This is a genomic window from Desulfonatronovibrio hydrogenovorans DSM 9292 (assembly GCF_000686525.1).
Classification (GTDB): domain Bacteria; phylum Desulfobacterota; class Desulfovibrionia; order Desulfovibrionales; family Desulfonatronovibrionaceae; genus Desulfonatronovibrio; species Desulfonatronovibrio hydrogenovorans.
On sequence record NZ_JMKT01000011.1, the window covers coordinates 57,672 to 115,342 of the forward strand.

The window sequence follows — 57,671 nt, forward strand, 5'->3', positions numbered from 1 at the left end:
TGGGCTTTCTCGGGCTGATCAGCCTGGGTCTTCTGCTGGGCTACAACAAGGCAGTGAACAGCGATTTTTTTGCCCTGAAGGATATTGAAGTCATTGGTAACAGACAACTGACCTATGCTGAACTGACTGAGCAGATGAATATTCATCCCGGAGACAGCCTGCTCCAGCTCAGGATGTCCAAGTTGCAGGCAAGGCTTGAGCAGAACCCCTGGATTGCAACAGTAGCCGTGACCAGGGAGTTCCCGGACAGGGTCATGGTCAGGATCAAAGAACGACAGGCCTACTTCTGGGTCCAGGACGACCACCGGCTGTTCTATGCAGATGAAAGGGGACGGATCATTTCTGAAATAAGCCCCAGGAGATTTGTTTCCCTTCCCATTCTTCATGTCCGTGGGGAACAGCAGGAAGCAGACCTGGGGGCGGTGGTCGGTTTCCTGGAAAGCAGAAATTTTCCCTTTCCTCTTCAGGATGTTTCCTGGATCAGGATCAGGGAGTCAGGAACAGTTGAAATAGGCATTTCAAGACAGAATCTGCTGATTGTCCTGGACCGGGCTCAGCTGGGCAGAAGTGCATCCCGGCTGAGCCTGGTGTGGGCGGATATTAAAAACCAGGGAGAAGCCCAAGCGGTTCAACGGATTACCCTTGCCGGCAGGAATGCCTGGGTGGCTTATGCTGAATAGAACTTAAGTCACAGATCCTGAAATAATAATCCGAAACTTGTCGAAAAAGGAATGAGTTATGGCCAAACCTGATTTAATCGTGGGGCTTGACCTGGGCACAACCAAAATCTCAGCCGTGGTCGGGGAAATGTCTCCAGACGGGGTGGATATTGTAGGCATAGGGACCAGCCCGTCCACAGGCCTGCGCAAGGGCGTGGTTGTGAATATCGAGCAGACAGTTCAGTCCATCAAAAAGGCTTTGGAAGAAGCCGAACTGATGGCCGGCTGTGAGATAAGGTCGGTATATGCAGGCATAGCAGGAAGTCATATCAAGGGTTTTAACAGCCACGGGGTAATTGCAGTCAAGGGCGGAGAAGTGGGGAGCAGAGATGTTGAAAGGGTCATAGATGCGGCCAAGGCCGTGGCCATCCCCCTGGACCGTGAAGTCATCCATATTCTGCCCCAGGAATACATTGTGGACGACCAGAGGGGGATAGCTGATCCCCTGGGCATGGCCGGGGTGCGCCTGGAGGTCAAAGTGCATATTGTCACCGGAGCTGTCAGCAGCGCCCAGAATATTGTCAGATCCTGTCACCGGTCTGGCCTGGATGTTGCCGATATTGTTCTGGAGTCTCTGGCTTCGTCCAAGGCGGTCTTGACCGAGGAAGAAAGGGAAATCGGGGTGGCCCTGGTGGATATAGGCGGTGGAACCACTGATGTTGCCATTTTCAGCAATGACTCCATCAAACATACCGGAGTAATCGCCATTGGGGGGGCCAACCTGACCAATGACATTGCCTTTGGTCTGAGGACTCCCATGGTGGCGGCTGAAAAGATCAAGGTCAGATACGGCTGCGCCCTGGCCGACATAATTCAGGAAGACGAGGTAATCGAGGTCCCAAGCGTTGGCGGCAGGCCGCCCAGAAAGCTTTCCAGACATGTCCTGGCCGAGATCTGCGAGCCGCGCATGGAGGAACTCTTTGCCCTGGTGGACCAGGAGCTCATCCGTTCTGGATTCAAGAACTCCATTGGGGCCGGTGTTGTCCTGACCGGCGGAGCATCATTGATTGAAGGGTCCCAGGAGCTGGCCGAGCAGATTTTCAACCTGCCCACCAGGATCGGATATCCGAGAAAGGTGGGAGGACTGAAAGATGTGGTCAACAATCCCATGTTTGCCACAGCTGTGGGAGTCCTGATTTACGGAGCTGAAAAGGAGAGCTCTGAAAAGAGCTTTCGGATCAGGGACAAGAACATGTTCAACCGCATCCTGACCAAGATGCGCAATTGGTTTGTGGATATTAAATAGTTTCCATCCGGAAAATTGTTCCGGAAAAGAAATAGTTCAGCAGAACCTTGAAGTTACAGGGGAAGGAGGAAGCCATGGAATACCAGGAAATCGAAATGGAAGGCAATGCCAGAATCAAAGTAGTGGGTGTTGGAGGAGGCGGTGGAAATGCCGTGAACAATATGATCTGCTCAGCCATGAAAGGAGTGACTTTTATCGTGGCCAACACTGATGTGCAGGCCTTGAAGCATTCCCGGGCTGAATACAAGATCCAGCTGGGGGAGAAACTGACCAAGGGTCTGGGGGCTGGAGCTGACCCTGATGTGGGCAAGGAAGCGGCCCAGGAAAGCGTGGATCAGATCCGTGAGTCTCTCCAGGGTTGTGATATGGTCTTTGTGACTGCCGGCATGGGCGGTGGTACAGGAACCGGAGCAGCCCCGGTCATCGCCAGGGTGGCCAAAGAGATGGATGCCCTGACCGTTGCAGTGGTGACCAAGCCGTTTTATTTTGAGGGCAAGAGGCGGCGCAGCCAGGGTGACAAAGGCATTGCAGCTCTCAAGGAAGTAGTGGACAGCATTATTACTATTCCCAATGACCGCTTATTGTCCCTGGCCTCCAAAAAGGCGTCATTTCTTGAGATGCTCAAGAAGGCTGATGAGGTCCTTTATTACGGAGTCAAAGGAATATCCGACCTGATCATGGTGCCTGGACTCATCAATCTGGACTTTGCCGATGTCAAGGCGGTCATGTCCGAGATGGGCCTGGCCATGATGGGAACCGGCATTGCCAAGGGCGAGGGACGGGCCAGAGAAGCCGCCATGAAGGCCATTACCAGTCCGCTGCTTGAAGACGTTTCCATTGACGGCGCCAGGGGTGTGCTTATGAACGTGACCTGCGGAACCGACCTGGCCATTGATGAGGTCAGTGAGGCTGCAGAGATTATTCATGAGGCAGCTCATGAAGACGCCAAAATATACTTTGGAACGGTCTTTGACCAGGATATTGAGGACGAGATCAGGATCACGGTTATTGCCACAGGTATTGAAGATGCTTTTGACAAGATCGAAGAGACCAATCCCAATGTGACCAAGTTGAGCGAAGCCAAGAGGTCCGGATCAAAGCTGGTCCAGCGTCCGCGGTCCATGGCAGTGGACCCTGACAGCAGGGAAAACCTGAATATTCCGACTTACCTGAGAACAAAGAAAAAGATTGATTCTCTTGCCGGAGCAGAGACCAGTTCCAGGACTGGCCAGAAAAATGAAGAATTCATTTTTGACGAGGATGAATTTGAGATTCCCTCGTTCATCAGGAGACAGGCAGATTAAGCTCAGACTGTCCGGTGGGGGTAAGGATTATTCTGTGCATGGGGGCTGGAAAGCTGCAGGTCAGCAGCTGGATTCAGAAAGTGTTGGCCCTAGTCCATGACCAGGAATGAACCAGTATCTTCCAGGGAATGGGGAGGTCGTCTTCCTGTTGCCCTGGTCTTTCCGGAAGAAGAGTCCCTTGCCCTGTCAACCCTGGGCTGGCAGGCGGTCTACAATGATCTTGGCAGGGACTCCAGATTTTACGTTGAACGCTTTTTCTGGGACAAAAAACTGCAGGGAGCGGCTTCAGCAGACTCCAACAAGACCATTGACCTCTTTCCCCTGGTCTGCTTCAGTCTGAACTTTGAAGGTGATTTCCTGAATTTGATTCATATCCTCAAATCCGGGCAGATACCGGTTCTGGCCCGGGATAGAAGCGATTGGCCCCTGATCATGGCCGGAGGGCCCATCGCTTTTTTAAATCCATTTCCCATCATTCCCAGTCTTGATTTTCTGTATGTTGGTGAGTCAGAAGGAAGGTTCAAGGCTGTGGCCGGTTTTCTCAAAGAAGTCTGGCTGGGCCATGGCGGAAGACATAAGACCCTTAAAGCATTGTCAGCTTTTCCTGGGATATTTGTTCCTGAAAATGAAAACAAGGTAAAAAGACAGGTTCAAGGATCAGGTCAGCTGGAACATCCTGCCCATTCGGCCTTTATCTCGAACCGGTCAATTTTTAAGGACAGTCTGCTTATTGAGATAAACAGGGGATGCGGCTATGGCTGCCGGTTCTGCGCTGCCGGATTCATATACAGGCCCCCAAGACAGGCCGGGTTAAAAAGGATTCAGGACCTGGTTGAAACGGCTGCACCCAGAAAAGTGGGACTGGTGGGTACAGCCCTGACCGACTGGAAGCCTCTCAAACCCTTTCTGGCCTGGCTCGCTGACCGAAGAATCAAGTTTTCCCTGTCCTCCATGCGGGCGGACGGTCTGGACTGGGAGTTTCTGCAGTTTCTCAGAAAAACCGGGATCAGGAGCATCACCCTTGCTGTTGAGGGCATCAGCTGCAGGCTCAGATCAGCCATAAACAAGCATTTTGACCAGGAAAAGTTTTTTCAGGCCGTGGAGCTGGTGAGCAAACTGAGGTTTAATAACCTCAAGCTGTATTTTATCCTGGGTCTGCCCGGTGAAAAACCAGATGATTTTCAGGAACTGGAATGCTTTTTAAAAAGGCTTGACCAGGCCAGAACTCAAGGCATGGGCTCCAGAAAAAAAGGCGTGGATCTGATCAGCATCAGCGCATCCATGTTTGTGCCCAAACCATGGACCCCCATGCAGTGGGCACCCATGGACCAGGAGGATGTCTTTCTGGAGAAGGCCGGGAAGTTCAGGCAGCTGTGTGCACCGTACAAAGGGTTGAAATTTAACTTTGAAAGGCCTTTCATGGCCAGGATTCAGGGACTGCTGTCCAGGGGAGGGCCGGATGTCCATGAGCTGCTGCTGGATACCGCTGAAAACAAAAATGACTGGAGAAAAGGTTTAAAGAACTGGTCAGGCAGCATTAAAGAGTACCTTGATCAGGAATTGCCACTGGAAACATCCTTTCCCTGGGAAGTTATGGACATGGGCATTGACAGAAGTTATCTGGAAAAGGAATGGCAAAAGTACAGGAAATCCCTGCTGACCAGACCGTGTCCGGAATCAGGTTGCCAGACATGCCGGAGGTGCGGTATGCAAATATTGCTGGAGGAGCATGAACATGGCCAGAATCTGTTTTAAGGCTTTTTCTTTTTTGCAGCCCAGGCTCAGGGCTCTGGGCCGGGACTGTTTTGACCAAGAGTTGGAAATAACTGAAAATGAAACTGTTGAAGACCTGGTCCAGAGTCTGGGACTCGGGCTTGATGAGGTTGAAGCAGCCTTTATTAATGGACGGGTGGCTCCGTTGTCGACCAGGCTTAAACACGGCGACAGTGTGGCCCTGGTCCCTCCGGGCACCCCCGGGCCTTACCGGGTTCTTCTGGGAATCAGAGAGTGCAAGGCAAAATAAGGAGCATTTGTTATGCCGTATATTTCTGCTGACAGACGCCAGGCCTTTGATCAGGCCCTTGAAATGCTGGCCCTGGAGGTCCGGGACCAGGGCGAACTCAACTATTGCATCTTTAAGCTGTCCAGGCTGATTATTGACCGGATAGGTGAGAGCTATGCCAATCTGAGCATGTGTTCCAGTGCCATGGAGCATGCCAAACTGGAGTGGTACAGAAAGGCTCTGGTCCCTTACGAAGAAAAAAAGATTCAGGAGAACGGCGGGATTTAGAACCCTTACATGAGCATGAGCAGGGTTGCGGCCATGACCAGCATTCCTGCAACAAGGGCGTAGATAGCCAGGTGGCCCTGTCCGTATTCCTTGGCTGCTGGAAAGAGTTCATCCAGAGATATGAAGACCATGATCCCGGCAATAAAGGCAAAGATAAATCCCATGGACGTGGGATTAATAAAAGGGCGCAGGATAAGGAAGCCGATAAGGGCGCCAAGGGGTTCGGCCAGCCCGGTGGCCATGGAAAGCCAGAAAGCCTTGGCCCTGCTTTTGGTGGCATAATATATGGGAACAGCTACAGCTATGCCTTCGGGAATGTTGTGCAGGGCAATGGCGATGGCGATGGCAATCCCCAGGGTCGGATCTGCCAGGGTGGCAAAAAAGGTGGCCATGCCTTCAGGAAAGTTGTGGATGGCAATGGCCAGGGCTGCAAAAACCCCCATCCGGTGCATTTTTCTGCGGTCCACACCCTGATGGACTTCTTCCACCTTTCTGGCCTGGTGAGGGTTTTCATGCTCCGGAACCAGCCGGTCAATGATTCCAATGAAGAATACCCCGGCAAAGAATCCCAGGGTCATGATCCAGGCTGCTGCTTCATTGCTGTGGATGGACTCCAGCATTTCCAGGGCTTCCGGCAGCAGCTCTACAAAGGAAATATAGATCATCACCCCGGCGGAAAAGCCCAGGGCTATGGACAGAAAAGCCTTATTGGTATGCCTGGTGAAAAAGGCGATGAAACTGCCTATGCCGGTGGAGAGTCCGGCCAGGGCGGTCAGGGAAAAAGCCAGGATCAGGTTTTCTTCAAACATCAATATTTACCTGTATGGATTGCTGTGCGTGGATAAAAAAGTTTATCACAGAGAGTAATATTTAGGATCGGTTATTGTCAATTGGCCGGGGCTGCTGCTCAATCCGGCCCGGCTGTTTCCTGAGAATTTGCCCAGGTTTCTTATGGTTGCCTTTGGCAAGATATGCTAATAGAATAATTGTCCTGAAATAATGAGTCATTAAATAGCCTGCAAAGGACAAGACCGGCTTTTTTAATAGTTCAGTTCAACGGATTTACAGATAAAAAAATGCAGCTGATCAAGACCTGGTTTCAAAGACAATTCGGCAATCCTCAGGTTGTCATTTTGATGGTCCTGCTCTTGACCGGATTCGGAGTAATCTACTTTCTGGGAAAGATGCTGGTTCCTTTTTTTGCGGGGCTGATCATTGCCTATCTCCTGGACGGGGTGGTTAAACACCTGACCAAAAGGGGAGTGCCCAGGCTGCTGGCGGTGATACTTGTTTTCCTGTTTTTCATGCTCATCCTGCTTTTCAGTATCTTCTGGCTGGTGCCTCAATTGACTAAACAGGTCACCCAGCTGGTTCAACAGCTTCCCAATATGATCAGTGAAACCCAGAATCTTCTTCTGCAGCTGCCGGAACACTATCCCAAATTTATTTCTGAAGAACAGGTCTATGAAATTTTTTCAGTCATCCGGGGAGAGGTGGGCAAGCTGGCCCAGAACATCCTGTCCATATCAGTGGCATCGGTAATGGGCCTCATTACTCTTCTGGTTTATCTGATTATTGTGCCGCTCTTGGTCTTCTTCTTTCTCATGGACAAGGAAAAGATCATTGGCTGGTTTTCCGGGTTTCTGCCCAGGGATCGTTCCCTGGCGGTCCAGGTCTGGGAGGATGTGAACATTCAGATTGCCAACTATATCCGGGGTAAAACCTGGGAAATAATCATTGTCTGGATTGTAACCTTCCTGGTCTTTACTCTGTTGAAACTCCAGTACGCCATGCTCCTGGGGGCCATTGTGGGCTTTTCAGTCCTGATACCCTATGTGGGAGCTGCTGTGGCCACCATCCCTGTGGCCATGGTGGCCTATTTTCAGTGGGGCATCGGCTCTGAGCTGGTCTGGGTCCTGATTGTCTACGCCATCATCCAGATGATTGACGGTAATGTCCTGGCTCCCTTGCTCCTGGCCGAAGTTGTGGATATCCATCCAGTGGCGGTGATTGCCTCCATCCTGGTGTTTGGAGGGTTGTGGGGATTTGTGGGCATATTTTTTGCCATTCCCTTAGCCACCCTTATTCAGGCCATAATCAAGGCCTGGCCTGCCTATGAAGATATTGTTCCTCCAGAGCCTGTTCCAGCAGCCGATCCAGAAAACAGCTGACCGGTCTGAAGCCTGGCTTCATGCTCAAGGGCCATGTGGGGCAGGCTTGAAAGAGACAAGAACCAGCCGGGGCTGTTGCCGGATCAAAAGCCTGTCCTGAGCCGGACCTGATTCCTGACTGCAACCTCAAGGCACAGGCATGGACCAGGAATGGTTTTCTATTCCTGGACCTTCCTGGGATGGGGCAGGATCAGATTCAGCACGACCCCGATTATTCCGGCCAGGCCAATGCCCTGCAGGGAGAACTCACCTGCGGAAAAAGACATTCCCCCCACGCCGAAGACCACAATGACCGCAGCAATGGCCAGGTTTCTGGGCTGCATCATGTCAATCCCGGCCCTTACCAGGCTTCCGATGCCCACCACCATGATGGCCCCGAAGAGCAGAATCATTATTCCGCCCATAACTGGTACAGGTATGGTGGAGAGAATCGCCCCCACCTTGGCCACAAAGGCCAGAAGAATGGCAAATATGGCTGCCCAGGTCATGACGCCCACATTGAATATTTTGAGCAGAGCCACTGCTCCTGTCACTTCTGAATAGGTGGTGTTGGGGGGGCCTCCAACCATGGAAGCAAAGGATGTGGCCAGACCGTCACCCAAAAGGGTTTTGTTCACGCCCGGCTTTTCCAGATAGTTTTTCCCGGTTACCGAACTGATGGCCATGACATCCCCGAAGTGTTCAATGGCCGGGGCAATAGCCACTGGAACGATGAACAGGATGGCGTGCCAGTTCCATTCAGGAAGGGTGAAGTTGGGCATGGCCAGCCAGGCTGCCTCCCGGACCGGGGTAAAATCCACAAGCCCCATGGCCAGACAGAGCACATATCCTGAGATAATGCCGAAAAGGATGGGAACCAGTCTGAAAATGCCTTTGGCAAAGAGGGAAATGGCAATGGTCACTCCAAGGGAGACCATGGAGATGAATATGGCGGTTGTTTCAGGCACGAGCTGAACCGAGCCGTCTCCGGTCTTTCCCAGGGCCATGTTTACAGCCACTGGGGCCAGGATAAGCCCGATGACCATGATTACCGGTCCGGTAACGATGGGAGGCAGGATCCTCAGGACTATTCCGGGTCCGCGCAGAGAAATGATCAGGCTCAGGAGCACGTACAGCAGGCCCGCGGCCATGAGGCCGCACATGGTGGCTGGAATTCCCCAGGTATTGACTCCGTAAATGATGGGGGCAATGAAGGCAAAGGAAGAAGCCAGAAATATGGGGATCTGTCTTCTGGTGATAATCTGAAAAATTATGGTTCCCACACCGGCTGTGAAAAGGGCCACATTGGGGTCAAGGCCGGTCAGAAGGGGTACCAGAACCAGAGCACCAAAGGCCACAAAGAGAATCTGTGCTCCCAGGAGGCTGTCCTTGGGATGAAACCGGTATTCAACAGTGTTGGAATCCGCCATGCCACGTCTCCAGTAGAATTTAGGTTGATGAATAAGGGCCGAAAAAAAGGCGCCGGGTAAAGCGCCTATCTGGTTCCGAAAATTTTGTCGCCGGCATCTCCCAGGCCGGGCAGGATATACCCCTTGTCATTGAGTCTTTCATCAATGGAAGCCAGAAAGATGTCCAGTTCAGGATGAGCCCTGGTCACCCGTTCCAGACCCTCGGGGGCAGCAACCAGGAACAGTCCCTTGATCTTCCGGCAGCCGGCTTCTTTGAGCAGGTCGATGGTGGCCATGAGAGTCCCGCCTGTAGCCAGCATGGGATCAAGAATCAAGGCGGTTCTGTCGGGCATGTTGGAGGCCAGCTTGACGTAATAGCGGACAGGCTCAAGAGTTTCTTCATTTCTATAAAGTCCAACCACACTGACCTTTGCCCCGGGAATGAGATCCAGTGCTCCGTCCAGCATGCCCAGCCCTGCCCGGAGGATGGGAACCAGGGTGATTTTTTTCCCTTTAATCGACTCGACCTTTACCGGTCCTGCCCAGCCCTGAATGGTCCTGGTTTCCATCTCCAGATCCTGAGTGGCCTCGTAAGTGAGGAATCTGGTCAGTTCAAGGGCCAGTGATCTGAAGTTCTTGGTACTTACATCGTGTTTGCGCATGATGCCCAGCTTATGCCGGACCAGAGGATGATCAACAACTTTTACAGACAATTAGGGCCTCCAAGGGGAACAGCTGGGACTGGATTTTGAAAAAAATTTATGCTTTATAGAATTTTCATCTAAACATGGTCAAGGGCTGAATCAGGATTTTTCTGGTGATCCCTGTTCCTGGGCCCAGGGCAGGGTTTTGATCCGGTATTGAGCTTGACAATGGTATTTTTATGGTAACAATATGATCTTGCCTTTTGGAAGACCTCCAGGGCGAATATTAACAGCTTTTAGCTTGAAAAGGAGATGTGGTCCTGATGATAATAAAGGGCACGACCATCCTGGCCGTAAAAAAGAACGGGCAGGTTGCCATGGCTGGAGACGGACAGGTTACCATGGGCCAGGCCGTGGTGATGAAACATACTGCCAAAAAGGTCAGGAGGATGTATAATCAGCAGGTTGTGGCCGGTTTTGCCGGAGCCACTGCTGATGCATTCACCCTGTTTGAGCGCTTTGAAGCCAGGCTGGAAGAGTATCGGGGCAACCTCCTCAGATCCAGTGTTGAACTGGCCAAGGAGTGGCGGATGGATAAATATCTGCGCCGACTGGAAGCCATGCTCATTGTAGCGGACAAGGAAAATATCCTGATCATCAGCGGCACCGGAGATGTGATCGAACCGGATGACGGCATCGCAGCCATTGGATCGGGCGGCCCCTATGCCCTGGCTGCTGCCAGGGCCCTGAGCCAGAATTCCGATTACCAGCCCTCAGATATTGTTGAGAAGTCCATGCGGATTGCCGCTGATATCTGCGTCTACACCAACCAGAACATCATCCTGGAAAAAATCGATTAAGAGGAAAGTCTTTAATGAGTACCCTGACTCCCAGAGAGATTGTATCAGAACTGGACAGATATATCATTGGTCAGAGCGATGCCAAGCGCATGGTGGCCATTGCCCTGCGCAACAGATGGCGCAGGCAGCAGCTCGAGCCTGAGCTGAGAGAAGAGATTGCCCCCAAAAATATCATCATGATCGGCCCAACCGGGGTGGGCAAGACTGAGATTGCCAGGAGACTGGCCAAGCTGGCTGGTTCGCCTTTTTTCAAAGTTGAGGCCACCAAGTTCACCGAAGTTGGCTATGTTGGCCGGGATGTGGAATCCATGATCAGAGACCTGATGGAGATCGGGATTAACATGGTCCGGGACGAAGAAAGAAAAAAGGTCCAGTTAAAGGCCGAGGCCAATGCAGAGGAAAGGCTTCTTGATCTTCTTCTTCCTCCCAGGAAAACCCCCCAAACCCACCAGAATTTCCAGGAGCCCGGGGCGAATCCCGGTCAGCAGGCAGTCCCTGCTGGGCAGGACCAGGATGAAGAATCCCGGGGAAGGACAAGGGAAAAGCTGCGTAAACTCTGGCGGGAAGGCCGGCTGGACGACAGAATGGTGGATATCGATGTCAAGACTGGAAGCAATGTGGAAATAATGGCCATGCCCGGCCTGGAAGACATGGAAATGCAGTTCAGGGACATGTTCAGCAGGGTTTTTCCCAAAAAGACCAAAAACAAGAAGGTCAGGGTCAGGAATGCTTATGAAATTCTGGTCCAGGAGGAGACCGAAAGGCTGGTGGATATGGACAAGGTCACTGAAGCTGCCAGAGAAAGGGTGGAACAGAGCGGGATAATCTTTATTGACGAGATCGATAAGATTTGCGGCGGAGACAAGTCGTCCAGGGCTGAGGTGTCCAGGGAAGGGGTGCAGAGAGACCTGCTGCCGGTGGTTGAGGGGTGCGTGGTCAACACTAAATACGGCATGATCAAAACGGATCACATTCTGTTCATAGCTGCAGGGGCTTTTCACTATTCAAAGCCCTCTGACCTGGTGCCCGAGCTTCAGGGCAGGTTTCCCCTGCGGGTGGAGCTGACTGCTCTGACCATGGAAGACTTTTACCGGATACTCACTGAACCCCAGAATGCCTTGACAAAGCAGTACAAGGCCTTGCTGGAGACCGAAGGAATCCAGCTGGAATTTACTGACGAGTCTTTACGGGAAATTTCGTCCTTTGCCCAGCGCGTCAATGATGAAACCGAAAATATCGGAGCACGAAGGCTGTACACTATAATGGAAAAACTGCTCCAGGACCTTTCTTTCAAGGCTCCGGAGATGTCCGGTCAAAAGGTTGTGGCGGATAAGGAGTATGTCCTGGATAAGCTCAAGGATGTTCAGGCGGATAAGGACCTGACCCGGTATATATTGTAGGATCATGATTCGGGCTGCATCCTGCAGGGTCTGCAACTGGTCAAAAGTGAAACCAAGATAACGGAGTAATGGAATGTCCCTTGTGAACACTGAAAGCGAGTCCTACAAGGCCCGGATTCTGCTGGAGGCAATGCCCTATATCCGGGAGTTCTATGGCCGGACCGTGGTCATCAAGTATGGGGGCCATGCCATGATTGACCAGGAACTGAAAAAAAGTTTTGCCCTGAATGTCATTCTTCTGAAACTGATAGGGCTGAATCCGGTAATAGTTCATGGCGGGGGACCACAAATCGGCAGAATGCTTGAACAGCTGGGTATTGCCTGCCAGTTTCGTCAAGGCCTCCGGGTTACGGATGAGGCCACCATGGATGTGGTTGAAATGGTCCTGGTGGGCAAGGTCAACAAGGAAATCGTCAATCTGGTCAATTTAAGTGGTGGACAGGCTGTGGGCCTTTCAGGCAAGGACGGGCAGACCATCATGGCCAGAAAGATGGAAATGGTGGTGGATAAGAAGAACGCTCCTCCTGAGATAATCGACCTGGGCAAGGTGGGGGAGGTTGTGGAAATCAATACCAGTCTGATCAAAGCGGTTCAGTCCCAGGGCTTCATCCCCATAATTGCTCCGGTGGGGGTTGATGAGCAGGGAGAAACCTACAATATCAACGCTGATTACGTGGCTGCATCTGTAGCCGGGGCCCTCAAGGCCAGAAAGCTGATCCTGCTTACTGATGTGCCCGGGGTCAAGGATGCTTCGGGTGAGATCATTTCAAGCCTGACCCGCTGGGAAGCGGTCCGGCTTATTGAGTCAGGGATTGCTTCCGGAGGAATGATTCCCAAATTAAAGTGCTGTCTTGAGGCTGTTGAAGAAGGTGTGCAAAAGGCCCATATTATTGACGGCCGGGTGGAGAACTCCATTATCCTGGAGATTTTCACCAGGGGCGGGATAGGCACCCAGGTAGTGTTTTCCTGAGCTGAATTTCATCTTTTTGCCTGACAAGCCGGTGGATTCCTGCCTGTTGACGGATTGTTCCGGCTTGATCATAAATCATTTTGACAAACAGCAGCCTAGATTTTTCTTTTATTGTGGGTCCCGAGGATGCCGGGGCAAGACTGGACAAACTTGTCCTTGCCCGCATTCCCGGGGATGCACCAGCCAGATCCTTAATCCAGTCCTGGATCAAAGGGCGGATGATCTGGATCAATGGCCAGCCCTGCACCAAACCTTCCTTTTGTCCTCCTTCCATGAGCCTGGTCAGGGTCAGGGCAGCCCTGCCCCAGTCCGGACCGGTGCCCATGTCCGGAAAAATTCACGAGATTTACAGGGATGATCATATTCTGGTCCTGAACAAACAGCCAGGCCTCAGCGTCCATCCTGCCCCTTCGGTTGAGCTGCCTACCCTGGTCAATTTTCTGATCAGCCGGGACCTTTTTTCAGGCCATTTTCCCGATCCGGACAGACCAGGAATTGTCCACCGCCTGGACAAGGATACCAGCGGGCTCATGGTTGTGGCCCTGAACCCGGATATGGCTCAAAAACTCAGCCAAGCCTTTCAGGACCGGGAGGTGGAAAAGAAGTACCTGGCCCTGGTACTGGGCAGACCTGAAAAAGACCAGGGAGAGATCAACCAGGACCTGGACCGTGATCCCAGATCCAGGGTCAGGATGGCCGTGACCAGGTCCGGTCGCCCGGCCAGGACAAAGTACAGGGTTGTCCATACCGGCTCTGACAGCAAGTGGTCCCTGGTGGGCCTGGAAATCTTGACCGGCAGGACCCATCAGATCAGGGTGCATATGGCTCATCTGGGACATCCTGTTCTGGGTGATTCCCTTTATGGCCGAGAAATCCACAGAACATGGGATCTCAAGCACAGAATCCTGGCCAAACTTGTTAAGAGACAGCTGCTGCATTCAGCAAAACTTGGGTTTAAACATCCAGCAAGTGGACAATGGGTCAGCTTTGCCCAGGCTTTACCCAAAGATTTTTTCCGGGTTTTCCTTTATCTTGAAAAAAAGATGCAGCGGGTGGCCATAACCGGAGCCATGGGTTCGGGCAAGAGCACTGTTTCCAGGATACTGAGAAACCTGGGCTATCCGGTTTTTTGTGCGGACAGTTGCGTAGCCGGTCTTTATCAGCCGGGTCAGGACGGGTGGACACTTATCCAAAGGCGATTTGGCGACAGATTTTTTGACTCCAGTGAAGGGCCGGTCAACAAGGCTAGACTGGCTGAAGCCATTGGGCAGGATAAGGATATCCTTCTGGAAATAAACCATCTTATTCATCCTCTGGTCCGGCATCGTCTGAATAAATTCTGGAAGGAACACAGGGCCAAAAGAGTGGCTTTTGCAGAGATTCCACTGCTGTTTGAGTCCGGTCTGACCAAGGATTGTGACCTGAGTGTGGGGGTATTTTGTCCAGACAGCATAAGAGGAGACCGGTTGGAGAAGAAACTGGGAACAGGGCATGGCAAGGCTGCTGTCCTGGATGGACACCAGCTCAGTCAGCCGGAAAAAATCAGGCGCTGTGCATTGGTGGTTGACAATTCAGCCGGACCGGATGACCTTGAACAAAGGGTCAGGTCTTTGGCAATCATGCTCAGATATTTGAGAATCAAACAGGTCAAAAAAGAGGCCGGTTTATTCCAGACCCGGTTTGATCCCGACAAGGTCTTTCATGATACCCCTTAAAGACAGTATCCCCAACGTATTCAAACCGTACATGGTCTGGGCGATCATCGGGATCAACCTGCTGGTTTTTTTGTACACCCTTGGACTCAGTCCCATTCATCTGGCCAGGTTCTTCCATTTGTACGGAGTGGTTCCGGCCAGATTCACCCAGACTGAACTGGCCCTTCTGGCTGGTTATCCTGATGCGGGCTACTACACCCTGATCACCCACATGTTCATCCATGGCGGGTTTCTGCACTTTATCCTAAATTGCTGGATGCTCTGGATATTTGCCGACAATATTGAAGACGTGATGGGTCCGTTCAGGTTTCTGGGGTTTTATCTGATGTGTGGCGCCGGGGCATTGATGGTTCATGTTTTCTTTAATTATAATTCGCCTGTCCCGGTGGTTGGAGCTTCAGGGGCCATCGCCGGAGTCATGGGGGCCTATTTTCTGCTTTATCCCCATTCCAGGGTGATAACATTTATTCCCATTGTGTTTATTCCGTATATTATTGAGATCCCGGCCTTAGTGTTTCTGGGAATCTGGTTTTTGATCCAGGTTGTATCTGCCCTGGGATCTGATATCTTCGGGACCGGAACAGGAGTGGCCTGGTGGGCTCATGCAGGAGGGTTCATCGTTGGGATGGTCCTTCTTCCTCTTTTCAGGGACAGGAAAAGGTGTTATCATTGCTATGAGCGGATCAGGCGCAAAAAAGATTTTATTTTGGAATAATGAGTATGGAGGTTCTGGATATTTTAATCCGGATTTTTGATAACAGCATGTTAAATCAGATAATGGAGACTGCCAATGCTTAAGATACAGGACCTGCACGTCAAAGTGGGCGGCACTGAGGTCTTGAAAGGCATCAACCTGGAGATAGAGCAGGGTGAGACCTTTATTCTGTTCGGACCCAATGGTTCGGGCAAGACATCATTGCTTATGACCATCATGGGCTTTGCAGGCTATGAAATAACCAAGGGCAAGATATTTTTTAAAGGACAAGATATTACGGATGTGCCTACCTATGAAAGGGCCAAGCTTGGGATAGGCATGTCTTTTCAGCGTCCTCCCACTATTCACGGGCTCAAAACCAGGGACATGGTCAGGCTTTGTGCAGGAGAAAGGGAGGTTGAAGTTGAAGCCCTGGCCGAGAAGGTTAACCTGACCAGCTTTCTGGACAGGGATATTAACTCGGGCTTTTCCGGTGGAGAGATAAAGCGCTCTGAACTTCTGCAGCTCATGGCCCAGAATCCAAGCCTGGTTCTGTTTGATGAACCTGAATCAGGTGTGGACCTTGAGAACATGGCCCTGATCGGCAACACTGCCCGGGCCATTCTGGACGGACCCCACGAACCCATTAACAGCGCATCATTAAAAGAGCTTCAGTCCAGATACAAGACTTCCGGACTGATCATTACCCATACCGGTTACATCCTGGACTACATCAATGCTGACCGGGGACAGGTCCTGTACAAAGGGGTGCTCTGCTGTTCAGCAAGACCCCGGGATATCCTGGATCACATCACCAAGTACGGATACAAGGAGTGTGTCAGATGCCTAAACTAGACAATAACAATCCTGAACCCAAGGTGGATCTCGGGAGATTCAATTTTGACCAGGAAGAAGCAGTTGCCATGCAGGACCTGCGTGAACTCAGCCAGGAGGACAAGGACCGGCTGCTCATGGCTGGAATTGACACCAAGGAAACCGAGAGAAGCGGAACCTACCTTCATATCAACCATGCCAAGGCTCATTGCCGTTCCTGTCAGGAAGGCGTGGAAGTCATGGATACCCGTGAGGCTCTGGAAAAGTACGATGGACTGCCGGAATATTACTGGCAGGCTGTGGACAAGGACAAGGACGAGTTTACCAGGGCTGCAGCCCAGAAGATTCACGGCGGGTATTTCATCCGGACTGCTAAAGGGGCTAAAATCAAGGATCCTGTTCAGTCCTGTCTGTTCATCAAAGGCGAAAATATTGGTCAGAACGTCCACAATATCATGGTTATTGAAGAGGATTCCGAGCTGCATATCATAACCGGATGCACAACATCCGCCAATGTCAGCTCGGCCCTGCATCTGGGCATCTCAGAAATATTCATCAAAAAAGGCGGCAAGCTGACCTTTACCATGGTCCACAACTGGGGCGAGGAGGTCATGGTCAGACCCAGGACCGTGGCCATTGTGGAAGAAGACGGAGTCTTTGCCAGCAACTATATCCTGCTCAAAAAGGTCCGTTCAGTTCAGTCTTATCCGGCTGTCTTTCTGAATGGCCGCGGGGCAGTGGCCAGATTTAACTCCATCCTGGTGGCTCCCAAAGGTTCACACATAAATTCCGGCAATAAGATCGTGCTCAATGCCCCGGAAACCAGAGGGGAGATCATATCCAGAACCATCACCACCGGAGGGACCATCATTGCTCCTGGAATAATCGAGGGTAATGCGGTTCCGGCCAAGGGACATCTGGAGTGCAAGGGACTCATTCTGACTGACGGGGTGATCCACGCCATTCCTGAACTGAAAGGGACCGTTGCCGGGGTGGAGCTCTCCCATGAAGCAGCAGTGGGCAAGATCGCTCAGGAGGAGATCGAATACCTCATGGCCAGGGGACTGGACGAGGATCAGGCCACATCAACCATTGTCCGCGGTTTCATGAATGTGGACATCATGGGCCTTCCCAGGGAACTCCGGCAGAGTATTGAAAAGACCATTGAAGAAACCGAGGAAGACATGTTCTGATCCAGGATCAGACTGAACAAATAAAAAAGGCTTCCAGGGATGACCCTGGAAGCCTTTTTTTATCCGGAAAGGTGTCCGGCTGTTATGCGGTTTTGGGTTTTGAACGGCCAGGAGACAAAACTTCCTGTTCCTCACCTTCTTCTTCCACCACCGGCCTGAAACTGAGAAGTATGGGACTGGCAACAAAGATGGAAGAGTAGGTTCCAACAATGATTCCCACAGTCAAGGCAAAGGCAAAGTCGTGGATGATCCCGCCGCCCAGGAACAGGAGGCAGAGTACCACTGCCAGGGTTGTTCCCGAGGTGACGATGGTCCGGCCAAGGGTCTGGTTGATACTTATGTTAATGGTCTTGGACAGGGATGAGGAAATCTTGTTCCGCAGGTTTTCCCTGATCCGGTCAAAGACAATGATGGTGTCATTCAGGGAGTAACCTATGATGGTCAAAAGAGCAGCCACTATGCTCAGGTCGAATTCCTTGTTCAGCAGGGAAAAAATGCCCACAGTGATCAGAATGTCGTGGATCAGGGCCAGAACCGCTCCCAGGGCGAAATTGAGCCTCAGATACCAGGAAAGGATGATGGTTATGACCATGGCTGCAAAGATCAGCAGGGCCAGGGGGATGGAGATGAGTTTCAGAATATAGACTCCCCCGGCCAGGCCGGCAGCCATAAAAGCAGAGATAAACCACTTATGTTCAAACCTTCCCGAGATATAGATGGCAATAAACAGAACGGCAAAGAACAACGCTTCCAGGGCGTTTTCCCGCAGATCAGCCCCGACCCTTGGACCGACCATTTCCAGGCGCTGGATGGTGTAGTGGTCGTCCTGAAAGTGCTGGCTGAGGTTGTTTTCCACGGTCTCCCTGACCTGGCTGGGGGTAAGGTCCTCAGCTGAGGTCCGCAGCAGAAACTCATGGTCGGCCCGGTCTCCGAACCGCTGAACTACAAGGGCCGGAAGTCCGGTCTCGTCCAGGGAGGATGACAGGTCAGGGAGTTCGACTTCCCTTTCAAACTTGACCTGGATGATTACACCCCCGGCAAAATCAATGCCGAACTTGGGTCCTCCTTTCAGCCCCAGGGACAGCAGGCCAATGAGGATCAGTGAGATAGATATGATATACGCATACTTGCGTTTTCCAATGAAATCGTAGTCGGTGTCTGGTTTGATTATTTGAAAGCCCATTTAATCCGCCTTTTAAGGAGTTTCAGACCTTTTAAATATTAAAAGCAGTGCCTGGTTTGCGTCTGGAAACCCAGATGTCGAAGAGCACCCTGGATACAAAAATGGCCGTGAACATGGATGCCAGGACACCCAGAGTCAGAGTGACGGCAAAGCCCCGGATGGGACCGGTGCCGAACTGGTACAAGATAACTGCGGCAATAATGGTGGTCACATTGGCGTCCAGGATGGTCAGGGTGGCCCGGTTGTACCCTTCCTCCACAGCTGCCCGGGGCGACAGGCCCCGCCGCAGTTCTTCCCGGATGCGTTCAAATATGAGCACATTGGCATCCACGGCTATACCTATGGTCAGGATTATTCCGGCTATGCCGGGCAGGGTCAGGGTGGCACCGAAACCGGCAAGTCCGGCCATGATCAGGATGACGTTGAAGGCCAGGACAATGTCGGCGATCAGTCCGGCAAAACCGAAATAAAAAATCATGAAGATTATGACCAGTGCCCCGCCGATCATGGCTGAACGGACTCCCCTTTCTATGGATTCCTGACCAAGGGAGGGGCCAACAGTTCTTTCTTCCATGACAAAGACCGGAGCTGGAAGAGATCCGGCCCTTAGAACCACTGCCAGATCATGGGCCTCGTCAACGGTGAACCGGCCAGTGATGCTGGCCCTGCCGCCGGAGATGCGTTCCTGGATGACCGGTGTGGAATAAACATTTCCATCCAGGACAATGGCCAGCCGTTTGCGCACATTTTCACCGGTAACCCGCTCAAATATCCTGGAGCCCCGGTTGTCAAAGGCGATGGCTACATAAGGCTGATTATACTGATCAAAGGCTGTATGGGCGTTGGTTATGTATTCACCGGTCATAACAGTTTCAGCCCTCAGGACCACAGGTTCGTCAACAGTTGTCCCGTCAGCCAAGGTGACCTGCTGATAGTACAGTCTGCTTCCAGGAGGAACAATGCCCTGTTCCGCCCTCTGGGGATCGGCATCCTCATCTACCAGTTTGAATTCCAGATGGGCGGTCTGACCAATGATGGCAATGGCCCTTTGAGGATCATCCAGGCCGGGCAGCTGGACCTGAATCCGGTCTTCCTGCTGTCTGCGGATATCTGGTTCAGCAACCCCGAACTGATCAATTCTGTTGCGGATGGTCTTGACTGCCTGATCCATGGTCATATCCCTGATAACTTCTTTATATTCTGAGGTGAAGTCCAGGATGTACCTTGTTCTCTGCTCGTCCTCAGCAGTTCTGGAAACTACTCGCAGGTTGCTGTATTCACGATCTATCAGCCGGTCCAGCTCTCTTTGCTGATCTCTTTGCACAAGCACGAATTCCAGTCTGGTATCGTCAGTAACCCCGGGCCGGAGAATGAGAATATTATGCTGTCTGGCCTGATCACGGATATCCTGCCCCATCTGGGCAAGAGACCGCTCCATGGCTCTTTCTACTTCAACCCCCAGGGTGAGGTGGATGCCTCCCCGCAGGTCCAGGCCCAGGCTGACCTGTTTGTCGGGCATGATTTTAGCCAGAGATGAGTCTCTGACGCCTGAGAAAGAGGGCAGGAAATAGAGCAGACTGGTTATGAGGACCATTAATATGACTGGGATCTTCCAGCGCAGATTGCCTTTCATTATAGTAATCCTGAGGCGGTGTTTAAAAATTGTGAAGTGGTTGGATGCCTGGGCCCGGAAATGCGGACCGACAGCAAAAAGGCCTGACGACTCCTGTCCTCAGGCCTGTGCGGCTCCATTTTAGCGATTCTGGATCAGTTTTTCTGCACCACGTCCTGATTGGGATCAGCCAGACCGGCAATATAGGCCCGGTTGGTCTTGATCTGCATCTTGTCCCCGATTTCCAGGGTAAGGACGTCATTTTGAATGTCGATGATCCGTCCGTATATTCCGCCATTGGTCAGTACGCTGTCCCCTCTCTTGAGATTGGCCAGGACCTGACGGTGCTCCTTGGCTTTCTTCTGCTGAGGACGAATGAGCAGAAAGTAAAAGATGGCAAACATCAGGATCAATGGAATAAAGGCGGTAAAGGGATTCCCTGCGCCAGCCTGGGGATCGCCCGCCTGCCCCATGGCAAAGGCCAGATTTTCTAGAAACATGATTCCTCCTGAGAAAAAGAATAGTTTGGGATACGCAACTTTTGCGCCCGCTAAGTTTTTTGAATTTTTGGTTTCCGATTCTGGATACAGACCTGCCAACAGTCAGTTCAAAGGGGAACTCATAGCTGAAAATAAAACAGATGTCCATGCTTTCCAGACAGCATGTCCGGCAGGTTCTCCAGAGAATAAATCCTGAAACAGGACGCCCTTATCCTGTCCAGGAGGGCGATCAGGTCACTGTTTCCAGAATTGGGACTGTTCCTTATAAGCCTCATCCAATTTGCTCATCATATCTTTCTGACTCTGGCTTGCAGCCAGTTCCCGGGCCTTGTCCCTGTGAAACATGGCCTGGCGCCGGTTGTTTTCATAAATATGGGCGTAAGCCATGTGCAGATGGGCCTGGAAATTATTGCCTGACCTGCCGTATACCCTGGCCAGGTGTTCATGGGCCCGGGGGTCCTCTGGCAGGCGGTTCAGGACTCGTTCAAGGTAGGAAACAGCAGTGGTCAGCTCTCCTTTTTCCGCAAGGATCCTGGCATAGTAAAGCAATGCCACTGAATCGGCAGGGCTGAGCATTACTGTCTTCTGCAGGAGGCTGCCTGCCAGGCTCAGGTCCCCGAACTGGAAGTAAAAAATCCCGGCTTCCCGCAGATAAAGCGGGTCCTGATCATCACAGGCCATGAGTTTTTCAAAGTTGTCCCGGGCATCACTGACCCGGTTCATCCTGGCATTGACAATCCCTCTGCCCAGATAGGTCAGGCAAGCATCATCTCCCTGATCCCGGAAGTGGCTGAGGGCGGTGGAGGGCTCCACATGCCTGGCCCTGAGCAGGGTCTGAACTCTTTTAAGCCGCTGATTATCATCCTGTCGTTCCAGCAGTTCCGGATCAAATCGACTGACGCGGTCCCTGAGATACCCTGTCCGTTCATCCATGCCTGGATGGGTGCTCAGATATGAGGGGATGTCTCCTCCGGAAAACCACTGCATCCTTCTCATCTTCTGCATGGCTGAAACCATGCCCTGGGGATTGTAACCGGCTTCAATAAGGTAATTCAGGCCCACCTGGTCAGCTTCGCGTTCGTCTTCCCGGGAGTATTTCAATGCAGCGGACTGACCCCCTGCAATGGATCCCAGGGCCACTGCCCCTCCTGCATCAGAACCCATGAACACCCCGGCCAGGATGCCGATCAAAGAGCCGATGCCAATGATTTTGGAGCGTTCAATGTTTCTGGCGACATGCCTCTGAGTTATATGGGCGAGTTCGTGAGCCATGATGGAGGCCAGCTCGGACTCAGATTCAACATTGAGGATGAGCCCGGAAAAGATAACCATGTATCCGGCTACAGTGGCAAAGGCATTGACAGCGTTGTGGTTGACCACGTCAACCTTGATGGGAAAGGGCTGGGGCGGAGCTGCTTTTTCCAGCCTGGAAGCAATTTCTTTTACATAGCCGGATATTTCCGGGTCTTCTATTATCTGAAATCTGGCCCGAATCAGCCGGTGAATTTTGCTGCCCAGCTCAGCTTCATCAGAAATGGTGAATTCTCCGAAAATTGAAGCGCGGGCAGGAGGGCAGGGCAGGGCCAGAGTGGAAATCAGCAGGAGACAGAATATCTTCTTAAGATTTAATTTAAGCATGTTGTGTTACTGCCGGGCGGTATAATGCAGACCTGCCCTGCAGCATATCCCTTTTTGAACCGGGATGAGCTGTCTCTCCAGACTTGGCCTGAGCAGATCTACTTGTTCATCATATCCAAAAACTCTTTATTGTTTTTGGTACCTTTCATCTTATCAAGCAGAAATTCCATACTGTCAATAGGGTTCATGGGTGCAAGCACCTTGCGCAGGATCCAGACCTTGTTCAGGGTCTCGGGCTCCAGGAGCAGGTCCTCCTTGCGGGTGCCCGAGCGGTTCATATCAATGGCCGGATAGACCCGCTTATCAGCCAGATGTCGATCCAGGTATATTTCCATGTTTCCGGTACCCTTGAATTCCTCAAAAATGACCTCATCCATTCTAGATCCAGTGTCAATGAGAGCTGTGGCCAGGATGGTCAGGCTCCCGCCTTCTTCAATGTTTCTGGCTGCCCCGAAAAACCTTTTGGGCCGCTGCAGGGCATTGGAATCAAGTCCGCCCGACAAAACCCTTCCTGAAGAAGGAGTCACTGTATTATAGGCCCGGCCGAGCCGGGTAATGCTGTCCAAAAGAATGACAACGTCCTTTTTCCTCTCAACCAGCCTCTTGGCCTTTTCAAGTACCATTTCAGCCACCTGGACATGTCTCTGGGGGGGCTCATCAAAGGTTGAGCTGACCACTTCGGCCTTGACGGTCCGTTCCATATCCGTGACTTCTTCAGGCCGTTCGTCAATGAGCAGGACCAGCATGAACACGTCAGGATGGTTGGCATTGATGGAATTGGCAATATTTTGCAGAAGCACGGTTTTTCCAGTCCTGGGGGGGGCCACAATAAGGCCCCTTTGCCCTTTGCCGATGGGAGTAAGAAGATCCACAATCCTGGTGGAATAGTTATCAGCCCCGTTTTCCATGCGGTAGCGCTCATCAGGATAGATGGGGGTGAGGTTGTCGAACAGGACCAGGGTCTTGGATTCAGCCGGATCGCCAAACCCGACCTCATTGACCCTTAACAGGGCGAAATACCGTTCACCCTCTTTGGGCGGACGGATCTGGCCGGAAACAACATCACCGGTCCTGAGACCGAACTTTCTTATCTGAGAAGGAGACACATAAATATCGTCAGGTCCGGGCATGAAACTGTACATGGGTGAGCGTAGAAAGCCAAAGCCGTCCGGCAGTATCTCCAGGACTCCCTCTCCAAATACCGAACCGTTTTGGGAAGCACAGGACTGAAGAATGGCAAAGATTAGTTCCTGCTTTCTGAGGCCGCTGGGATTCTCAATATCGAATTCCTTGGCCAGTTTCATCAGCTCCGGCATGGATTTGGTTTTAAGTTCGGACAAATTCATGAACAAAGTCTCCTGAAAAGTTGTGATGCTTATTAAAGGGTTTATAAATCAGGATAGAAACAGACCGGACCATGGCCGGTCAAAATCGAATCCAGGGCAGCCGGATCTAAAGACAACGGATGATCAGCCGTTTCCTATGATTCCTGCCCGTTCCACTCCATATGATATGAGAAATAACTTTCAAGTCCGGACAACGGTGCAGTTCATCTACACCGGCCGACATGGCTAACATAAAAATCTATTTAAATACTAAACTTGTGAAGGATATATGAATCCTGGTCGGTTGGGTATGAGGAACGGGCGGTACGCTGGCGCGCTACCCATCTTGAAACGGTCTGTATGCCCTTAACTAGGAGCAGTATATGATTCAGTTTTTTCTTTGGCAAGCCTTTTTAGGCTTCTTTTTTTTCCTCTGGCTGGTTCTGTTCGCTCAGGACATCGGAAAAAAGTTCCTCAACCTTGGACTTGGCCTGACTCTGATCCACGGACAGGGCATAGGACAATTCCATGGAAATAAGGCCCATGGCCTGCTCCAGGAGTCTTCGTTCACCAAAGGAAAGCTCCTTGTCCTTGCTGATGAGGAACAGTTCCTTGAGCACATAAGCAACGTCTCTTAAGTCCTTGCTCTTGAGCTTGTCAGAGTATTCCCGGTATCGTCTGTTCCAGTTCTGGCCGGAATATCCGGTAAAATCCGATCGATCTTCCAGGTAAGCCAGAATGGACATCCCCTGTTTCTTGTCGCTTACAGAGCGCAGTCCGACATTTTCCGCATTGCTGACCGGGACCATGAGGGTCACATTATTACTGAGGATGCGGACAATATAGAGCCTGGTCGTGATCCCGCCCACGTCCTGTTCCTCAATTTTTTCCACTTTGCCCACGCCTTGGGCCGGATAAACAACTAATTCTCCGACTGAAAACACTTTCTTACCTCCAAAGACCCGTACTCAGTGCTGCGATTCAGCAGAAACCTGTCTCATAAACAACTGCCCGGCAGTTGCATAGCTGTGCATTTCTGCCGAGCATCTGAATTTGCCATAACAGACAGCGGGCCGTAAAAAGACGAGACAAAATTTTTTGACATGCATCATGCCCCTGAATAAGAGATATATCCTAAATACGCTGAATAGTCCATTGGTATATGGATGGAATTTTCAAGGTAAATGGAGCAGCAGGGGCAAAAGGCACGGCTCTGGATAGAAGGCCCGGTTAAACTGCTCAAAGGCTGGTTCCGGCCTTTTCCAGGCCGTGGCTGCAGAATATCCGCAACCCGTGGACTGCCTTTTCAACCGTGCTGTCCTTGAGTTCCAGCTCTGCAGGTGAAAATTTGCTCAACACGTAATCAGCCAGGTCAGCTCCATCTTCAGGTCGGCCCACCCCGAACCTGAGCCTGGCAAAATCCCTGGTGCCCAGGTGGCTGGCAATGGACCGGAGGCCATTGTGACCGGCCAGGCCTCCGCCTTGCTTGAAGCGCAGGCTTCCCAGAGGCAGATCGACCTCGTCATGGACGATCAAAAGCCGGTCAATTTCCAGCATGGTCCTGGAATAAATCCTGGATACGGCTGTTCCGCTCCGGTTCATAAAGGTCAGGGGCTTTAACAGGAGCCAGGTGCCGCTGAAACTGGAGCTGGTCCATTCCCAGACTATGACATCTCTGGATTCAGACTTGAGCCTGACCTGATCACCCGGGATCTTTTCCTGAGATGCAATCAAACGGTCTATGACCATGAAACCTGCGTTATGGCGGGTCCTGGCATACCCTGGACCTGGATTGCCCAGACCTGCGATTATTCCGGAAATACCCATGGCAGCATGTTGTCCAGTTTGTTCATTTCCCTGGCAGCCCTCTGTCCAGATCCCCTGTAGACCCCAAAAAGGCTTGTGCAAAAAAAAGCCCCTGAGCAGGGGCTTGGGGAAATATGGACGTCAAAAGCAGGGCTATTCTTCCTGATCTGAAGCTTCTTCTTCAGGTGATTCAGCGCCTTCCTCTTCAGTCTCAGCCTCGGGCTCGGCCTTTTCCTGGTAAGGAGGCACAAGACCAACAACAGCAAAGTTTTCTTCGTACTCGGCTCTGGCCCCGGATGGGAGCTTGATGTCATCAATGTTTATATTGTCTCCAATTTCAAGCTTGCTGACATCAATGAGCACCTGGTTGGGGATATTGACGGGCAGACAGGTCAGATCAAGATGCTGCCGGTAAATCTCCATGACTCCTCCGTCTTCAGCACCCTTGGGCTTGCCAGTGATTTCCACCGGAACTGAAACAGTCACTTCCTTGGTCAGGTCTACCCCATAGAAATCAATATGGATGAAAACTGTCTTGTAAGGATGTTTGTCCACGGACCAGATCAGGGCCGGAATCTTGACTGTTTCATTGTCCTTTTCAAATTCCAGCTCAACCACCGAGGTTGACCCTGCTTTGAGCCAGACCTTGTGAAACAGGCCGTTTCTGACTTTCAGAGAAATGTTTTCTCCCTGGGGATTATAAAAGACCGCCGGGATATAATCGTTGGCTCGAAGCTTTTTGGCAGCTTCCTTGCCTCTTTTTTCTCTCAGTTCCACCTGTAAATTGACAAGCTCGGACATCCTGTTCTCCTTATTTTGCGTAAAGCGAATTATATTTTAGATACGCACTAATGTGAAAAAAGTACACTCACAGATGATTCTGTGTGAATGTTGTGTATGGCCTTGGCCAGCAGGCTGGCCACTGAAATAACCCTGAATTTGGAAGATGCTTTGGCCTTTTCCGATAAAGGGATGGTGTCAGTGACTACTATCTCTGAAAAACAGGATTTTTCCAGCCTTTCAACTGCCGGACCTGAAAGCACGGGATGGGTGGCACAGGCCAGGACCCGGCTGGCTCCTTTTTCAGTGAGGACCTTGGCTGCTTCGACCATTGTTCCACCGGTGTCGATCATGTCATCCAGGACAATAGCCACTTTGTCCTTGACGTCTCCGATGACCCGCATGGCCTGAGATTTATTGGGGGCGTCCCGCCTTTTGTCGATGATGGCCAGCTCAGCCCCGATTCTCTTGGCATAGGCCCTGGCCCTTTCAGTTCCTCCGGCATCAGGAGAAACCACCACTGCCTGATCACCGAACTGTTTCAGATAGGTCAGCAGGACTTCAGCAGCAAAAAGATTGTCTACAGGAATATTGAAAAAGCCCTGGATCTGGCCGGAATGGAGATCTATGGTCAGCAGCCTGTTTACCCCGGAAATATTAATGATATCCGCAACAAGCTTGGCGCTGATGGGAACCCTGGGCACCACTTTCCGGTCCTGTCTGGCATATCCGTAATATGGAACAACCGCAGTGACTCGGCCCACACTGGCTCTTTTCAAAGCATCAAGCATGAGAAAGAGTTCCATAAGGTTGTGATTGACCGGCGCACAGGTGGGCTGGACCACAAAGACGTCGTCCCCCCGGACATTATCCCCGATTTCAATCCGGCTTTCACCGTCGCTGAAGGTGCAGACAAGGGTGGGACTCAAGGTCATTCCAAGGTGGTCGCATATGCCCCGGGCAAGTTCCGGGTTTGCGTTGCCGGTGATTATTTTAAGCTCTCGGTGTCCAGGCATGGACATGATCCTCATTTGGCTGGGGCGGAAGGATTCGAACCCTCGAATGACGGGACCAAAACCCGTTGCCTTACCGCTTGGCTACGCCCCAGCAATTACAAATTATAATAATAAAATGGTATGGAGCGGCTATCCAACAGGCAACAGGCATTAAAGGCACGGTCCTGATCCCTGAACCAGGCCGTCAGACTTGAACCTGAACCGCTCATGACGCATGCACCAGCACCCGATTCAAGCATGGCAAGTTTGATCTTGCGGATCTCTGGAAAGGCTTTGAAGACGATTTCTTCAAAACTGTTGCTAAAAACCGGCTGCTCCTCAAGACGGGAAGCTTTATCTGTTGTAGGCAGGCTTGTCAAGCTGTCAGACCCTGCTGAGACAGGGTTTTTCTGATGAATATCCCATTGGCTGTAGGCCCAGGCTGTATCAACGTGGAGCCCTGGACAGATAAGGATCATCTTCAGTCCGTTCAGATCGGTCTTGACCGGGGTCAACACCTCACCGATCCCCTGGACCCTGGCCGGGTGATTTTTGATGAAAAAAGGCACGTCAGCCCCAACTCCTGCTGCCAGCCTTAAAATGTCCTTAAGATCCAGCCCTCTGGCCCCGGCCATCTTGTTCAAGGCCAGCAGGATCATTGCTGCATTGGAACTCCCGCCGCCAAGGCCGGCCCCGGTGGGTATTTTTTTGTGCAGAAATACAGTGAGTCCGGGCCTGAATCCAGTGGCCTGAGCAAAGGCAGCATAGGCCTTGTGCAGGATGTTCTGCCTGTTTTCAAGTTCAGGAGGGCAGCATTTGAGCCTTAGCCCGGGCTGGGAATTTTCAATGATTTCAACCTGGTCCCAGGGATTGGCAAGGGGCAGGAAGATTGAGTCAATGTCATGATATCCGTCATTTCTTTTTTTAAGTATCTTCAGGTAGATGTTTATTTTGCATCCTGATCGCAGGCTGAACTGTCTGGCCATGTCTCTCCTTGTATCACCTGTCCCGGATCACTCCGGTGCAATCCGGGACAGGCCTGGGATATCCTCAGTTGTCCAGAGGTATGGTCCGGAACAGGTTTTGCCCCTGCCGGTTGATGAGGAGCATAAGCACATTTTTCGGCCTGGCATCTTCGTTCAGGATCCGGTTGAACTCCTGAACACTGTTTACCTGCCTGCCATTGGCCTGCAGAATCAGGTCGCCAGACACAATATCAGCTCTATGGGCCTTGGAGCCGGATTCCACCTGAGAAACCAGCAGTCCTCTGGGGCTGTCCAGTCCCAGGGCTGAAGCCTCTTCCGGGCTGGGCGGTCTTATGGACAGTCCAAGCTCGGTTTCCCTGGTTTCTTCGGGCTCGACCCTCTGGGTTCCGGCCAGTCGCTGGGTGTCCCTTTCACCCAGAGTAACGGAAAGGCTGACGGTTTCCCCGTCGCGCCAGATGGTTATCCGGGTTTCTGATCCAGGAGCAATACCGCCGATCCTTCTGGTCAAATCAGTGGAGTTCTCCACCGGCAGGTCATTGATGGCCAGGATGACATCTCCGGCCTGAATCCCTGCCTGTTCAGCCGGATCACCCTGGGTCACCCCGGCCACCAGGGCACCTTTGGCTTCATCCAGGCCCAGGGCCCTGGCTGTATTTTCGTCCAGATTCTGAATGGTGACTCCCAGCCAGCCCCGGCTCACCTTTTGATCTGTTTGGAGCTGCTGGATAATATCCTGGGCCATGGTGCTGGGGATGGCAAAGCCGATTCCCTGGCCAGCCGCAACAATGGCTGTATTGATCCCGATAACCTCGCCCTTGAGGTTCAGCAGCGGGCCTCCGCTGTTGCCGGGATTGATGGAGGCATCGGTCTGAATGAAGTTATCGTAGGGCCCGGCTCCGATTATTCTGCCTTTGGCACTGATTATGCCGGCGGTAACTGTATGGCTGAGGCCAAAGGGATTGCCAATGGCCACGACCCATTCACCGACCCTCAGCTTTTCAGAATCCCCGAATTTAAGGACTGGAAGATCAATGTCTGTTTCGATTTTGAGCAGAGCCAGATCTGTTTCAGGGTCAGACCCTATGACCTGGGCGTCGAAATTTCGGTCGCTTCCCTCTATCTGGAAGGTGACCTTGATCTGGTCAGCCCCGGCAATGACATGGTTGTTGGTCACAATATAGCCGTCCTGGGAGATTATGAAGCCGGACCCCAGTGAACGCTGCTCCTGGGGGCCTCTTTCCGGTTCACCAAAAAAGCGTTCAAACTGGTCAAAGAAATCTTCAAAGGGATGTCTCCGTTCCGGGAAACCGCGGAAAAATTGCCTTATGTCCGGTCGCTCCACCAGCTTGACAGTGCTGATATTGACCACTGCTTGGCCTGACTTTTCTGCCAGATCAGCAAACTGGGGAAGTCCTGCCCAGGATGTCTGGCTGAGCAGGAAAAAAGATATAAAGAAAAAAATAAAGCTCAATAAGAATCTACGCATTTGTGTCCTCCGAAAAGTCTGGCTCTGGGGCCGTTTTTGCCTGGTTTTTTCAGCCAGAGGCTGGAGCCGCCAGGGAAAGGCCTCAGAAAAAAACATTGACCGATCCCTTGAGCCGCGGCTAACAATCTGATTGAAAGATCCCTGCACTAAGCTACACTATCCTGACCTTGGCCGGATGTAAAACATTGATCATAAAAAGAGAAATTAATACCCAGTGGTTATTTGTAAAGGGCCGGCTGCCTCAGGGGGTGCGGTTCAAAGTTTAAGTTGATTTAACAGGTCTGTTTTCTTAAGTTTATAATCTTTGTCAGTTTATTTCAATAAAAATCTCATCAGAGGTCATCTATGCAGGAAAACGAAATCGTCCGCCCCTGGCTGAGCAGCTACGACCAGGAAGTCAGCCCCAGCCTAGAGTATGAAAATATCCCGGTTTACGAGTACATGGACCGGATTGCCCAGAAATACCCCAACCGCAAGGCCATAGTCTTCAACAACTGGAAGATAACCTATAAGAAGCTCAAGGAACTGACCGAAACAATGGCCGCCAACCTCAGGAGTTATGGTCTAAGCCCTGGAGACCGGGTGGCCATCATGCTCCCCAACCTGCCCCAGACCATTATTGCCTACTGGGCAGTGCTCAAGGCTGGAGGTGCAGTGGTTATGACCAATCCATTATATATGGAAAAGGAGATGCTCCATCATTTCACTGATTCCCAGGCCAAATTTCTGATCACCCTGGACCTGCTCTGGCCCAAGATATCCGGACTGCTTCCCCGTTTTGACCTGAGCAGGGTTTTTATCACCCGTATTCCGGACTGTCTGCGCTTTCCCCTGACTTTTCTGTATAATCTGAAGGCGCACAGGGACAAAAAGGTGTCCTCCATCCCCTATGACAATGAAAAGGTGATTCCCTGGAAAAAACTGGTTCAAAAGGGGGAGGTCTTTATTAAGTATACTCCTGATCCAAAAGAGGATCTGGCTGCTCTGCAGTATACCGGCGGGACCACCGGCGTATCCAAGGGAGTGATGCTGACCCACTATAATCTGGCAGCCAATGTTGCCCAGTCTGTGGCTATCCTGCACAAGGTGGGACCGGAAAACACTGTTCTGGGGCTTTTGCCCTATTTTCATATCTACGGCCTGACAGTATGCATCAATTTTGCTACAGCCATCGGAGCTACACTGGCCCCATACCCCAGGTTTGTACCCAGAGAAATCCTCAAGGCCATCCAGAAGGTCAAGCCAACTATTTTTCCCTGTGCCCCGGCAGTATTCATGGCTCTTTTGCAGCAAAAAGATATTGAAAAGTTTGATCTTTCATCGATTAACTACTGTATATCCGGTTCAGCTCCGATCCCTGTGGAGATCATTGAACGGTTCAAAAAGATGACCGGGGCTGAAATCATTGAAGGGTACGGTCTGACAGAGGCTTCACCCATCACTCACCTTAATCCCCTGCGGGGCAAGCGCAAGATCGGGTCCATTGGCCTGCCCTTTCCTGATACTGATTCGGCCATCGTGGACATGGAGCTGGGGACACTCAAACTCCCGCCCGGCAAGATTGGGGAGCTGGTGATAAAAGGTCCCCAGGTGATGAAGGGGTACTGGAATCGACCCGATGAAACAGCTGGAGCCCTGAGGAATAACTGGCTGTATACCGGAGATATCGCCTACATGGATGAAGAGGGCTATTTTTATATTGTTGACCGGAAAAAGGACTTGATCATAACCGGGGGATACAATGTCTATCCCCGGGAAATTGATGAAGTTCTGCATGAGCATCCCAAGGTCAAGGAAGCAGTCAGCGTGGGGATTCCCAGCGAAACCAGAGGGGAAGTGATAAAGGCCTTTATTGTTCCGCAAAACGGAGAAAAGCTGACCCGCTCGGAGATCATATCGTTCTGCCGGGAAAAGCTGGCCGGTTTCAAGGTCCCCAAGCAGGTGGAGTTCAGGGATGAACTGCCCAAGACTATTGTGGGCAAAGTGCTGCGCAGGGCTCTTCGGGAGGAAGAGCTGGAGAAAATCAGGAAAAATGACAACTGAAGTCTAAAAAGGTTGGTGTGGCCATGTTTTGCCAAAAGTGCAGATATGTATCCTTTGATCATTTAGGAGCCTGTCCCAAATGCGGACATAACTGGGCTGAGCAGAAGAAAAAACTCGGCATTGACTGGCTCAGGCCCGGAGAAAAGAGCTGGCTCCAAGTCCGGGAGGACAGGCCTGATTCCGGATCAGCCCCTCCTGGGCCGGACAGAACTGAGCACACTGAGATGACTGATTTTTTTTCAAATGATGCCGACCCTGCTGAACAAGGTGCTCTTTCCTCCGGGGCAGACAGGGTCAAAACGAATCTGGAACAGGAGTCCGGAAGAAAGACCGGACTTCCGGATCAGGATGCCATTTCAGTTCAGGAAAAAAAAGTGTCTGACCAGGGTCTGGAAGAGGAGATCGAATATCCTGAACTGGAGTTTTTTGACCCTGACAAGGACAGGAAACATAGTTCTTGACTAATATTCCATAAGCTCTTACTAAGGTTTTCTTTCGCGCCCGTAGCTCAGCTGGATAGAGTGCCGGACTACGAATCCGTAGGTCGCAGGTTCGAATCCTGCCGGGCGCACCATAAAATCAAGGGGTTACTGAATATAATCAGTAGCCCCATTTTTTTTGGTGAAACTTTTCCAGAAAGCCCTTTTCCAACCCATCCATAAGTTGCCCTCTGCCTGTGTCCCGGGTCACAGGTGATTTTCTGCTGCTCGTCCATTCCAGAGCCGACCACCCAGGCCAGGGTGATGGTCTCTCTTATCCACCACATCAGGTCGGTGATCCTGGTCAGATCTGGACCAGGCTTACAACTTGATCCAGAATTAATCCAGAACTTAAGGCTTTTCTTCTGTCACTATAAAGCCGGGAACCGGCTGCGCAACTCAGTTGGTTATCCATAGGGCTGAGCTGCCAGTGGCCAGGAATGTGTGAACATAATAATATAGATGGTATTGAGGATGGGCATAAATATTTTGGAAAATAGGCGGGATAAGACTTATGCCCGCAGGCTTACATCTGCCGTTATTTTGTCCTGCTTTTGAAAAAGGTCCTAACTGAAATTAAGAACTTGATAAAAAACCTAATTCCACACAAAACGCCAAAGAACCAATGGTCATAGTCTTTCTATTTTATGCTCAGAATCGGATTCATTCAAAAGTTGATCCCAACCATCCGGGGGACTGCCCTGGTGCAGCATTTTCTTGAAAACAGTGTACGGGTCTTTTTTCCCTTTGGCCTGGCGCAGGGTTTTCTGGTCATTGACCCAGGCATAGATGATGATTTTTGAAGCAGAGTCGTAGCGAAAGAAGAGGCGAAAGCGCCTGCCTATCTTAGCCCTGCACCAGTGCCTGTGGTCTTCTCCCAAAGTGTTGCCTTGGCGGAACGCAGGATGACCAGGCTCGAAAGGTATGGTCTTTAACATCAGCTTTGAGAGTGCATGAAATAACTTGACATTTGCATTGGCCAACCAGCCTTCAGGATCGGAAGATCTGGCGCGTTGGCAAGCTGCAGAAAGGCGTTCCAGCTGTTGGACCAGGCAGTCATGAAAGAGCAGTGTCCAGCCCTGGCTTTGCATTACAGGTCCACATCCCCGGAGATTTCCTGATCATGGCCCTGATTGTGTTCAAGGGCCGTGACCAGACTTTTGACAAGGTCGTCCGGCAGAGTTGAAACATGGCGGCCGTGCGCAATGTCCTGTTCCAGCAGATTCAGGAAAGAGGCCACAGCCGGATCATTGTGCTCATTTTCCCGGGTGATCACGATTTCATTGCCAAGGAGAATGAAGGCCAATCTGGACCCTGCATCAAGGTTCAAAGCCTGACGGATGGCTTTGGGCAGGGTCACTTGGCCCTTGGAAGTCATGGTAGCCATTCCTCTGATTGTCATCATGCAGATTGCTCCTGTTTTTTGTTAGGTAAGGATTATTCCTTACTCTGTCAATCAAGAATATTCATTAGGCAAACCACGAAAATCAGCAAACAGTTTTAGCTGAAATGGTCCCCATGTCCTGGGTAATAAATGATTTTTAGTGAAGATGGGAACTTCGGCTATGGCTCTTTAATAGTTCTTTCCGTTTGTTCTGAAGATTGACTGTAAAAGACCTGATCATTCAGGCAGGGTTAAATTCATCTCTATGAATCCCCGTAGGCTTGCACACCACAGGGTGATTTTTCAGTTTCCAGGAAGCCATTATCGACTTGATAATGGTTTTCAGATATGCTTAGTAACGATTCAGAGGATTGCTGTCTTTTAAGACCTTCTCTTAGTCATCAATAATGATCAAGCTGCATCCATGTTTTTCTCCGAGGTCGGCATTATGAAGTGGTCCCCATGTGCTTGACAGTTAGGCGGCGGTTCTAAACAATTTTCCTTGGGCATGGACGTAGGCTTCAGATGGAGAGCTTGCAGCCCATGGCAAGCAAGAAACAATAAAAACAAAGACATGGATTATGACGCTTGATCCCAAAAAATTTCAGTTGCCTGAAGAATTTCTGATTGTTGGAGCAGCAGTTGAATCCGGAATATTCAAGGAATTAAAAAACCGGGCTTTGACGCTGAATGATCTAGCTGTGGCCACAGGGACAAACCAAAGGGCATTGTGGATCGTAACAGAGGCTCTGGTTTCATTGGGTTATCTTGAACATGACCAGGAAAGGATAAAACTTACACAGGCATGTTGCTCAGTTTTGTTCAATCAAGAAAGTCCAAATTATCAGGGCTTTGCATTTATGCACACCTATAATCTTTTGCCAAGGTGGTTGGATTTGCCAACCACTCTTAAAACCGGAAAACCCGTTAAAATAATTGAAGACCCTGAGGAAGAAAAATATTTCATTGAGGCCATGAGTCAATATGCTCAGGAAGGCGCCGCAGAGATAGCTGAATACTGCTTACAAGGCCTCAGCACCGAACCAGAGGTACTCGATATCGGCGGCGGACCGCTCACAATCGCCAGAGCTTTTGCCCGGAAGGGAGCAAAAGTCACTATACTTGATCTGCCGGAAGTTGTCGAAATGATGGAGCCAGAAATTGATCCGGGACTTTCGGTAAAAATGGTCAAAGGAGATTTTACTGTTAGCCTTCCGGAGGGTCTGTTTGATCTGGCTTACCTTGGCAATATCTGTCATATCTTTGGTGAAAAGGAAAACAGGAAATTGTTCAAGGATGTGGCTGGGAGGCTCAGTAATGGAGGAAGGATAGTTATTAATGATTTTATCCGGGGGACTGGACCCGATCCCGCCACCTTTGCAGTCAACATGCTTGTCAACACCGACTCTGGCGGTACCTGGACATATGAGCAGTATAAAACCTGGCTTGAAGATGCCGGGTTTACCGTGTCCCCTTTTGCAACAATAGGTGACGACCAGTTAATAAAAGCCCATAAACAAAAATAGCAGGCAGAAATATCGACCACAAAAGAAGAACTGCGGCTATGCCTGTGTAGTAGGTCTTCTCGGTTATTTTCAAGACTGACTGCAAAAGGCCTGGTCATTCAGACAGGATTATACTTCTCTCTAAAGAAGCCCGTAGTCTTGAAAATGAGGGCCATGGCATTATGACAAGGTCAGTACGCTTCTGACCGCACCTGGACTTTGCCGGCATCATCACAACCCGGGCCTGGCTAGCCGAATCAAAGATGTGGTTGTCTGGAGGCCAGGCCTTCAGGAACCAGATTAGTATAGGATATAAATTTAGATTGACCTGCTGGAAATTATTTGCAAGGTCAAAGTTGATACAATTCTGCCATTTTGCCCTGCGTTCCAGGTAAGTTTTCAACTTAACTACCAGCCCCCAGCACAGGAAGGAAAGTGGCCCTTATCAGGTTTATCTGGATTCCCCTCTATATCTTTGCAGCGCTCATCCTTCTCTACTTTTTTGATGGCCCTGCTTTTGATCCCCTGGTCACTGTCCTCCCAGCCTTTATTGGGGCTTATTACTGCCCTGATATTTTTTTATATTCAAACTTAAGGTGTAAAGCTGACACCCTGACTAGATTATGTCCCCAGGGGTTAATATCCAATGTTAACCCTGTACTCATAATATCTAAAATGCCATCAGACACTTTTGAAGTGGTTTAAGAGAATATTCTGGTGGAAATACTGACCTTGAAGAGGTCCCATAATTTAATATCTACAATCAAAATCAGGAGGTTCTAAGCTATGAGCATGGATGTGAAAAACGTATTCTTTTTGGATGAAATGCTAACCCCAAAAATTATTACTCTCATTTACTGGCTCCTTCTTTTTGCAGCGGTAATTTCAGGCTTGGGAATGATGTTCAGCGGAATGAGCTTTACCGGTTTCATGGGAGGGCTCTTGACAATCACCCTTGGGGCTGTTTTTGCCAGAATCTGGTGCGAACTTCTTATTGTTTTATTCAAAATCCATGAAAACATTAAGAAGATAGCTGATAAATAGCCCTGATTTTCGGCCTGCTGACCAGCTTCAGCTTCGGTCTCCATGACTTTTCTGCAAAGCGGCTGTGGTGGTCCATGGGCCTCAAGGTGCTGAGGTTAATTATTTTATGTTGCCTGAAATCCTCTCTTGGGATATTCTTTGGTAAGAAAGAAATGCAAAAGGAGGAAGGTTCAATGGGATTTAAAAGGGTAGTGCTGGACAAGAGGGTGTGCAGGTTTGTCCTGGTGTTCTATTTTTTCCTGGCCCTGATTCCATCCACAGGTGAAGCTTCACTCATTGAGAGCCGCCTTTCAACAGGGGAGGCCATGTCTGAACGGTCTGAAAAGATAGAAGCAGTTCGGAAGGCTCTGGAGCATAAGGTCGTTGCCCAGCGACTGGCGGATTATGGCCTTTCACAGGAAGAGGTCATGGCCAGAATGCAGACCATGGATGATGAGCAGCTGCACCAGCTGGCCTCGCTTTCCGATGAAATCGGTGGTGGCGGGTTCGGGGCGGTCATAGCAGTCCTGATTATTGTCCTTTTGATCGTGCTGATCCTCAAGTTGAGTGATCGAAGAATTGTCATTCAATAGTTTCCGGTATCTCTTCTGTCCAGCGATCATTGTCCTGTGGATCTGGGGGTGCACTCCTTTTAAGGAATTTCCGGATCAGGCTGGATATGCTGAGGGTACGGTCAGACTCGAAGTACCGTATGTCCCCCAGGTCCAGGATAATGACTGCGGACCCGCAGCTCTGGCCTCGGTGCTTGGTTTTTGGGGAGTGGATGTCTCTCTGGAGGAACTGACCCGGGAGGTCTATATCCCTGCCCTGAGAAGAACCCTGATGCCGGATATGGAGAACTATGCCCGGATGAGGGGGTTGGCAGCCTCATCAGGAAGGGGGGATGTTTTCCTGCTTAAGCAAAGCATTGACTCAGGCGCACCAATAATTGCCCTGCTGGAAACAGGCAGCGGGCCAGTCAGAAGACCTCACTATGTGGTGATTACCGGCTATACCAAAACAGGCTTCATCACCCATGCCGGGGTAATGGAAAACGCCTTTATCCTGTTTGATGATTTTGACCGCCGCTGGAAGGAAATGAACCGGCTTTACCTGATCATAACCAGGAACCAAACTCCTTAAATAGTCATGCCCAGGTCACTTTTGTTAATGCTGTTTTTTTGCCTGGCTGCATCGGCCTGCTCCATACCCAGAATCGTAGTCCTTTCTGATCCTCTTACTGCCCAGGAACATAATGACCTGGGCGTGGCCTATGAGCTGATGGGGGAGGCTGATCTGGCTCTGGGTGAGTATGAGTCGGCCTTTAACAAGGACCGGACCTGGGATCAGCCCCTGATAAACCATGGCAATGTCCATGCTGGACTTGAAAACTGGGAGCTTGCTGAAAAAAGTTATCTAAGCGCTCTTGAGCGCAATCCAGACAATCCAGAGGCCATGAATAACCTGGCCTACGTCCTCCTGAGGCAGGGCCGGGACAAGCAGGCAGTGGAGTGGTCGGCCAGGGCTGTCAAGCTTGATCCTGAAAATCCGGCCCTTTTAAACACCCAGGCCAGGGCTGTTATGCAGTCTGGAAACCATGACCAGGCCCAGGAGATATTTCAAAGAGCCCTGAATAAGGTTTCTCTGGATGATCCTTTGTACGAACGCATCAGGCTGGGTCTGGACGAGTCTCTGGAGCAGATGGCCGGAGAAGCTGAGGAGTAATGGACATATTAGCACCTGGTTTTCCTTGAACTGAATTTCCTGACAGGCCCGCCCTTTGTCCGGTGGTCTGCATCTTAACCGGGCTTTTTTCTGATTGAGTTTCTCTAAAGCGGTTTGCCGCTCCATTAATATAGCCCCGACCCCCTCCATCCCATCTTGATGGTGCCGGCTCAAGACATGTGTCCGGGCCTGACTCCTGATCCGGCTCTCCAAAGACTGGTCGGTTTTCTTCAGTAGCCTGCAGAGGATCATAAAATTTCTGTTGTCGGGATTGGCTCCAGGCGTAATAAAAGGACCCGGTTTGGCCCTGGCCAGCTACCCGAAAATATTGGGATCGGGCTCTGTAATCAGACCTTATGGACCCCGGCCGGATTTGCCTGAGGAAAAATATCTTGAAATTCTCCGGGCTTAAAAGTATATGATCCAGACTGGTGAACCGGGTGGTCAGCCGGAGTGTTGGTCTGGGTCTGAAAGGCAGTCTTATCCGGTTTTCAGTTTGATAAAAAAACAGGTAAAAAACGGATAGAATTATGCGTATTTCAATTTTCTGGAAACTCTTGATCATGGTGGGAATGACTGTCCTGATTCTGGGAACAGCTGTTTTTTTCACTACCAAACATTTTGTGGCTGCAGGTTTTGACCGTGAATCGGTCAGCACCATAGAAAGAATCCAGAATGCAGTGCAGCACGAACTAAGGGAACTTGAAGAATATTTTCTGGAAACCGCAGGCCGGGCTGCTCAGGATCACCAGCTGGCATCTGCCCTTTATTCCAGCAATCCCAGGGTACTTTCCCGTTATGCCCGGGAATTGATGCAGGCCAATGATATTGACTTTGTAACATTTTCCAATGCCCAGGGGGAAGTGATCCTTCGGGGGCATTCTGAACAGACCGGGGATGTTGTCCTGTCCCAGATCAATGTTAAAAAGGCCCTGCAGGGAGAGCCGGTTGCAGGAGTGGAACAGGGGAGTCAAGTGGGACTGTCCTTGAGAGCGGGCTATCCGGTTATGATCTTTGAACGAATAGTTGGGGTGCTGACCATTGGCATGGACCTGAGCCAGAATTCGCTGGTGGACGCCATCAATGAAAAGCTTGGGGTGGAAGCTACGATCTTTGAAGGGGATTCAAGGCTGTCCACCACCATCAGCCGGGATGGTCAGCGGGTGGTGGGCACCAGGCTGCAGAACCCGGATGTGCTGGCCAGGGTCTTAACGGACTCGGAAACCTTTCTGGACAGAAACCAGATTTTGGGCAGGTGGTATGACACGGCCTACTGGCCTGTCAAAGATTTGCAGGGTGACACTGTGGGCATGTACTTTATAGGGACTGACCGGGAGACCATTGAGACGGCCCAGAAAGCCACCCTGTCCTCAATCATGTGGGTGACCTTCATCACTGGGGGGGCGATGCTGGGGGCGGGTATCCTGTTCGCCAGGACCCTGGCCGGACCGGTTTCTGCAGCCACCAGGTTTGCCTCAAGGGTAGCCGACGGGAATCTGGATGAAACCCTGGAGATAAAAAATAAGGACGAGATAGGAGTCCTTGCCAGGGCTCTGAACAAGATGGTGGCCAACCTCAAAGATCGGATAAAAGAGGCCAGGGCCAAGACCGAAGAAGCCTTGAGGGAGTCGGAAAAAGCCGGAGCAGCCACCCGGGAGGCCAACCAGGCCAGGGAGATGGCTGAAAAGGCCAAGGTGGAAGGGATGACCCAGGCGGCTTTTCAGCTGGAAGGCATTGTGACCCGTGTAGGTTCGGCTTCACAGGAGATTTCCGGTCAAGTGGAACAGTCCAGCCGTGGTTCAGAGGAACAGAAAGCCCGGACCGCTGAAACAGCTGCTGCCATGGCCCAGATGAACGCTACTGTGATGGAAGTGGCCCGCAACGCTTCCACTGCAGCCAAGGATACTGATCAGGTCAGACAGGAGGCTGAAAAGGGAGCTGAAATTGTTAAGCAGTCTGTGGAGGCCATTGGCGAGGTCCATAAGACATCTTACCAGGTCAAAGACAGCCTGGAGGAGCTGGGAACCCAGGCTGAGCAGATCGGCGGAATAATGAATGTCATTGATGAGATAGCAGACCAGACCAATCTCCTGGCTCTAAATGCTGCTATTGAAGCTGCCAGGGCCGGAGATGCCGGTCGGGGGTTTGCAGTTGTGGCTGATGAGGTGCGTAAACTGGCTGAGAAAACCATGGCCGCCACCAGAGAAGTGGAAGAGGCTATCAGCTCCATCCAGGACGGGGCCAGGACAAACATTCAGGGTATGGATCAGGCTGTTGCAGCAGTTGAAAAGGCCACTGATCTGGCCAGCAGTTCAGGCCGGGCTCTGGAAAAGATCGTGGATCTGATCGAGGATGCAGCCCAGCAGGTAAGATCCATAGCCACAGCCACAGAGGAGCAGTCTGCAGCCAGTGAACAGGTTGAGAAAAGTATTGAGGATATCAGAAGGATTGCTGAGGACGGGGCAAAGGTGATGGAGCGCTCAGCCCGGGCAATCGGGGATCTGACCAGACAGAGCCAGGAACTTCAGGACCTGATCAGGGAGTTGAAAAAGGCCGGATAGGATTGTCCGGCCATAAAGCTTGTTGCAGGGTAACCAGGCCTATCTGGCTATCATGGACCGCAGGATTTCCACGCATTTGCTGCAGCTGTGGCACATGGTGTACATCCGTTCAGTGAAGTGGATGAGCTGATAGATGTCTTTGAATTCGAGATCAGAACTGTAAATCTTTCGAATCAGCGCGTTTTTAGCTCTGAAAATATCGTGCCTCTTGTCGCGGATCTTCCGGTACTGCTCCTTGGTCCCGTCCCGGTCAAGATTTTCCAGGTGGACCAGGGATACAGTGTCCTTGAGGGCTGGACCCAGCAGATAGACCATGTTTCCTACGTCATCCACCAGGTAAATGAGTTCCTTTTGAAATTCCTCAGGAATAATCATGGTCCTCATGGAGAGCCAGTTCAAAGCTTCCTGGGCTGAATCCAGGACATCATCCTGGGCACTGGTATAGCTGAGGAAAAGGACCTTATCCACAGGCATGAACAGGCCCCGGGGCAGGTGATTGCGAATATACCTTATGATTTTGTCTGCCTGGGCCTCCAGGTCGTTGAGATTGGCCTGAAGGGTCTTGAACTCAACGCACTGCCCCCCCCCGATATAGCATTCCAGGGATTCGTTTATAACTTCTACTGACTGCTGGATCTTGTCGTAGTGTTCCAGCAGCCTTTCCATCGGCGACTTCTGGGTGAGCAACCCAAAGAAGTTGAATTTCATCTTAAAATACCTCTTGATCCGTTCTTAACTTTTTCAGCTGCAGTTTTTTCTACTGAACCGAAATAATGAAAGTTTTCAGGTCGGTCAACATAATGGTTCAAAAATGTTAAAAATTAATGGATGAATGTCCACATAAGGACCTGAAAGATTACTATTGAAGTCAGGGCTGCAATGGGAACTGTAAGGACCCAGTATCCGACAATCTTCAGCAGTACCTTGAAATTGACGGCACTGAATCCCCTGGCCAGACCTACTCCGGTCACCCCGCCCACACAGGCGTGGGTGGTGGAAACAGGCATGCCCATATTCGAAGCCACCAGAACCGTAGTTGCTGTACTGAAATTCACTGCAAAGCCTCGGGTGTGGGTCAGGGTGGTGATCTTGTTCCCCACAGTGGACATGACTTTATGCCCAAGAACCATGATTCCCAGGGACAGCCCGATTCCGCCGAGAACCAGCATGAACAGGGGAATTTCAGCTGTGTCAATCAATGCCTGCTGTCTGGCTATGAGATAGATGGCTGCCACCGGTCCGATGGCGTTGGCTACGTCATTGGCACCGTGGGACAGGGCTACATATGAGGCGGTCATGATCTGGAGCCTGCGAAAGATGCCCTCAACTTCCTCCACATTCTGCTCCATTTTCCGGGTGAGCTTGTTGGTGAAATACCTGGCAGCCATCCAGACCAGAAAGGCGATAACCGTTGTGGTCAGCATTGCTGCAGAGCGCGAGAATTCAAGCTGCTTTCCCAGGGGAGTCTTGTACAGGAAGGAATAACCAACAATCATGGCGGTCAGGGCAATCCAGCGGGGAGCCCATATCCTGGCCTGCTGCAGGTAATGGGGTTTGAAAAAGATATATTTCCGGATGTGGGAGAAGATAAAATAGGCTATGCCCCCTGCAAAGAGTGGTGATATAAACCAGGAGAGCACAACCCCGGACAGAATCCACCAGTTGATCACATTGGGGCCTCCGGCCACCAGAGCGAACCCCAGAATGCTGCCCACAATTGAATGAGTTGATGAAACCGGCAGGGAAGTTATGCTGGCCACCAGGACCCAGAGGGAGGCAGCCAAAAGAGCTGAAAACATGCCCAGCAGCATTATTTTGGGATCAGCAATGTATTCGGGATTGATTATCCCTCTGGTAATTGTGGCTGTGACGTTGGCTCCAAGGAAAACTGCTCCCACAAAGGTCAAGGAACCGGCAATGATTACTGCCTGACGGACAGTGATGGCCCTGGCCCCCACTGCCGGGGCCATGGAATTGGCAACATCGTTGGCCCCGAGGCTGAAAGCCATGAGAAATCCTGCAGCCATGGACAGGTATAAAAAAAGATCAAAAAATTCCACTGCAGCCCATCTTGTTTTTAGGGGTTAATAAAGTCCCTTATTCCAGGACCTTCTCAGTCACGTGACGTATTTGTAACAATGAGTCATATTTGTCAATAAGTGATCAAATGCACAAAGTGGGTCGTCAAAGGCAAATTAAGACTGCCAGACAGGGGGTTAAATGAATAATCCAGTGATGTTGAAAAGGGCGGCTGGTCGACTAGAATGATAATTTTTATCCAAACTTTACTTTTTTTTGGGAGGCAGTTAATATGAATTTAAGTAATCCTTATTAATTCTGAGTTTTTTTGAATCAATCAACAAGGAGTTTTTAACATGAGCAAGCAAAGGGCCTGGAATCCATATCTGGCCGGAGGGCTGAGCGGTCTGGTTTCAGTCCTTTCAGTCTGGATCGCTGGTCAGTTTTTCGGTGCCTCCACAACCTTTGTCCGCATGGCCGGGATGATTGAGGGCCTGTTCGGAGCTGAGCGGCTGGAAAGGCTGGAATATTTTGTCCAGGTGGCGCCCAGGGTCGACTGGCAATGGATGTTTGTGGTTGGAATCCTCATTGGCTCTTTTGTTGCTGCCAAGACATCGGGCAGTTTCAAGAAACAGTGGGTGCCAGACATGTGGCAGGAAAAATTCGGACTTACCCCGGTCAAGAGAGGGGTGACAGCCTTTGGAGGCGGTGTCATCGCCATGTTCGGGGCCAGAATGGCAGACGGCTGACCCAGTGGACACGGGTTGAGCGGTACGCTTCAACTTTCAGTCAGCGGCTTTGTTTCTTTAATCTGCTTTTTTGTGGGAGGAATTGTTGTGGCCAGGATGGTTTATGGCGGAGGTGGCAGATGAAGATGATCATAATCGGGCTTATCACTGGAATATTGTTTGGCTTTTTGCTGCAAAAGGCCAGGGTGGTCAGGTATGACAAACAGTTGGGCGCCCTGCGCCTGATGGACATGACCATAGTCAAGTTCATGTTTTCTGCGGTCATGGTCAGTATGGTCGGGGTTTATCTGCTGCACGACCTCGGACTGGTCCAGCTGTCCATAAAAACCACGATTATCGGGGCCAATATTGTTGGCGGTATTCTGTTCGGCATAGGGTGGGGCCTGCTGGGGTACTGCCCTGGAACCTCTCTGGGAGCTCTTGGCGAGGGCAGACTTGATGCAGTCTGGGGGATTCTGGGCATGATCCTGGGCGCCCGGATTTTTGCTGAATTCTATCCGGTTCTTAAAGATACAGTCTATACATGGGGAGATCTTGGCAAGATAACCCTGCCCGGGGTCCTGGGCATCAACCATTGGCTGGTCATTATTGTGTTCATCTGCCTTGGGCTGCTGCTTTTTCGCTGGTTTGAAAAGAAAGGACTCTGAGTTCTTTGGCAGATTCCAAGATGTGAGCTGCCAGTTCAGCGGCCAGGGCTGGAAGTTTTTTTGAGTATTTAATCGTTTGACCGGAAGTGGCAGCCGATACTTTTTTTATTGCGCAGGGCCGCGGTGGTAATAATGTAGGCTGCATGGCAGCCATGGAAAAGTTCCACCAGGGGGTTTGAAATGGCTGTTTCTTTATAGAAGTCGTGAAGTCTCTTGTTCAGGTTTCGCAGATCTTCAAAGCCCCGTTTAAGCCTGGCTGAGGTTCGGTTGATGCCCACATAGTTCCACATGGTGTGCCTGATGGTGGCCCAGTCCTGAGCAATAAGCACCGGATCCTCGTTCTGCCTTGAGCCTAAAAAATTCCAATCAGGAATGGAAGCCTTGATGCGCCTGCCAAGCCTTGATCTGGTCTTGAATCTGGCTGCAATGTCTCTGGCAGCAGAATGTCCCCATAACAGCCCTTCCAGCAGAGAAGTGCTGGCCAGGCGGTTAGCCCCGTGAACACCAGTGCAGGCGCACTCTCCTGCAGCGTAAAGTCTGTCAATGGTGGTTTTTCCGTGCACATCCACCAGGACCCCGCCGCAGAAGTAATGGGCTGCCGGCACCACCGGGATGGGTTCGGAGGTCAGGTCAATATTGTGTTCAAGGCATTTTTTATAAATGGTTGGGAAACGCCTGTCCGGATTTTTAATGTGCCGGCAGGCGTTTAAGTAGACAAAATCCTCTTTGGTTCTGAGCATTTCTTCCACAATGGCTCTGGTCACTATGTCCCTGGGTGCAAGATCACCCCTGGGGTCATAGTTTTTCATAAAGGCATCACCCCGGGCATTGGTCAGAACAGCACCTTCGCCGCGCATGGCTTCGGTGATCAGAAATTTTCTGGGACCGCGATGAAAAAGGGCTGTGGGATGGAACTGGGTATATTCCAGGTTCATCATTCTGGCCCCGGCCCTTTGAGCCATGACTATTCCCGAACCCAGGGATGCAGAGGTGTTGGTGGTGTTCAGATATATCTGGCCCATTCCGCCGGTGGCGATGACTGTGAAATCAGCCAGGATCTTGCGGACATTTCCGGTGCTTTGTTCAAGGACATAAGCTCCGGCGCACTGGTTGGCCAGCTGATACCTGATCTCAAGCTCTGTGGAGTGGTGATGGGTGGTTAACAGGTCAATGGCGGTCAAGCCGGTCATGACCCGGATGGAGGGATGGTCTGAAATGACCCTTAGGAACCCATCCATGATGCTTCGCCCGGTATGGTCTGTGCAGTGAAGGATCCTGGCCATGGTGTGGCCGCCTTCCCTGGTCAGGTCAAAGTGACCGGACTTGTCAGTGGCAAACGGGATTTTCAGCCTGTGCAGCAGGACCTCTCTGACAATCTCTGGTCCTTTACGGCAAAGATAGCGGACAGCCCGCAGATGATTGTGTTTCCATCCAGCAGTCAGGATATCCTTTTCCAGGATCCTGGGATCATCATCAGACCCTTTATATACTATTCCCCCCTGAGCCAGCGGTGTATTCCCGCTGTCCAGTCCCTCTCCGGAAGAGATAAGCAGCACATCCAGACCGGCCTCAGCCAGGGTCAGGGCTGCTGTTGAACCGGCTATCCCTGATCCGACAACCAGGACCTGGGCATTGATGGTATCCCCCATCAGGTGCTCACCTCAAGCATGGTCTGGACCGCTTTGCGGGCGTTGGGAATCAGGTCCCTGCTGATCCTGACCGCCTGTTTGGGATCAAGATTTTCCAGGCAGGCACAGAGGTTGGCCAGGTTTATTTTGGCCATGTTGCTGCAGTATCCTGCGCCCAGGGGAAAGATGTTTTTGTCGGGAAAGCGGCTTTTCAGGCGCAGAACCAGGTTGTCTTCAGTTCCAATATAAATGGTGGTTCCAGGGTCTGCATCGCGGACAAAGGCAATTATCCTGGAAGTGGACCCTGCTTCATGGGCCTTGTCCACCACCAGAGGATGACATTCAGGATGGACAACAATTCTGGCCTGAGGCTCCTGGCTGGTAACGGTGGCAACATGGTCCTTTTTGAGGCGGAAATGAACAGCACAAACCCCGGGCCAGAGAAGAAGCTTTTTGCGGCTGAGAGTCATAGGATCAATGAGGCGGCCGCCCTGCCGGACATCCAGAATCTCTATTGATTTTTTATCCAGGCCAGCCTTAGCTGCAGTATTACGGCCAAGGTTCTTGTCCGGCAGGAAAAGGACCTTATCCCCCCGGTCAAGGGCCCATTCAAGCATCCTGGAAGCATTGGAAGAAGTGCAGACACTCCCACCATAGTGGCCGCAAAGGGCTTTAATCTCTACAGAAGAGTTGACATAAGCCAGAGGTACAACTTTCTGATGTGAGTTGAGTTTTTCCAGGATGGTGCTGACCAGGCTGCCCGGGGCCATGTCAGCCATGACACAGGTGGCACCGGGATCAGGTGAAAAAACCAGCTGGCCCGGTCGGGCCAGGACAACAGCTGTTTCCGCCATGAAGTCCACCCCGCAGAAGACTATGTACCTGGCCTTTAGATCAGGGATGGCAGCAGCAAGCTGGAGTGAATCTCCCACCAGGTCGGCATGCTCAACTATTGAATCGTTTTGATAGTGATGAGCCAGGATGGCCAGATCTGAACCGTATTTTTTCTTTAAAAGCCGGATTTGTTCATTGTGCATTACTGGGCCTCGATTTTCATGCTCAGGTCAACAGGAACTGCCGAATGGGTGATGGCCCCGGACGAGATAAAGGTCGGCTTGAGCCGGGCCAGGCTGTTGATGTTATGCAGGTGGACCCTGCCGCTGATTTCAGATTCAATGTTTTCCGGGATTAGATCCAGGGCAGTGCTCATTTCATCCTCTTGCATATTGTCGAGCATTATTCTCTGGACACCAGCCCTGACAGCTTCCCGGACCTGGGAAACATTTCTGCATTCAACCTCGATGCCAGGACAGGGTGAATAGGTTCTTCTAAGTTTATCAACCGCCACACTGATGCTTCCGCACTGATCAATATGATTGTCCTTGATCATGAGCATTTCTTCCAGGTTAAGGCGGTGGTTGGTCCCTCCGCCCGCCTGAACAGCGTATTTTTCTGGATACCGCATGCCAGGAGAGGTTTTTCTGGTGTCCAGGATGGTTACGCCAGAATTTTTCAGGAGTTCTGAGAAGCTGCGGGTCAAGGTGGCAATGCCCGACATCCTGGCCACCAGGTTGAGGATAACCCGCTCAGCCTTGAGAATTTTCCTGGTTTGCCCTTTTAGTTCGGCAATTCTGGTCAGCCCGGGAATCAAAGCACCTTCCTTGACCAGGCAGTTCACTGTGGATGGGCCTGCAAGCCTTTGCATGACCAGGTCAATGACTGGCAGGCCGGCAATAACGCATTCCTGCCTGGTCACAATGATGGCCCGGGCAGTGTTGTCCTCAGGAAAGATTGCATTGGAAGTCAGGTCCATACCATCTTCTTCCAGGGCCAGATCTATGATCCTGTGCAGAAATTTCAGGGCTTTTCCCTGGAAAAAGGCATTAAATAATTTGAAGTCGTGCATAGCCAAACTAAAAATTATAATTTCTGATAAGAATTATGTAAAGCATGTAATAACCTGCAATAAATAGGAGGGAATTGGTCAATGCCAAGACAGGTATGCCAAGAAAACAAGTCAACATACTGGATTGATAACAGCCTTTCCGGTTCATAGAAATGGGGGTCCAGGGCAAGCCGGGGAGAGGTTTCTCCCTTACAGACCGTGCTCCAAAAAAAACAGGGGCGCTTGATAGATCAAGCGCCCCTGTTAGGGAAACCGGGCACCCGGAAAAAACTGTTACCGCTGCTCCCTTTCGGGCCTGACGGGGTTGGCAGCGTTTCCGCCGCCCGGCTTCCCTGGCTGAGCATCATTACTAAAAAAAGGACAGCAGGAAGCTCTGGTAAATGGCGGAGAGGGGGGGATTCGAACCCCCGAGACGGGATTAGCGCCTACACGATTTCCAATCTATTCCTAGGTTGCCAGGGCCAAGGTAAATGTTTGAATAACCTGCAGATCGTTGCTTGCGCTACGCCCTGATTGGCGTATTTTTTAACAGATTCGCCAATAAAAACGCCAATAAGAATCCCATTTTTCCGCGCTAAAGAGCAAGTGCTATTCCTTATATTCCCAGCCAGGAGTTGTCAAATTAAAAAGTCAAGTTGTGGGCCTGGAAATCATGCTTGTTTGGCTGCTATCTTTTTCCTGCGCGAAAAGTGTCTATCTTTTGGGTTGACGAAGGTGCAGGGCTGAATTATATTTGCACACGTTGCTTGAGAAGTAAAGGAGGGAATATGAGTCAGCTTGATTTTAACAGGAATATTTCTAGGAATGCAACCAACAAGAGGGTCGAGAAAAATGCTACTGAAATTGTGGAGAAGCTCATTAAGGATGGTTTTAGCCGTGCTGATATTGCAAGGCATGCTGGTGTTTCTCAAACGACAGTGTCAGCCTGGCAAAAAAGGGGGCGAGCTAATGCAGACGCTATTGACCGGCTAATTAAATCAATTAATTTAAAGCAATCAACAACATCACCAGTGACAAGAAGTTCAGGCGACAACGCAGAACTTTGGCTGCATATAAATGCAATTAGAGCACTAGGCTTCAATGTTTCATTAAAACCAATAGAATAATCTTAGTACATAGGAGATTTTATTATGGACCAATCATTGCGCCAATTTTTGCTCAACATCTTTCCGCATGTTCAAATTAACAGGACTGTTACTGACGATGTGTTCATGTTTATCGAGTCACATCCAGATTTTTTGCTACGATATCATCAATTTTGTCTTGAATACGGATCACATGTCGTTAACCCTAAGATTGGTCGACTTGTTAAAATTATGAATGACTTGCCAAATACAGGACGAACCGTGGCAAAGAGTAAGCTTATTCGGACTTACACATTGCACTAATGCCGGTCTCGTTTCAAGGCATCTCGGTTTCAATATCACTCAAGGTAACCACAACTATGACAGCAGAAAAACTCAATCCCCAGGATGAAATTGCCACTCAGGAAGAAATCATTTATTCGAATATGGTCCAGCATGAAGCTTTGCTTCGACTATTGTTCAAAAAAAGGATAATTACCAAGGATGAGTATCTGGAGGAAGTTAAAGGCGTATCTCGGACCATCCAGCAAAGACACGTCGGATGAAGAGTTCCGTGAAATCACCATCAAGCGAGATGGCGAGGATCCACTTTGTTTCAGTGGTCGTCTGCTTCAAGGAAAAAGGATCGAGGATGAAAGATTTGATTTGACCTTGAGATTGTATCAAGTTGAAGACAAGAAGATTATACTTGAATCCAGGTATATTGATCCCGCCCGAAGCGTTCATAAGGCGCTTGAGTTTGACAGCATCCAGGCGGCGATATTCTACATTCAGAACATAACCAAGGACTTACAAAATGACAGAGTCCAGGAAGGCGGTCCAATTCAGTAATCCGGTGGCTTATATAAGACATCTGCTATTGTCTTTGGCATTTCTCTTAATATGTTCTCCTGTCTTTGCAGAAGGATTATGTGAGTCTGGAGACACCGAGTGGGAGGCCATAGTTCAAGAATACCCGGATGATAAGGAGCTATTTGAACTTTATACCCTTCGTAACAATCTATGTGATCAAGTAGAAAATAGAGAGATTTCCTACTCTGAAGCAGTGGTGATCTTTGAAATTGAACGCGGAATTCTCGTTGAAAAGAGACGACAGTAACCCCATGCAAGAACGCAGAGTTTTCGAAAAGATCGTCTCAGGTGGTCAGACCGGAGCAGACCAGGGAGCCCTTGATGCAGCCCTGGAACTTGGTCATCCCTGTGGTGGCTGGTGTCCAAAAGGCAGAAAATCTGAACTGGGGCATATACCAGACAAGTATCCGGTAATTGAACATGACTCATCCAACTACGTTGCTCGGACAGAAGCAAATGTTGTTGATTCTGACGGGACCCTGATATTTACTTATGGAGAACCAACAGGTGGAACCAGGCTCACCGTTGATCTGGTCAAAAAACATAAAAGGCCCTACTATATTTTTGATGTTGAGACTGAGTCCTTAAACCTTACCCCAGAAATCATTTGGAAATGGGGTCTTGATAGTAACGTCTTCGTCTTGAATGTAGCTGGGCCTAGGGAAAGCAAGAATCCTGGGACTCAGATCCTGGTCAAGGCCGTAATGCTCAGGATACTGGAACACGCTGAAAAATGTTACCCGGTTGTTGCGGGAACATAGCTCTTAAAGAATTTCGGACTTCATCAGCCGTTGACAGGCAGATCCGAAGTTCAAGGCTGGCAAGAAGTTGAATGATGAGGTGGGGTAAGATTGGCGTGACCGGGCTTAGCGTCAAATAGTCAACCGGTCTGTCCAAGAAATATTTGAACGGCCGCGATGGCCCCATCTGAACCTTTAAATGCCCCGATTGCGCTGCCAGAAAAATCCGGTCTTAAAATATTTTCGCGGTGCCCAGGGCTGTCCATCCACTGCTGGACTAGGGACCTCAACATTACCAAGCAATATCTACCCAAGGCTATTTGGAAAGAAATTCTTATACCTGTGCGCAAAACAATAAGTCTGGCTTAGTAATTCCAGAAATCGCAAGGCTTTCAAGTAAAGATAAATTTTCTTGAGAATATATCCTCAATCGCCCGCTGGTCAGATCCCAATAGTAAACATGATCACCCCTAGCGGCTACCGGCCTCCAATGGTTACGCCAAGTCGGTATAATAAATGAATCAGCATTAGGCAAAGATATAGTAGAGCTGACTGTCATATCAGTTAGGGTTACCTTGTATAAACTATTTGTGAGTTCATAAAGTTGCCCAAGGTGATTTTCTCTACAATAAAGTAAAAATAAATTGTCACCCCTGCCAAGAGCAGCATGAAAAAAACCATGCCGATCAGAACTTGGTGCGCTGGCTACTCGGCTGACAATTGCCATACTTTCTGGATTTATTTTGCATAAATAACCATAAGTGGAAGCTTGCGGGGGTGTTATATTACTTGCAATAACAGCCCTAGACGGGACATAAAAATAACCACCATGATACAATAAAGGACCACGAGTATGCCCATACAGCCCATTTGCAGCCCATCTTCCAGAATTGGAAGATATTAAACCGCCCCCCATGCTAAATTTATAAAGCCTTATGTTGTCAAGGGCGTACACATGCGATCCATCTGTTTCCAAATCCCATACCTCAGAGTGCTCAAAAAGCTTATTAACTAAGGTGGTACCTGAATATAAATATGTGTGTGAATTGCTATCAGCGATTCCAAGAATTAATATTGGATCACCTGCCTTCAGTGTGATCCCCCGAATTTGAAAATTTTGAATAGTAGTGCTCCAAATCAAATCCATTGATGCCGCATCAAAAATCCAAACATAACTTATTGTATGCCAGGTGGAGCTTTCCGTCCAATACCGCCAAGCGCAAAAAGCTATTTTCCCATCAGCAAAAGACGGTTGCCCAAACCTCAAGCTATCTGTTCCTACTGGTGGAGGAGTGCCCGTAATTCCAGTATCAAATGATTTCTTAATTTCTAATTCAGGGGATACAATGTGAATATACTTCGGCGAAGCAACCGTGGACCCCCGATCTGAAATATACAAATCCAACACGCAAGGATGCGGCGCACTAGAAAACCCTATAATTTTCGGATCATCCCATGTTTGATTATCGAATTGAATGACAACATCGTCACCAACCTCAAACGCAATATGATCACAATCCATATAATCAAAGGGGACGTCATCAAGCCGGCGGGCGTTAATTTCGAAACGATTATATCTCAAAATGCGGAAATTAGTTCCGGGCTGTCTACCCAGTGGGGTGTTAGGGGATTGATCGAGATGAAATACTCCCCGATCTGTAAAAACAACAGCCCAAGCATGATCAACATCTTGATTTCCACGAATTGGCCCTGATCCCAGCTTACCAATGGCTAATCCCATAGCAGATGCAGGAATACCCTGGTTGGCTAACAATTGTATTTTAGTTAAAGCATAGTCTTCACAATCCCCATAGCCAGGAAGATTAACCACATCCCATCGATCAACAACCTCACGCTGATATGTAACATGGGTATTGACCAACGTATTGATTGCAACAATAGACTCCCACCATGTTCCATAAGAAATACTAGCTCGTTCTGAAAATTCTTGGCAAACTGGATGTCCAGGATACCGGTTACAAAAGTCCTGAACCTGCTCCAGATGAAAGTCATCCATTGGCGAAGGTTCTCCAATATCACATTCTGGCAAGTCATCTGGTTCCAAATTAGACATTATAACAGGGTCAAACCCCGGCCGTATGCAGACACTTGCTGAATTTTTTTCAGGATTAATGCTAATTATCTTACCAGTCCTAAATGTCGGCTTCCACTTTTGCCAACCAGGTTGAAGTGATGCATTAAAAAAGAAACCACTGGCTGATTGTAGACTAGGGGGTTGTTGCTGCCCATCTTGGGATGACCAATAAGGGCCTGGAGCGCCTAAAGGCCCATTTTCAAATCCAGGCTTAATTAAATAAGTCCAAGCTTGTTGCCCTTGTCGATACTCCAGACCAATTCCAGCTATTTCAATAGTCCCAACAATGGTCCCTGGTTCAATATCCTCAGTATAATCAACACACCAGGCAGATGTGGTTTTTCCATCTTTGTCGTGGCCATCTGCATCTTTTACAATATAAGTGATAGTGTACGCGCCTTGACCATGATTACCTTCAATCCGTGCTTTGCCCATTTCATCTTTCCATAAGGTCCATAAAAATATTTCTTGTGGAAACATTCAAAGTAATCATGCCTACGATTAACTTATCACCATCTGCAGGACCATATCTGGCAACATCCCCTGGACGAATAAAAAAAGAAGGTTCGCATCGGATACGCCGTTTACCAGTCCCTTGTTTAGAGTAACTTGTGACACCCGTTACATCTACAACCTTACTGGTAGTTGTGGTCTGGACCATATAGCCCACGAGTGTCCCCGATCCAGATCGGCCACCCAAGTCATAGCGGAAAGACTCCAGCTTTGAATTGATAAGCTCTTCAACAATATCCTGCCCAGCAATGGTCCTTACTCCAGAATAAATGACTAAATCTCCTCCTACCCTGGATTCAATCGCATCAATCAAATTTTGGGTAATTCCAGGCACGACCACATTGACATAGGTTGGCTGGCCATCCCTCATCCGGGCATGGAGAGAAGAGATTGATAATGGTAACTCATTAAGGCGACACAAGTAGATTATTTGAGCCACAAAAGCAGATGATATTGCCCATTCCCGTGCCGGTTTATAATAATAAAGCCGGTACTTGGCCCCTGTAACTTCAAAAGAAAGCTCAGTATAGCCAGCGCCCTCGTTTAGGGCATGACTATTTAGCTGTCCTAAATTAAGCATTACTCACCCGCCATCAGATAACCAATTATAATTACTCGGCAATTAAGATTTCCAGTCCCAGCCGTCGCCACAGATACTCTGATACTATCTACCCCATTTATTTCTGGAGTAAACATTTGCCTTTGTTGGGCCTGATCAACGGTGACCGCCGATGAAGTCAATATATTATCAACATCAGGACCATCACCTGTACCCACTTGAATTTCAAAAGGCCCAGCTGGGTCTGTGGCAGAAGTCACGATCAAATCAATTCTATCAATATAAAATTCAGCCCCCGTGGGAATTTCAATTTCTGCGTGATCTTGATCATCAGTTAAATCAATTACCCCTGTGGCCAGCGTCATTACGGGGGCGGCCCGGTGACGGCTGGCCAAATCATCTTCATGCAAATCCCCCGGCAGAGCATTTGCAGCGGGTTGACCAGGGATCATTGCCAAATGAGAAAAATGAGGGGAAGTAGCCATGGCCTGATACCCCAAGACTACACCAAAATTGGCATAATTCTGCGTCTTGGCTCCAAGAGATACGCCGGCAATTGATGCCATTTCTGTTCCTGCACCAATAATAATTCCAAAATCACCGAAGTAGCCTTTCGCCTGATCACCAATAGTAATGGCACGTTCGCCCTGACTAGCCGCTTCCCGGCCCAAAGCAATCCCCCCCTGAGCATGTGCAGCGGAGTTAACCCCGACGACAATAGTATCTGGGGCGTAGCCCTCCCCCCGAACGCAGATAGCATCCGGTTCCCATGAACCGGCACCAAGGCCAATGGCAATTACCCTTGGTCCACCTGCACTAGAATCCCCAATAGCAATCCCATCTTCATCCGCAGCATTAGAAAAATCCCCAATAGCAATCCCACGATCAGCGCCAACATAACCATTGCCAATAACAACGGCATTATCAGCCTGCGCATTTGCCCCTTGACCAAGGGCCAAGCTTGCAGGTCCAGAGCTGAAAGCCCCTTGGCCAATAGCCACGGCCCCCATGCCAAGAGCCACCCCTAAAATTGCAATTGTATTATCAGCAAAACCACTAAATAAACTTTGTAACAAATAACGGGTTACTCGCAATTCCAAAACGGTATTTGCCGGCCACTCTAAAGACTCTGTACCGTCCCGCCCTCTAAGAATGGTTGCCGTGGCTGTCCCCGAATCCCAATCTACCACTTCAACGATCTCATGTATCTCGTCAGTTATATTTGCAACCGTCAATAATATATGCATTTGCCCATCAACCACATTTTCCAAGGCGTCACTTAAAGTATCTGAAATTTCCGTCAGCATAATACCGGTATTACTATCTGTAATAGACTCAGCTAATTCTGCCTTGGCATTATTTGCCAATATATAACTTGCCATTATTCCACTACCTCCAATTCAATTATTCCAGGTGCTGCCCATTTTATCACAAAGTCATAGCCAGTAATCGTTATCGTATTACCCTCAGAAAATGCTATGTATCCAATCAGGCTCAAACCTGAGTACAACACACCATAAGCAAAAGTTGCCTGGAGTGCGGAAAAGACTGTGTCCGAAGGTTGCCATTGATACTTGTTGCCGGATTGTTTGATTGTGCCGTCTATGATTTTACCCCCGGCCTCGTATCCTGGGCTGGGGTTAATCTCATGCGCCGACAGATCAGACCATTCACTATGCTCCAGGTCCGGCACATAAGTATTAGCCATTAGCGCCAATTTGGCATTTGCAACGCCTAAACCAGTCAATAAAGGTAACTCTTTTGCGCTCCGATACAGGATTAAATTCATTATCATGCGCCCACCTTCCTAATGACAGCCAAGGTCAAAACTAGATCAAGCCCTTGCCTTTGCCATGACTGTAATGATATTTCAAAGTAACCCGCAGGAGTGCTGGCAAAAATCCGTTGATACACCAGAGATAAATGCTCAACCAAAGAAATTGCCGAGGGATTGTAAACTGTCCGTATTTGCCATGTTTGATCAGACACCGTATACCCTGTATCGTATAATGACACTCCACCGTCCAAAGTTGGGGTTCTGGTTTGCCTGCGTTGCCCGCCAAAAAAGTCGTCAATGCTTTCAGGGCGCAAATACAGAAAGCCTGCGCCATGCGGATCAAACAAAGGTGCATTTAGAGCCATTACTATTCCCATCATTCAACCCCTAATAAAAAATTTTGATATTCTTCGCTTGCCCTGGCCTGGACTGCCCCCAGGATCTCGAACATTATCATTTCAAGATGAGGCTGAAGCCCATCTCCAGATACAGTGATAAGAGGTTCCCCAGATTGCATCCGTCGTTTTCGTATTTCCATAAATTCCATCTCTGCCCAAGACATCTTTTCTTGTATTTCCAAACCACGCTCTTGAATATCCATTTGGCGCTCTATGTACCGTTGAATATCATACGACCAAATTCCAGCTTCTGACATTTGTCCTATATTAGAAAAAATAGACTCAAGAACTCCCCCAGCAGTTTCAACGCTGGTTGATACTCCATCCATGATCGCTTCAACTCTTTTCGCATTGGCCTCAACCTCGGCAATCTCAAGTTTAGCTTGCCATTCGACTTTAGCCTGAATGGTATCATGGTAATTGGATATCATTGTATCAAGAACTCCCATGACCGCCTTAAATTCATCTGTTTCCAAGCCAGACAATTCTGGCTCAATCTCAACGGATCGTGGACGACTTGCATACTCAAGATCATTTTCCAAAATCTCAATGCTGCCATCATCAGATACGTTGATAATATAAGGAGGGATATTTTGGGTTTGTCCCTTGATCCTTTCGGTTGTTTCTGTGATTTCTTGCTCTGTCTTGGATAGGGCCACCTGATCATGGATTGCCCGCAATTCCAAAATCTGTTCACCAGTTAAGCCCTCAACATCATGCCCCAATTCAATTAGTTCCTTTTTAGCCTCAACTATATCAGCTTCAAATTTTATCTTTTGTTTCTCAGGCACCCGGGTGCGGATGATCTGCATAGCTTCTTCAAAGCTTAAAATATCCGCTTCCGCACTAAGCCGGATTACATCCGCGTCGGAAAGTCCGGACAGGTCATGTCCTAAACCCTCTAGCTGGTCCCGCAGTCCACCGAGGTCGTAGGTAAAATCGCCTATATTGTCGGCAATGGCATTGACCAGGTTGGCAAAAGACTCTGCTTCCTTGTTTGCTGCCTCTTGTTTACCGGTAAAATCAAGAATCCGATCAGCCCAACCATATATGCTTTGTGCCGCTTTGCCGACGGCTGGTACATGCTCATTGAACAGGGTTCCTGTGATATGACCGGCATAATAAGCCAGGCCAATCAAACCAGCTTTGCCAGCAGCACTCCCAATGGCGGCTTGGGTTGCTGCTCCAAGTCCACCCATGGCCGTGGCTGCGCTTCCTAGTCCGGTAATGAGATTGACAAGGCGCTGAGCTGCAATAACCTTGAGCAATACAGACATGCCATCCAAGGCGCCTGCAAAACTGGAAACAAAACCAGCAGCCACATTAATAACTTTGCCAAGCTGGAGGAAGTTGCCAATGGTTTCTGTTGTACTAGAATCAAGATCTCCAAATCCTTCTACTAAGCTGCCCAGCCACCCAGCCCATTTTTGCCAGCTTTCAATGATACTTGAGCTGATTTCAGTCAACGCTGCCCCAGCGTTAACAATTCGCTGCATTGCCTGAGCCAGCCCCTCTGGAGTATCAAGATCAACTTGGCCAAAAAAAGCGTCGAGCACTCCAGCCGTATTATCAGCCAGATCCCGGATTGACCGGGCAAGCCTGGAAAAATCCATCTGATTTAAAGCTTCTGGAAGATTGCGGGCAATGTTATCAAAGGTGGCGGTCAGATCACCTGCGATTTCACGGAGTACGTCAAAGACATCGTCAAAGGCCCCGGCCTGGACAGATTGCTGTAAAGCTTTGAAGATATCAGAGATACCACTGACCATATCGCCGTACTCAGATATCAACTCATCTCCAACAGCGACAAAAGTCAGTCGAACATTATTGGCCAACTGCTGATTGGCGTAACTGACATCCCCAACCATCTTTTCAAACGCGTCTGCCGTGACCCCAGCCGCGTCTTGCATCTTGCCAATGTTATCCAGAAACCTGTCTCCGCCATCCTGGCCAAACATTGCCAGCACACCGGTCAAGCCCCGGACATTGCTGAATAGCTGGGACACAGCATCAACATTGCCATCTGTAGCCTCCCATACGTCCAGGAGTACTCCTTCAAGTCCTTTGGATGCCAAGGCAGAGGCATTAAACTCAATGCCGAGTTCGGCAGCGTAATTTGATGCCTGCTGGGTTGGATTAATAATTGACTGGATCGCACCCCGGATTGCAGTCATGGCTTCACTGGTCGGCATGCCCTGGGCTGTCAGGGAGGCAATGGCCGCACTCACGGTTTCTATGGGAACA

Annotated in this window: 55 protein-coding genes, 2 tRNA genes and 1 other RNA gene (2 of these 58 cut by a window edge); 28 read left to right on the forward strand and 30 right to left on the reverse strand. The window is 50.0% G+C overall.

The features are described from left to right. From P771_RS0109535 to P771_RS0109570, 6 genes are all read left to right on the forward strand, one after another. Positions 1–680, forward strand: the 3' portion of a protein-coding gene (locus P771_RS0109535) for a cell division protein FtsQ/DivIB (protein ID WP_028574973.1). 136 nt of this gene lie to the left of the window's left edge; the window shows 680 of its 816 coding nt (coding positions 137–816); its start codon lies off the left edge, out of view; its stop codon occupies positions 678–680. 58 nt (positions 681–738) lie between these two features. Then, positions 739–1,965, forward strand: a complete 1,227-nt coding sequence (gene ftsA, locus P771_RS0109540; protein WP_028574974.1) for a cell division protein FtsA — start codon at positions 739–741, stop codon at positions 1,963–1,965. 74 nt (positions 1,966–2,039) lie between these two features. Continuing rightward, a complete protein-coding gene (gene ftsZ, locus P771_RS0109550) occupies positions 2,040–3,269 on the forward strand; it encodes a cell division protein FtsZ (RefSeq protein ID WP_028574975.1) in 1,230 nt (409 codons plus the stop codon). Positions 3,270–3,365: 96 nt separating this feature from the next. After that, the gene (locus tag P771_RS17125; RefSeq protein WP_035244267.1) at positions 3,366–5,024 is read left to right on the forward strand and encodes a radical SAM protein; all 1,659 of its coding nucleotides are present in this window, start codon (positions 3,366–3,368) and stop codon (positions 5,022–5,024) included. Further along, positions 5,005–5,292 (forward strand): MoaD/ThiS family protein, encoded by a 288-nt coding sequence (locus P771_RS0109565; protein ID WP_028574976.1) that lies wholly within the window; start codon positions 5,005–5,007, stop codon positions 5,290–5,292. The genes P771_RS17125 and P771_RS0109565 overlap by 20 nt, the downstream gene beginning before the upstream one ends. 12 nt (positions 5,293–5,304) lie before the next feature. Next, positions 5,305–5,559: a DUF6899 family protein gene (locus P771_RS0109570; RefSeq protein WP_028574977.1), complete on the forward strand. Its 255-nt coding sequence runs from the start codon at positions 5,305–5,307 to the stop codon at positions 5,557–5,559. 5 nt (positions 5,560–5,564) lie between these two features. Here P771_RS0109570 and zupT read toward each other — a convergent pair whose 3' ends face one another. Beyond that, positions 5,565–6,368, reverse strand: a complete 804-nt coding sequence (zupT, locus tag P771_RS0109575) for a zinc transporter ZupT (RefSeq protein WP_028574978.1) — start codon at positions 6,366–6,368, stop codon at positions 5,565–5,567. A 267-nt stretch (positions 6,369–6,635) separates the two neighbouring features. Here zupT and P771_RS0109585 point away from each other — a divergent pair, with 267 nt between their 5' ends. Continuing rightward, positions 6,636–7,730 carry an AI-2E family transporter gene (locus tag P771_RS0109585; RefSeq protein WP_028574979.1) on the forward strand — a complete coding sequence of 365 codons (1,095 nt, stop codon included), beginning with the start codon at positions 6,636–6,638 and terminating at the stop codon, positions 7,728–7,730. Between the two features lie 158 nt (positions 7,731–7,888). Here the strand turns inward: P771_RS0109585 and P771_RS0109590 are convergent, their stop codons facing one another. Together P771_RS0109590 and upp are read right to left on the reverse strand one after the other, a co-directional pair. Beyond that, on the reverse strand, positions 7,889–9,139 hold the full coding sequence (locus P771_RS0109590) for a uracil-xanthine permease family protein (protein WP_028574980.1): 1,251 nt from the start codon (positions 9,137–9,139) through the stop codon (positions 7,889–7,891). Positions 9,140–9,204: 65 nt separating this feature from the next. Further along, positions 9,205–9,831 (reverse strand): uracil phosphoribosyltransferase, encoded by a 627-nt coding sequence (upp, locus tag P771_RS0109595; protein WP_028574981.1) that lies wholly within the window; start codon positions 9,829–9,831, stop codon positions 9,205–9,207. Positions 9,832–10,085: 254 nt separating this feature from the next. Here upp and hslV point away from each other — a divergent pair, with 254 nt between their 5' ends. The 7 genes from hslV to P771_RS0109635 all read left to right on the forward strand — a co-directional run bounded on the left by hslV (position 10,086) and on the right by P771_RS0109635 (position 17,428). Continuing rightward, complete coding sequence (hslV, locus tag P771_RS0109600; RefSeq protein ID WP_028574982.1) at positions 10,086–10,622, forward strand: ATP-dependent protease subunit HslV; 537 nt, start codon at positions 10,086–10,088, stop codon at positions 10,620–10,622. A 14-nt stretch (positions 10,623–10,636) separates the two neighbouring features. Beyond that, positions 10,637–12,022: an ATP-dependent protease ATPase subunit HslU gene (hslU, locus tag P771_RS0109605; protein ID WP_028574983.1), complete on the forward strand. Its 1,386-nt coding sequence runs from the start codon at positions 10,637–10,639 to the stop codon at positions 12,020–12,022. A gap of 73 nt (positions 12,023–12,095) precedes the next feature. Beyond that, on the forward strand, positions 12,096–12,992 hold the full coding sequence (argB, locus tag P771_RS0109610; RefSeq protein WP_028574984.1) for an acetylglutamate kinase: 897 nt from the start codon (positions 12,096–12,098) through the stop codon (positions 12,990–12,992). An 80-nt stretch (positions 12,993–13,072) separates the two neighbouring features. After that, positions 13,073–14,707 carry a dephospho-CoA kinase gene (coaE, locus tag P771_RS17130; protein WP_051617243.1) on the forward strand — a complete coding sequence of 545 codons (1,635 nt, stop codon included), beginning with the start codon at positions 13,073–13,075 and terminating at the stop codon, positions 14,705–14,707. Further along, positions 14,694–15,422: a rhomboid family intramembrane serine protease gene (locus tag P771_RS0109620; RefSeq protein ID WP_028574985.1), complete on the forward strand. Its 729-nt coding sequence runs from the start codon at positions 14,694–14,696 to the stop codon at positions 15,420–15,422. The genes coaE and P771_RS0109620 overlap by 14 nt, the downstream gene beginning before the upstream one ends. Positions 15,423–15,497: 75 nt before the next feature. Then, positions 15,498–16,256: an ABC transporter ATP-binding protein gene (locus P771_RS0109630; RefSeq protein ID WP_028575131.1), complete on the forward strand. Its 759-nt coding sequence runs from the start codon at positions 15,498–15,500 to the stop codon at positions 16,254–16,256. Next, a complete protein-coding gene (locus tag P771_RS0109635; RefSeq protein WP_028574986.1) occupies positions 16,244–17,428 on the forward strand; it encodes a SufB/SufD family protein in 1,185 nt (394 codons plus the stop codon). The genes P771_RS0109630 and P771_RS0109635 overlap by 13 nt, the downstream gene beginning before the upstream one ends. A gap of 82 nt (positions 17,429–17,510) precedes the next feature. Here P771_RS0109635 and secF read toward each other — a convergent pair whose 3' ends face one another. The 12 genes from secF to P771_RS0109700 all read right to left on the reverse strand — a co-directional run bounded on the left by secF (position 17,511) and on the right by P771_RS0109700 (position 29,739). Continuing rightward, positions 17,511–18,611: a protein translocase subunit SecF gene (gene secF, locus P771_RS0109640; RefSeq protein ID WP_028574987.1), complete on the reverse strand. Its 1,101-nt coding sequence runs from the start codon at positions 18,609–18,611 to the stop codon at positions 17,511–17,513. A 31-nt stretch (positions 18,612–18,642) separates the two neighbouring features. Beyond that, the gene (gene secD, locus P771_RS0109645; RefSeq protein WP_028574988.1) at positions 18,643–20,244 is read right to left on the reverse strand and encodes a protein translocase subunit SecD; all 1,602 of its coding nucleotides are present in this window, start codon (positions 20,242–20,244) and stop codon (positions 18,643–18,645) included. A gap of 134 nt (positions 20,245–20,378) precedes the next feature. Then, positions 20,379–20,723: a preprotein translocase subunit YajC gene (gene yajC, locus P771_RS17135; RefSeq protein ID WP_035244273.1), complete on the reverse strand. Its 345-nt coding sequence runs from the start codon at positions 20,721–20,723 to the stop codon at positions 20,379–20,381. A 234-nt stretch (positions 20,724–20,957) separates the two neighbouring features. After that, positions 20,958–22,361, reverse strand: coding sequence for a beta-barrel assembly-enhancing protease (locus P771_RS0109660; protein ID WP_028574990.1), 1,404 nt, complete (start codon positions 22,359–22,361; stop codon positions 20,958–20,960). 98 nt (positions 22,362–22,459) lie between these two features. After that, complete coding sequence (gene rho / locus P771_RS0109665; RefSeq protein ID WP_028574991.1) at positions 22,460–23,707, reverse strand: transcription termination factor Rho; 1,248 nt, start codon at positions 23,705–23,707, stop codon at positions 22,460–22,462. A gap of 392 nt (positions 23,708–24,099) precedes the next feature. After that, entirely contained in the window at positions 24,100–24,630 is a 531-nt protein-coding gene (locus tag P771_RS0109670) for a CarD family transcriptional regulator (protein ID WP_028574992.1), read from the reverse strand. A 295-nt stretch (positions 24,631–24,925) separates the two neighbouring features. After that, positions 24,926–25,513: an aminoacyl-tRNA hydrolase gene (gene pth / locus P771_RS0109675; protein ID WP_028574993.1), complete on the reverse strand. Its 588-nt coding sequence runs from the start codon at positions 25,511–25,513 to the stop codon at positions 24,926–24,928. Positions 25,514–25,645: 132 nt separating this feature from the next. Next, the gene (locus P771_RS0109680; protein WP_028574994.1) at positions 25,646–26,293 is read right to left on the reverse strand and encodes a 50S ribosomal protein L25; all 648 of its coding nucleotides are present in this window, start codon (positions 26,291–26,293) and stop codon (positions 25,646–25,648) included. 47 nt (positions 26,294–26,340) lie between these two features. Continuing rightward, positions 26,341–27,288, reverse strand: coding sequence for a ribose-phosphate diphosphokinase (locus P771_RS0109685; RefSeq protein ID WP_028574995.1), 948 nt, complete (start codon positions 27,286–27,288; stop codon positions 26,341–26,343). Between the two features lie 16 nt (positions 27,289–27,304). Beyond that, positions 27,305–27,379: transfer RNA gene (locus tag P771_RS0109690), tRNA-Gln, on the reverse strand. A 4-nt stretch (positions 27,380–27,383) separates the two neighbouring features. Continuing rightward, entirely contained in the window at positions 27,384–28,253 is an 870-nt protein-coding gene (ispE, locus tag P771_RS0109695; protein WP_028574996.1) for a 4-(cytidine 5'-diphospho)-2-C-methyl-D-erythritol kinase, read from the reverse strand. A 64-nt stretch (positions 28,254–28,317) separates the two neighbouring features. After that, on the reverse strand, positions 28,318–29,739 hold the full coding sequence (locus P771_RS0109700; RefSeq protein ID WP_028574997.1) for a DegQ family serine endoprotease: 1,422 nt from the start codon (positions 29,737–29,739) through the stop codon (positions 28,318–28,320). A gap of 345 nt (positions 29,740–30,084) precedes the next feature. On the opposite strand from P771_RS0109700, the gene P771_RS0109705 reads away from it, so the two are divergent. From P771_RS0109705 to P771_RS0109715, 3 genes are all read left to right on the forward strand, one after another. Beyond that, the gene (locus tag P771_RS0109705) at positions 30,085–31,782 is read left to right on the forward strand and encodes a long-chain-fatty-acid--CoA ligase (RefSeq protein ID WP_028574998.1); all 1,698 of its coding nucleotides are present in this window, start codon (positions 30,085–30,087) and stop codon (positions 31,780–31,782) included. 23 nt (positions 31,783–31,805) lie between these two features. Beyond that, complete coding sequence (locus tag P771_RS0109710) at positions 31,806–32,243, forward strand: hypothetical protein (RefSeq protein WP_150112170.1); 438 nt, start codon at positions 31,806–31,808, stop codon at positions 32,241–32,243. A 36-nt stretch (positions 32,244–32,279) separates the two neighbouring features. After that, positions 32,280–32,356: transfer RNA gene (locus tag P771_RS0109715), tRNA-Arg, on the forward strand. Between the two features lie 534 nt (positions 32,357–32,890). Here the strand turns inward: P771_RS0109715 and P771_RS0109730 are convergent. Both P771_RS0109730 and P771_RS0109735 read right to left on the reverse strand, forming a co-directional pair. Continuing rightward, positions 32,891–33,352 (reverse strand): type II toxin-antitoxin system YhaV family toxin, encoded by a 462-nt coding sequence (locus P771_RS0109730; protein WP_028575001.1) that lies wholly within the window; start codon positions 33,350–33,352, stop codon positions 32,891–32,893. Then, a complete protein-coding gene (locus tag P771_RS0109735) occupies positions 33,352–33,666 on the reverse strand; it encodes a type II toxin-antitoxin system PrlF family antitoxin (protein WP_028575002.1) in 315 nt (104 codons plus the stop codon). Before P771_RS0109735 ends, P771_RS0109730 begins: the two co-directional genes overlap by 1 nt. A gap of 587 nt (positions 33,667–34,253) precedes the next feature. On the opposite strand from P771_RS0109735, the gene P771_RS0109740 reads away from it, so the two are divergent. The 6 genes from P771_RS0109740 (at position 34,254) to P771_RS0109780 (ending at position 40,459) form a co-directional block, all read left to right on the forward strand. Further along, entirely contained in the window at positions 34,254–35,171 is a 918-nt protein-coding gene (locus P771_RS0109740; protein WP_208595961.1) for a methyltransferase, read from the forward strand. A gap of 765 nt (positions 35,172–35,936) precedes the next feature. Next, the gene (locus P771_RS0109755) at positions 35,937–36,194 is read left to right on the forward strand and encodes a DUF4282 domain-containing protein (protein WP_208595962.1); all 258 of its coding nucleotides are present in this window, start codon (positions 35,937–35,939) and stop codon (positions 36,192–36,194) included. 173 nt (positions 36,195–36,367) lie between these two features. Continuing rightward, the gene (locus P771_RS0109760; protein ID WP_028575007.1) at positions 36,368–36,766 is read left to right on the forward strand and encodes a PA2779 family protein; all 399 of its coding nucleotides are present in this window, start codon (positions 36,368–36,370) and stop codon (positions 36,764–36,766) included. Further along, positions 36,741–37,316: a C39 family peptidase gene (locus P771_RS18340; protein ID WP_084301813.1), complete on the forward strand. Its 576-nt coding sequence runs from the start codon at positions 36,741–36,743 to the stop codon at positions 37,314–37,316. Before P771_RS0109760 ends, P771_RS18340 begins: the two co-directional genes overlap by 26 nt. 27 nt (positions 37,317–37,343) lie before the next feature. Then, positions 37,344–37,898, forward strand: a complete 555-nt coding sequence (locus tag P771_RS0109770) for a tetratricopeptide repeat protein (protein WP_244147315.1) — start codon at positions 37,344–37,346, stop codon at positions 37,896–37,898. A 530-nt stretch (positions 37,899–38,428) separates the two neighbouring features. Further along, positions 38,429–40,459, forward strand: a complete 2,031-nt coding sequence (locus tag P771_RS0109780; RefSeq protein WP_028575010.1) for a methyl-accepting chemotaxis protein — start codon at positions 38,429–38,431, stop codon at positions 40,457–40,459. A 39-nt stretch (positions 40,460–40,498) separates the two neighbouring features. Here the strand turns inward: P771_RS0109780 and P771_RS0109785 are convergent, their stop codons facing one another. Then, positions 40,499–41,167 carry a DUF47 domain-containing protein gene (locus P771_RS0109785; RefSeq protein WP_028575011.1) on the reverse strand — a complete coding sequence of 223 codons (669 nt, stop codon included), beginning with the start codon at positions 41,165–41,167 and terminating at the stop codon, positions 40,499–40,501. 113 nt (positions 41,168–41,280) lie between these two features. Then, positions 41,281–42,519: an inorganic phosphate transporter gene (locus tag P771_RS0109790; RefSeq protein ID WP_028575012.1), complete on the reverse strand. Its 1,239-nt coding sequence runs from the start codon at positions 42,517–42,519 to the stop codon at positions 41,281–41,283. Between the two features lie 291 nt (positions 42,520–42,810). Between P771_RS0109790 and P771_RS17145 the strand changes: the two genes are divergently transcribed. Together P771_RS17145 and P771_RS0109800 are read left to right on the forward strand one after the other, a co-directional pair. Next, positions 42,811–43,350: a YeeE/YedE thiosulfate transporter family protein gene (locus P771_RS17145; RefSeq protein ID WP_279614515.1), complete on the forward strand. Its 540-nt coding sequence runs from the start codon at positions 42,811–42,813 to the stop codon at positions 43,348–43,350. Then, the gene (locus tag P771_RS0109800) at positions 43,347–43,874 is read left to right on the forward strand and encodes a DUF6691 family protein (RefSeq protein WP_028575013.1); all 528 of its coding nucleotides are present in this window, start codon (positions 43,347–43,349) and stop codon (positions 43,872–43,874) included. Before P771_RS17145 ends, P771_RS0109800 begins: the two co-directional genes overlap by 4 nt. A gap of 68 nt (positions 43,875–43,942) precedes the next feature. Here the strand turns inward: P771_RS0109800 and nadB are convergent, their stop codons facing one another. The 4 genes from nadB to ffs all read right to left on the reverse strand — a co-directional run bounded on the left by nadB (position 43,943) and on the right by ffs (position 47,744). After that, positions 43,943–45,523, reverse strand: coding sequence for an L-aspartate oxidase (gene nadB, locus P771_RS0109805; RefSeq protein WP_028575014.1), 1,581 nt, complete (start codon positions 45,521–45,523; stop codon positions 43,943–43,945). Further along, positions 45,523–46,539, reverse strand: coding sequence for a quinolinate synthase NadA (nadA, locus tag P771_RS0109810; RefSeq protein WP_028575015.1), 1,017 nt, complete (start codon positions 46,537–46,539; stop codon positions 45,523–45,525). The genes nadB and nadA overlap by 1 nt, the downstream gene beginning before the upstream one ends. Next, positions 46,539–47,408, reverse strand: a complete 870-nt coding sequence (nadC, locus tag P771_RS0109815) for a carboxylating nicotinate-nucleotide diphosphorylase (protein WP_028575016.1) — start codon at positions 47,406–47,408, stop codon at positions 46,539–46,541. The genes nadA and nadC overlap by 1 nt, the downstream gene beginning before the upstream one ends. 240 nt (positions 47,409–47,648) lie before the next feature. After that, positions 47,649–47,744: signal recognition particle sRNA small type (ffs, locus tag P771_RS18705), an RNA gene on the reverse strand. 431 nt (positions 47,745–48,175) lie between these two features. Here ffs and P771_RS0109825 point away from each other — a divergent pair. The 3 genes from P771_RS0109825 (at position 48,176) to P771_RS0109840 (ending at position 50,106) form a co-directional block, all read left to right on the forward strand. Continuing rightward, complete coding sequence (locus tag P771_RS0109825) at positions 48,176–48,514, forward strand: helix-turn-helix domain-containing protein (RefSeq protein WP_028575018.1); 339 nt, start codon at positions 48,176–48,178, stop codon at positions 48,512–48,514. 338 nt (positions 48,515–48,852) lie between these two features. Next, positions 48,853–49,038 carry a hypothetical protein gene (locus P771_RS18820; RefSeq protein WP_150112172.1) on the forward strand — a complete coding sequence of 62 codons (186 nt, stop codon included), beginning with the start codon at positions 48,853–48,855 and terminating at the stop codon, positions 49,036–49,038. A 558-nt stretch (positions 49,039–49,596) separates the two neighbouring features. Further along, the gene (locus P771_RS0109840; RefSeq protein WP_028575021.1) at positions 49,597–50,106 is read left to right on the forward strand and encodes a putative molybdenum carrier protein; all 510 of its coding nucleotides are present in this window, start codon (positions 49,597–49,599) and stop codon (positions 50,104–50,106) included. Positions 50,107–50,225: 119 nt separating this feature from the next. On the opposite strand, the gene P771_RS19225 is transcribed toward P771_RS0109840, so the two are convergent. The 7 genes in view from P771_RS19225 to P771_RS17150 are tightly spaced (at most 41 nt apart) and all read right to left on the reverse strand, a layout consistent with a single transcriptional unit that may run on beyond the window. Further along, the gene (locus tag P771_RS19225; protein ID WP_353740015.1) at positions 50,226–50,378 is read right to left on the reverse strand and encodes a CAP domain-containing protein; all 153 of its coding nucleotides are present in this window, start codon (positions 50,376–50,378) and stop codon (positions 50,226–50,228) included. 41 nt (positions 50,379–50,419) lie between these two features. After that, positions 50,420–52,660, reverse strand: a complete 2,241-nt coding sequence (locus P771_RS0109845) for a transglutaminase-like cysteine peptidase (protein WP_084301815.1) — start codon at positions 52,658–52,660, stop codon at positions 50,420–50,422. After that, positions 52,617–53,273 carry a hypothetical protein gene (locus P771_RS0109850; RefSeq protein ID WP_028575023.1) on the reverse strand — a complete coding sequence of 219 codons (657 nt, stop codon included), beginning with the start codon at positions 53,271–53,273 and terminating at the stop codon, positions 52,617–52,619. Before P771_RS0109850 ends, P771_RS0109845 begins: the two co-directional genes overlap by 44 nt. Next, positions 53,273–54,634 carry a hypothetical protein gene (locus P771_RS0109855; protein ID WP_028575024.1) on the reverse strand — a complete coding sequence of 454 codons (1,362 nt, stop codon included), beginning with the start codon at positions 54,632–54,634 and terminating at the stop codon, positions 53,273–53,275. The genes P771_RS0109850 and P771_RS0109855 overlap by 1 nt, the downstream gene beginning before the upstream one ends. Continuing rightward, positions 54,634–55,041, reverse strand: coding sequence for a hypothetical protein (locus P771_RS0109860; protein WP_150112173.1), 408 nt, complete (start codon positions 55,039–55,041; stop codon positions 54,634–54,636). The genes P771_RS0109855 and P771_RS0109860 overlap by 1 nt, the downstream gene beginning before the upstream one ends. A 2-nt stretch (positions 55,042–55,043) precedes the next feature. Next, positions 55,044–55,409 (reverse strand): hypothetical protein, encoded by a 366-nt coding sequence (locus P771_RS0109865; protein WP_150112174.1) that lies wholly within the window; start codon positions 55,407–55,409, stop codon positions 55,044–55,046. Next, positions 55,406–57,671, reverse strand: the 3' portion of a protein-coding gene (locus P771_RS17150) for a phage tail tape measure protein (protein ID WP_161635960.1). 575 nt of this gene lie beyond the right edge of the window; the window shows 2,266 of its 2,841 coding nt (coding positions 576–2,841); its start codon lies off the right edge, out of view; the stop codon is at positions 55,406–55,408. The genes P771_RS0109865 and P771_RS17150 overlap by 4 nt, the downstream gene beginning before the upstream one ends.

Coding starts and splice junctions, on each gene's coding strand:
- argB (WP_028574984.1), top strand. CDS start 12,096: ATGTCCCTTGTGAACACTGAAAGCGAGTCCTACAAGGCCCGGATTCTG.
- P771_RS0109660 (WP_028574990.1), bottom strand. CDS start 22,361: ATGCTTAAATTAAATCTTAAGAAGATATTCTGTCTCCTGCTGATTTCC.
- nadB (WP_028575014.1), bottom strand. CDS start 45,523: ATGGGGGATACCATCAATGCCCAGGTCCTGGTTGTCGGATCAGGGATA.
- P771_RS0109800 (WP_028575013.1), top strand. CDS start 43,347: ATGAAGATGATCATAATCGGGCTTATCACTGGAATATTGTTTGGCTTT.
- P771_RS17125 (WP_035244267.1), top strand. CDS start 3,366: ATGACCAGGAATGAACCAGTATCTTCCAGGGAATGGGGAGGTCGTCTT.
- P771_RS0109840 (WP_028575021.1), top strand. CDS start 49,597: ATGCAAGAACGCAGAGTTTTCGAAAAGATCGTCTCAGGTGGTCAGACC.
- P771_RS0109590 (WP_028574980.1), bottom strand. CDS start 9,139: ATGGCGGATTCCAACACTGTTGAATACCGGTTTCATCCCAAGGACAGC.
- yajC (WP_035244273.1), bottom strand. CDS start 20,723: ATGTTTCTAGAAAATCTGGCCTTTGCCATGGGGCAGGCGGGCGATCCC.
- P771_RS0109705 (WP_028574998.1), top strand. CDS start 30,085: ATGCAGGAAAACGAAATCGTCCGCCCCTGGCTGAGCAGCTACGACCAG.
- ftsA (WP_028574974.1), top strand. CDS start 739: ATGGCCAAACCTGATTTAATCGTGGGGCTTGACCTGGGCACAACCAAA.
- ftsZ (WP_028574975.1), top strand. CDS start 2,040: ATGGAATACCAGGAAATCGAAATGGAAGGCAATGCCAGAATCAAAGTA.
- P771_RS0109755 (WP_208595962.1), top strand. CDS start 35,937: ATGAGCATGGATGTGAAAAACGTATTCTTTTTGGATGAAATGCTAACC.
- P771_RS18820 (WP_150112172.1), top strand. CDS start 48,853: ATGACAGCAGAAAAACTCAATCCCCAGGATGAAATTGCCACTCAGGAA.
- hslU (WP_028574983.1), top strand. CDS start 10,637: ATGAGTACCCTGACTCCCAGAGAGATTGTATCAGAACTGGACAGATAT.
- secD (WP_028574988.1), bottom strand. CDS start 20,244: ATGAAAGGCAATCTGCGCTGGAAGATCCCAGTCATATTAATGGTCCTC.
- P771_RS0109865 (WP_150112174.1), bottom strand. CDS start 55,409: ATGATGGGAATAGTAATGGCTCTAAATGCACCTTTGTTTGATCCGCAT.
- zupT (WP_028574978.1), bottom strand. CDS start 6,368: ATGTTTGAAGAAAACCTGATCCTGGCTTTTTCCCTGACCGCCCTGGCC.
- P771_RS0109685 (WP_028574995.1), bottom strand. CDS start 27,288: ATGCCTGGACACCGAGAGCTTAAAATAATCACCGGCAACGCAAACCCG.
- P771_RS0109780 (WP_028575010.1), top strand. CDS start 38,429: ATGCGTATTTCAATTTTCTGGAAACTCTTGATCATGGTGGGAATGACT.
- ispE (WP_028574996.1), bottom strand. CDS start 28,253: ATGGCCAGACAGTTCAGCCTGCGATCAGGATGCAAAATAAACATCTAC.
- P771_RS0109710 (WP_150112170.1), top strand. CDS start 31,806: ATGTTTTGCCAAAAGTGCAGATATGTATCCTTTGATCATTTAGGAGCC.
- pth (WP_028574993.1), bottom strand. CDS start 25,513: ATGGGTATTTCCGGAATAATCGCAGGTCTGGGCAATCCAGGTCCAGGG.
- P771_RS0109860 (WP_150112173.1), bottom strand. CDS start 55,041: ATGAATTTAATCCTGTATCGGAGCGCAAAAGAGTTACCTTTATTGACT.
- P771_RS0109760 (WP_028575007.1), top strand. CDS start 36,368: ATGGGATTTAAAAGGGTAGTGCTGGACAAGAGGGTGTGCAGGTTTGTC.
- nadA (WP_028575015.1), bottom strand. CDS start 46,539: ATGCACAATGAACAAATCCGGCTTTTAAAGAAAAAATACGGTTCAGAT.
- hslV (WP_028574982.1), top strand. CDS start 10,086: ATGATAATAAAGGGCACGACCATCCTGGCCGTAAAAAAGAACGGGCAG.
- secF (WP_028574987.1), bottom strand. CDS start 18,611: ATGGGCTTTCAAATAATCAAACCAGACACCGACTACGATTTCATTGGA.
- rho (WP_028574991.1), bottom strand. CDS start 23,707: ATGAATTTGTCCGAACTTAAAACCAAATCCATGCCGGAGCTGATGAAA.
- P771_RS0109700 (WP_028574997.1), bottom strand. CDS start 29,739: ATGCGTAGATTCTTATTGAGCTTTATTTTTTTCTTTATATCTTTTTTC.
- P771_RS0109855 (WP_028575024.1), bottom strand. CDS start 54,634: ATGGCAAGTTATATATTGGCAAATAATGCCAAGGCAGAATTAGCTGAG.
- P771_RS0109730 (WP_028575001.1), bottom strand. CDS start 33,352: ATGCAAAGCCAGGGCTGGACACTGCTCTTTCATGACTGCCTGGTCCAA.
- P771_RS0109620 (WP_028574985.1), top strand. CDS start 14,694: ATGATACCCCTTAAAGACAGTATCCCCAACGTATTCAAACCGTACATG.
- P771_RS0109770 (WP_244147315.1), top strand. CDS start 37,344: ATGCTGTTTTTTTGCCTGGCTGCATCGGCCTGCTCCATACCCAGAATC.
- P771_RS0109845 (WP_084301815.1), bottom strand. CDS start 52,660: ATGTTTCCACAAGAAATATTTTTATGGACCTTATGGAAAGATGAAATG.
- P771_RS19225 (WP_353740015.1), bottom strand. CDS start 50,378: ATGTTGAGGTCCCTAGTCCAGCAGTGGATGGACAGCCCTGGGCACCGC.
- P771_RS0109785 (WP_028575011.1), bottom strand. CDS start 41,167: ATGAAATTCAACTTCTTTGGGTTGCTCACCCAGAAGTCGCCGATGGAA.
- nadC (WP_028575016.1), bottom strand. CDS start 47,408: ATGCACGACTTCAAATTATTTAATGCCTTTTTCCAGGGAAAAGCCCTG.
- P771_RS0109850 (WP_028575023.1), bottom strand. CDS start 53,273: ATGCTTAATTTAGGACAGCTAAATAGTCATGCCCTAAACGAGGGCGCT.
- P771_RS0109630 (WP_028575131.1), top strand. CDS start 15,498: ATGCTTAAGATACAGGACCTGCACGTCAAAGTGGGCGGCACTGAGGTC.
- P771_RS0109735 (WP_028575002.1), bottom strand. CDS start 33,666: ATGATGACAATCAGAGGAATGGCTACCATGACTTCCAAGGGCCAAGTG.
- P771_RS0109565 (WP_028574976.1), top strand. CDS start 5,005: ATGGCCAGAATCTGTTTTAAGGCTTTTTCTTTTTTGCAGCCCAGGCTC.
- P771_RS0109570 (WP_028574977.1), top strand. CDS start 5,305: ATGCCGTATATTTCTGCTGACAGACGCCAGGCCTTTGATCAGGCCCTT.
- P771_RS0109825 (WP_028575018.1), top strand. CDS start 48,176: ATGAGTCAGCTTGATTTTAACAGGAATATTTCTAGGAATGCAACCAAC.
- P771_RS0109585 (WP_028574979.1), top strand. CDS start 6,636: ATGCAGCTGATCAAGACCTGGTTTCAAAGACAATTCGGCAATCCTCAG.
- P771_RS0109635 (WP_028574986.1), top strand. CDS start 16,244: ATGCCTAAACTAGACAATAACAATCCTGAACCCAAGGTGGATCTCGGG.
- P771_RS0109680 (WP_028574994.1), bottom strand. CDS start 26,293: ATGTCCGAGCTTGTCAATTTACAGGTGGAACTGAGAGAAAAAAGAGGC.